Origin of the sequence: Pectinatus brassicae, assembly GCF_014201835.1 — a bacterium.
GTDB lineage: Bacteria > Bacillota > Negativicutes > Selenomonadales > Selenomonadaceae > Pectinatus > Pectinatus brassicae.
The window spans coordinates 57,672-114,851 of the sequence record NZ_JACHFH010000001.1 but is presented as its reverse complement, the minus strand read 5'-3'; the positions used below and the strand labels follow the sequence as shown (position 1 = coordinate 114,851).

Sequence of the window (57,180 nt, the reverse complement as noted above, 5' to 3'; positions counted from 1 at the left end):
TAACCATAAATTGAAAATATTAAAAGAATCACCGGGGTATTTTTATGCTGAGTAAAGAATTTTTTTTAGTGGGAAAAAATATAATATTAGCGGCAGGCAGTTTAATATTAGCATTAAGTTGTTTTTTCCCCAGTATTGCCTACTGTCGGGAGGTTGCTGCAATATCACCAGAAAATAATATTAGGATATTGCCATTTAAACATGTTATAAATATTGGTAATGCCTTGGATGCACCTAAAGATATTTTTTGGGGAGTGGAATTAAAAGACGAATATTTTGCGACAATAAAAAAAGCAGGTTTTGATGGTGTACGTTTACCAGTACGGTTTTCTGATTATGTTGTTGATGGTAAGCTTGATGAAAATTTCATGAAAAAAATAGATAAGCATATTGAAGCAGGGCTAAATCAGGGATTATATATTATTCTTGATTTTCATCATTTTAATGAAATAATGGATAAACCAGTAGAAAATCGTCATCTTTTATTGCAGATATGGCAGCAGCTGTCAGTAAGATATAGCAAGTATTCAGATAAATTGGTTTTTGAAATTCTTAATGAGCCGCAGAAAAATTTAACAGCTGATTTATGGAATGAATATTTGGCAGGTGCTGTAAAAACAATTCGGCAAAATAATCCTAAACGTTATATTATCATTGGTGCAGGCAGTTATAATAATATTGCTGATTTAAAAAAATTAATATTGCCTAAGACCGATAATTTAATAGTGACTTTTCATTATTATGAGCCACCGGAGTTTACGTTTCAGGATAATCCTTATTTAGGCTATGAACAATATAAGAATATCAAGTGGCAGTCATCTTTTAGTGAACGACTGAAGATTGCTCGTGATTTTCTGCAAGTCAAGCAATGGGCTATAGATAATAAGGTCCCAGTTTTTTTAGGGGAATTTGGTGTAAATAAAAATGTGCCTGAGAATATGAGAGTTTTATGGACGGAATGTGTGCGCAAGGAAGCCGAGCAGGATGATTTTTCCTGGGGGTATTGGGAATTTGGTTCAGCTTTTGGCATATATGATTTAAATAAAAATGAATGGGATAAGGCTTTATTACAGGCATTGCTGGCAAAGGAAAAAAATAGTTAAAATAATAAAAATCGGCGGCTCACATTTTTATGTGAGCCGCCGATTTTTTAAACGAATAAGGCAATTTGATCTGTTTCATTCATGCCTTCAAGGCAGCCGTGTTCACGTAATATTTCAATAGAAGGTGTTGGTACACCAGCACGTTTTTTCAAATCATCAATCGAAGAGAACTCACCATTTTTGCGAGCCTCGACAATATTATGGGCAGCGGTGATTCCTACGCCGGGCAGAGCTGATAACGGCGGAAGCAAGGATCTTTCATGCATGATGAATTTATCTGCTAATGATTCATAAAGATTTACTTTTTCCACGGTATAGCCGCGTAAATACATTTCCCAAGCCAATTCTAAAACGATTTGCAGTCCTTTTTCTTTTACAGAAAGCTTTTTAACTTTATCCTGCTCGGCTAATGCATCAAGACTTTGGCGAACGGCATCCTGTCCCTGTGCAATAAGATGGGCATCGAATTCATCAGCACGAATGGAAAAATAAGCAGTATAGAAAGCTAATGGATAATGCACTTTACAAAAAGCAATACGATAAGCCATCATAACATATGCCGTAGCATGGGCACGTGGGAATAAATATTTAATTTTTTGGCAGGAGTCAATATACCAGTCGGGGATGCCGCCTTCTTTTAATTTAGCAACGACATCGTCTTTAATGCCGCGTCCCTTACGAACATTTTCCATAGTTTTGAAAGCAAGTAGTGGCTCGATGCCTTTATGAATCAAGTACATCATAATATCGTCACGAGCCGAGATGGCATCGGATAAGGTACAGGTATTATTTTTAATTAAATCCTGGGCATTATTGAGCCAAACATCAGTACCGTGGGAAAAGCCGCTTATTCGTACCAGATCACTGAATTTTTCCGGTCTTGTATCATCAATCATCTGCCGTGTAAATGGTGTGCGAAATTCCGGAATACCAAAAGTTCCGGACGTGGCACCAAGCTGTTCCGGCGTGACGCCTAAAGCATCAGTGGAGTAAAAAAGACTCATGGTAACAGGATCATCAAAGGGGATAGTTTTGGGGTCGCGATGGGTAATGTTTTCCAGCATTTTTATTACGGTCGGATCATCATGACCGAGGATATCAAGCTTAACCAGACGACTGCTGATGGAATGATAGTCAAAATGAGTCGTTATTGTGGTAGTATCCTTATCATCAGCAGGACGTTGTATCGGGGTAAAATGATGTACATCCATATTGCGGGGAATAACCATTATACCGCCAGGATGCTGTCCAGTAGTTCTTTTTACGCCGGTACAGCCAGCAACAAGACTGTTTATATAAGCATCGCGTTTTTTGGTACCTTTGTCATTGAAATAACCGCGGACATAGCCGTAAGCAGTTTTATCAGCAACAGTAGCTATTGTTCCGGCACGAAAAACATTATCTTTACCAAATAATTCTTCTGTATATTTATGGGCGACAGGCTGATAATCACCGGAGAAATTTAAGTCGATATCAGGTACTTTATCACCATCAAATCCCATAAATACAGCAAATGGTATATCGTGACCGTCTTTTATCATCAAAGTACCGCAATATGGACATTCTTTATTAGGTAAATCAAAACCACAGCCATAAGAGCCATCAGTAATAAATTCACTGCTGTGGCATTTTGGGCAGCGCCAATGCGGTGGCAGTGGGTTTACTTCGGTAATATCAGTCATGGTCGCTACAAAGGAGGAGCCGACAGAGCCCCTTGAACCAACAAGATAACCATCATCAAGTGATTTTTTAACGAGCTTGTGGGCAATTAAATATAATACGGCGAAACCATGGCCGATAATTGACTGTAATTCAAGCTCTAAACGTTCGGAAACAAGTTGTGGCAAATTTTCACCATAGAGCATTTTAGCCTTAGTATAACTCATATCATGGATTTGTTCATCAGCACCGGGAATCATCGGTGAATATAAATCATCTGGTATTGGTTTGATTATATCAATCATATCGGCAATTTTGCGGGGATTTTCGACAACGGCCTGATAGGCCAGTTCGTCATCTAAATAAGTAAATTCTGCCAGCATTTCCTCAGTTGTTCGCAGATAAAGCGGTGGCTGTTGGTCGGCATCCTTAAAACCTTTACCTGCCATTAAAATAGCGCGGTAAATACTGTCTTCAGGATTTAAGAAATGAACATCACAGGTAGCAATGAGCATTTTCCCCAACTTCTTAGCAATTTGGGCAACTTTAAGATTGATTTTTTGTAAATCTTCATCTGTTTTTATTTCAGGAAAAGTTTCACTGCGGATTAAAAATTCGTTATTGCCGGTTGGCTGGATTTCTAAATAGTCATAAAAAGAGGCAATCTGCAGTAATTCCTCATCTGATTGTCCAGCAACGATAGCTCTGATTAATTCACCAGCTTCACAGGCTGACCCAATAATTATTCCCTCGCGATATTCAGACAGTATTTTCTTGGGAATGCGAGGCCTTTTTTGTAAATATTTAAGATGTGCTAAGGAAACCAAACGGTAAATATTGCGCAGACCGATGGAATTTTGTGCCAATAATATAATATGGTTAGCTCGTTTTTGTTGTTCATCCTCGATAAGATAGCCTTCAAGACCATAAATTATTTTGATATCAAGCTTTTTGTCGGCAATAGTTTTTGCCGCTTCAGGAAAGGCCTGAACAACACCGTGGTCAGTTATGGCAATGGCTGGCCAGCCCCATTTAGCAGCAGTGCAGATTAAATCTTTAGCAGATACCACAGCATCCATATTGCTCATATGGGTATGGGCGTGCAGTTCGACACGTTTTTCGTGAGCCGTATCGTTGCGAGTTTTCATTTCGCCTTTATAAATGCTGTTGGGCATTATGACGAAATCATTATTAAAGCTGTCAAAGCGAATACTGCCGGCAATTTTAATGATTAAGCCGTTAGATAGATTGGTGTTGACGCGTTCAAATTCTTCTTTATCCTTGAAGAAAATTTTACAGTCGATGCCATTAGTTTTATCGGCTAGCTCGAAGGTTAGTAAATTGTTGCCGGTCTTAAATTCACGGCTGTTGATATTGTTTACCTTGCCAAGCAGGACAGCTGTTTTCATTTCACCATCAATATCGTCAATCGGCATAATATTGCCACTAATGCGTTTGCCGTAAATCCAGCCGGCATCAGTACTGTTAGGCGGCGGGCCTGATTGCTTACGATAGTTGTTATTGCCGCGTGTTGGATTATAAGTTTTAGTTGCAGTTTTTTCTGACGGGGTATCACTGACTGGCGGTGGTGTGTAATCAACCATTACATAGTCATCTTGTTCTTCTTTAGCAGGTTCGCTATTATCAGTAGCTATAAATCCTATCCGGCATTCTAAGTCGAGTAGTTCATAGATAATTTGCTGTAAAGTTTTATTGACACTATGGGCATGCAGTATTTCCTCAGCAAGCGTGCCCTTGATTTCTAAGGTGAGCATATTACCATCAATAGAATAAGTCGATGATAGCAGTAAAGCTTTTACTGTAGGATTGCCTTTGGCAGCAGCAATGATAATTTTAGACCAGTTTTGTTTGATACGAGCAGCAAAATCAATAATATCCTGATAGAACATCACTTTATTTACATGACAATTATCAGCAATAAAATTTGCAGCTTGAGCAAGCATTTCATCAGGAAGATATTTATAGGTATTTAGTAATATTTCCCATATATTATTCTTTAAGTCAATTTCCACATGTTTTATAGTGCTGGCTTTTAGAAGAATCATAAAATCTTCATCTAAGGGCAGCGAATCGAGCAGTCGGCGAAATTTATCACCTGATTGCGGAATTATACGGTATTTACTCATAAATAATTAAATGCCTCTTTCAAAAAACAAGATATTATACCAATAAGTGAGAAGTGTTATTTATTGTATGAATATAAAACTTTTTATATTCATCATCGTAGGAGAATATATTATAGGCCGTATTGCTTTGCGCAACGGACCAGATATGATTAAAGGGAATATTAGCAGCATAGGAGAGAATTGTTCTGTTGATGGCACCATGGGCAACAATAGCAATAGTATTGCCGGAATTGTTACTGATGATATTATCAATAGCGTCAATGGCTCTATTTTGTACCTGGGAAAAAGTTTCGCCATCAGGAATTGTTATGGATAGTGGATCGGCAAAGAAATTATTTATAGCATTAGGCCATTTTTTATTGATATCATCAAAGAACATGCCTTCCCATTTACCAAAATTCATTTCACGTAACTGCGCAGTTGTGTTTAATGGAAGGTTAAATTTGTCAGCGATAATTTTAGCGGTACAACGGGTACGTTTTAAATCACTGCAATATACGGCATCAAGTGTGGTCAGCGGGAAGCTGTCGGCCAGTTTTTGCGCCTGTTCAATTCCTTCCGGCATAAGCTCGACATCGGATTGTCCCTGGAAGCGTCCTTCGATGTTCCAAGTGGTTTGGCCATGACGAATAAGAATAATTTTTGTAAGCATAATTGATATAACTCCCTCTGACGTTTAAATATATTATATTAATATTAACATATGGTGAAGATGAATAAAACAAGAAATTCACTTAATTCGGAGGTGGCACCATAGACGTCACCTGTAAGACCGCCTAGTTTTTTAGTAATATAGTGACCAAAAATAAGTGTAAAAATAATAACAACGATAAAAGCAATAATACTTGTGGATAGTTTTGGTAAATTTATTGACAGGCAGATAAGTGTGATTATGATATTAAGTATTAACGAAAATTTATTAGAATATGTGGAGAAGGCTTTCCCTAAGCCCTCTTTGCGGGCATAGGGAAATAAAGTAACCCCGATGACTAAACCTAAGCGACCCAAAACAGGGGCTAAAAGTAAAGCTGTATATAAAATAGTATGGTTTGTTGACGAACATAAGGAAAAAATAGCAGCATATTTGCCTAAAATCAGCATGATAAGCGAAGTAGCACCATGAGCACCAACGCGGCTGTCTTTCATTATTTCCAGTATACGGTCTTTTTTTCGTCCTGATAAAAGGCCATCCATTGTATCGGTATAGCCATCATAATGGATAGCGCCAGTAAGTATAATGCTAATCAATAAAAGAAAAAAACTGGCTAAGGGAACGGTAATAGTGATATGTAAAAAATGGGGCAATAGTGAAAAGATAATATAGGCACAAAGACTATTGATAATGCCTAAGATTAGACCAATGATAGTAAAATATTTGACGCTATTACCGCAAGCTTCTTCAGTCCAATTGGCATTATACTTTATCGGTAGGCGTGTTAAAAATAATAGTCCGGTAAAAAAAGAATTCAATTATTAGGCATCTCCCTTACAAAATGTACATATTTATTTGTGTGCTAGTTGAATTTTAGATGAATGAAAGGCTCCCCTGCAGGGGAGCTGGCAGCAAAGCTGCCTGAGGGGTTAACCATTCCGACTTGACTTCGTCAAGCCACCTTCCCTATGCTGTAGCTCTTAATGATTTAGCATTCTAGAGATACAGTACACACCGTGCTGGGAAGGATTTAAAGGACATACTAGTTTATTAACTAGCATGAATATGTGATTTATTTTATTTTTAATGGAATTCCTGATATGACGAAGTATACTTCGTCGGCATTTTTGGCAAGATGCTGGTTGCAAATACCGGCAATATCACGATAAAGACGAGCCAGCTTATTTTCGGGAACGATGCCGGCACCAACTTCATTGGTAACAAATACAATCGAACCAGGATGCTTTTGGGCAGCAGTGATAAGTTTATCAATAGACTGTAAAATTTTACTTTGAATTTGGGCTGGTTCCATGTCATTTGCTTCAGGCAGGCAGATGATGTTGCTCATATATACGGTGATACAGTCAAACAGTACAGCTGGATAATTATGGCAGGCATTGATAGCTTCTTCGGCATTAAACGGCGACTCGATGGTATGCCATTCATTGGCACGGCGTTGTTTATGAATATCAATACGCTGTCGCATTTCTTCATCAAAGATTTGGGCGGTAGCGATATAGGCCTTGCTGGTATTAAGGTCCTTTACATAATTTTCAGCAAAAGTGCTTTTGCCGCTGCGGGCACCGCCAGTTACTAAAATAATTTTTCCCATAAATAGCTCCAATCTGGTAAATAGTTTACCTTTTATAAAATTTATGATACAGTAAAAAAGATTTAATCTGATTCTTTTTGTTAGGAGTATATAAAAAATGCTGGTTTATTCAAATATTACTGATATAACGGCTGAATTTACTGATAATGTTGTAGTCTTAGGCACCTTTGATGGTGTTCATATCGGGCATCAAAAAATTATAAAACGGGCTATAGAAATTGCAAAAAAAATACAAGGGAAAAGTATTGTTTTTACTTTTTCCAATCATCCTTTGGAAATAATTGCGCCACAGCGGGCACCACGAAAAATTAGTGACAATATCTGTAAGGAAAAAGAACTGCAGGATTTAGGCGTAGATATTTTAATGAATATCCCGTTTACGCAGGAATTTGCAACAATCGCACCCGATGAGTTTCTGGCCTTATTGCGCAAAAATTTGGCACCGCGTTATATAGTGGTCGGACCTAATTGTACATTTGGCTATAAAGGGGAAGGGACACCGCAATTTTTACGCGATAATGCTGCTAAATATGGTTTTAGTGTGGAAGTACCGGAAGCCGCTTATCTGCATAATAAGATTGTCAGCAGTTCCCGGGTTCGTCATGCACTGCTTGATGGGAAATTAGTTGAAGCCAATGAATTGTTAGGGCATTCCTTTAATATTGAAGGCATAGTAGAACATGGTGAAAATCGGGGAAATAGTATATTGGGTATCCCCACGGCTAATATATACATCCCCGATAAATATATTTTATTGCCTGATGGTGTTTATATAGTTGAAGTCTGTTTAAAAGATAAACGGTATACAGGTATAGCTAATATTGGGAAAAATCCTACTTTTGCTGTACAGTCAAGACGCGTAGAAGTTAATATTTTTGATTTTTCTGGTGATATCTATGGAGAAAACCTTAAAGTATATTTTTTGCAGCATCTGCGCGGCGAAAAAAAGTTTGCTTCAATACAAGAATTAAAGAAACAGATGGATAATGATATTGTAACAGCCAAAGAATATTTTTCGTTGAAAATAGAAAAATAATTAAATTTTTACCATGATTTTTGTGTTTTAAAATTAATTTGTAGTGGTGAAGCGGATTTTTTATTATTTTTAACAGCGCTGGTGTCAATTTCATTATGATTTATAATATTGTCATCAAGTTCATCGCTATCATTATACATAGCTTCATCGGCCTCATCATCTGTTAAGGGCAGGCTGGTAAAGCGAATTCCAATCAAATAATCTTCCATGGAATCCAACTGGAGCAGCAGGCGCTTTTTAGCGTCTGTTTTTAAGCTGTAGATAAAATATGAATTGCCATCGACAAATTCACGTTCAGCTTTGCCAAAGACGGACTGCATTTTATAGGGGGTAGCACCCCAGCGGATATTTTTATTGATGGAATAATCTTTATCTACAAGTCTGATATCGACTATTTTGCCTGTTTTTTTAGCAATGCCAATCTGTGTTTTATCATGATAAATATAATAGGTAACTGCTCTGCCATAAACGAGACGATCGTCATTGTACCAAGGGGTTCCAAATGATTTGACCATAGCCTGATAGTCATCACCTAGTTTTAGACCCTTACAGGAAAAAACGGTATCGGTAGGAACAGCCGTCATCCCCATTGTAAAAGCAGCAAATGTTAATAATGAAAAGATAATAAGTAATAAGCGTATACGCATAAAGGACTCCTTTGAGTTTAAATGATTGTAGATATTAATCGAACTTTGTTACTATCAGGTAAAAATGCTTATGAATAGTATAATGAAAAAGTAAATTGAGGTCAATATAACAAAAATTAATACAATTTCTATGAAATTATTGGGGGGACATTATAATGAATAATGATTTCCAAATAAAAATATCAGTAATTATTGCTATGAAAAACGCAAGTGACTATATTATCCGGGCTGTTGACAGTTTGCTGGCTCAAACATTGGAAAATATAGAAATTATTATAGTAGATGATAATTCAACAGATAATTGTGCTCAATTAGTTGAAAATTATTATGCGGGAATATCTGAAATAAAATTGTATTATAGTGGCGAAAAGTATGGAACAGGATTTTCCCGTAATATTGGCTTGATGCAGGCTAAAGGAGAATATATTGCTTTTGTTGATAGTGATGACTATGTAGAACCGGAGTTTCTGGAAAAATTATATAATAATATAAAAAAAGTAGATGCTGATATAGCAATATGCGGTTTTCAAAAAGTTACGGAATCATCTTATTTACGTTCATATATACCGGAAGAGGGAATATTTTCGGCAAATGACTTTTTTAAGCAAATCACACAGACGGAATTTGTTGTTTGGAATAAGCTATATCGACGTACATTGTTAGAAGAAAATCATATAAGATTTTTACTGCCATATATAGGCGAAGACTGGTTGTTTTGTCTGCAGGCAATGTTGGCAGCACAAAGTTATGTTTCGGTAAAAGATGAATTATATTATTATTATCAGCATGAGCAATCACTTTGTCATATGCGGATTACAGTTAATGAACTTAATAATATTTGTGATTTTTTTACTAAGCTTAGTGAATTATTGGAAAAACAAAAAAATATATCATCAACAGTTAATGAACAAATAAAAGACAATTTCTTTTTTGCTATGCTGGGATGTTATATTGTACCGTTTTATAATAAGATTACAAATAGCGAGCGGGAACAATTGCAAAGCACTATTTTGCCGCAGCAATTTGGTAAGGGTGCCGCTGCTGCCGGCATGAGTTTAGAGGCGGTATGCAAGTTATATAGTTTTGCTTTAGAAAAAAATAAATATAATTTATAAACGAGAAGCTGTCACATTTTGTGATGGCTTTTTTAATATTATCAGTTGAGGCGAATCACTGTTTATTATAGTTAAAAATTATTATTTATTAAATATATAATAAACAACATCTAATATGATTAAAAAAAGTGACAAATGTAATGTACTTTTCTAGTTAAATAGTGACAATAGACAGCTGTCAACTTAATGATATTTTGATAAATTTATAATTGTAAAAAAATTATAAATATTTATAGTAAATAAGCAAATTAAAGATAGTGAGGTGAAATAATGTTATATGTGATAATGGTAAGCCATGGAGAATTTGCACCAGGTCTTCATACAGCAGTAAAAATGATTGCCGGCGACAGAGAAAATGTTTTATCTACTAGCTTAAAAGATGGAATGTCAGCCGATGAATATGGTGATGAGTTTAAGAAAATAATTGCACCGATAACAAGTGAAGATAAAATTGTTTTATTAGCTGATATAGTTGGAGGTTCTCCATTGACTACAGCTGTAAATATACTTAATGAAAAAGGATTGCTGATAAATACAAAATCATTTGGTGGTATGAACTTACCAATGGCGTTGACAGTGGTTCTGAATGAAGAATCATTTTTTGCGGCAGCTTCGAAAGAATTGGTACAAGAAGGACAAAATGGTATTCAGGAATTTAAATTAGAAGATGAAGAAGATGATGATATTTAAGGAGGACAATAATAATGTCAATTTCGTTTGTAAGAGTAGATGACCGCATGATTCATGGGCAGACCTGTACACGTTGGTCTTTAGAATATCCTTGTGATGGACTAGTTGCAGTAAATGATGCTGCGGCAGAAAATTCTGTGTTAAAAGCTGCTTATAAAAGCGCTTCAGGCAAGAAAACTTTTGTTTGGACGATGGAAGCATGGCAGAAAAAATGTCAGAAAGTAGTAGAAAGTGACAGCCAATATTTTCTTATCACCAAAAATCCTATTGATATGAAAAAAATTCTCGTTGACCAAAAATTTGATCCAGGTATAAAAACTATAATTATCGGACCTTGTAATGATAGACCGGGAGCTGTGCAGCTTGGCAATAATCAATCGATAACTCAGGAAGAAGCAGAAGCTTTTGAAGCGATAATGCAGGCTGGCTATGAAATAGAATTTGCTCTTATCAAAGAAAAAGCTATTGGTAATTGGAAGAAGTTTCGCGGCCAATTTGGTTTTAATTAAGCAATAATTAAATATTAAAATAATTTATTATTATTTTTAGAAAATTCATATTTAACAAGTTTATTTAAATAATTGATAATTAGGAATTCGTAATAAAAACTATATATGAAGGAGAGCGATAGTAATGGATATTAGTTTATTTCAAGCAGTTTTGCTGGGGATTTGTGCCTGCTTATCGAGTATGCCGGGGCTTGGCGGAACAACATTTGGGAATTATACATTAGGTCGTCCGTTGGTTGCAGGTTTAGTTGTAGGTCTTATTTTAGGTGATGTTAGAAGCGGTATTATAATTGGGGCAGCTATTCAGGTTATTTATATAGCATTAGTAACACCAGGCGGAACGGTTTCCGCTGATGTACGTGCAATAAGTTATATTGGCATACCACTTGCTATTTGTGCGGTAAAGGGCATGGGACTTGATCCCGCTACAACACAGGCTCAATCAATGGCAGCAGCATTAGGTGCAGCTGTAGGTACACTCGGTACTGTATTATTTTACGGAACAGCTACCATGAACCTTATTTGGCAGCATATTGGTTGGAAAGCAGTAGAACGAGGCGATTTTAGAAAATTATATGTTGTAAATATGGGCCTTCCTTGGATTTCACATATTATCTGCTCATTCATTCCAACCGTTATTATCACCATGGCTGGTGCTGGCATGGTTGGTATAATGAAATCATATCTGCCGATGGACGGCATTGCCATGAAGACATTATTCACAGTTGGTAGTCTTTTGCCGGCAGTAGGTATTGCGATCCTGCTAAAACAGGTTGTCAAAAAAGGTATGGATTTTATAACCTTTTTCTTTGGTTTTACTTTAGCTGCATGTCTGGGATTAAATCTGATTGCTACAGCTATTATTGGCTCGTTCTTTGCTGTCATTAATTATAAAGTAATAATGGCACAAAATAAAAAAACAGTAGTAGCAGCGGGCAGTGTTGATGATGACGATGATGAGGAGGATATTTGAGAATGAAAAAGTTATCGAAAAAAACTTTAAATAAATCGTTCTTTACATGGTTTTATGGTAATCTTACCTGTTTTTCACAGGAACATATGCAGACATTTGGTTATTTGTGTGCAATGCTGCCAGTAGTAGAAGAACTTTATGATGATAATGACAAACAAAAAGAAGCGATGAGTACTTATACAGCATTTTTTAATACTGAACCACAGATTGGTACATTAGTGGTAGGTATGACCGCAGGGCTGGAAGAAGCAAAAGCCAATAATCAACCGATTGACAGCGAAGCAATAAATGGTATTCGCGCGGGTCTTATGGGACCGCTTGCCGGTATTGGTGATTCAATGATTGTTGGTACACTTATTCCGATACTGTTGGGGATTGGACTTGGTTTATCAACTGGTGGTAATCCATTAGGTGCTATTTTCTACATTGTTGTTTGGAATGCATTGATGTTCTTTGGTATGAAATTCGCTTATTTTAAAGGTTATGAATTGGGCGGAAAAGCAGTAGAAATACTTGTTGGAGAACAGGCTCAGGCTATTAGGGATTCAATAATTATGATTGGTACGATTGTTATGGGGGCAGTAGCGGCCTCATGGATAAACATCCATACAGCATGGGTGTTACCTGGCGGCGGCGAATTGCAAAAGACACTTGATGGCATTTATCCTAAAATGTTATCAGGTATAACCGTAGTATTTTGCTGGTGGCTTATGACTAAGAAAAACATTTCACCGACAATGGTTATGCTTTTACTGGTAGTAATTGCTTTTGTAGGTGTTTTGGCAGGATTCTTCAATCCGGGCTTATCTTATTAAGAATATAAAAACCGTAGGAGAGTAGTATATGGATTCAGCAAAAAGAGAAGCTCTTTGCATAGAGGCACAAATGCAGACGAAGATGATAAAAAAATTAATGAAGTGGTTTCGCTTCCTTTTGGGATTGTCGGCTACAGGCATTGTGCTTATGTGGTGGGGCATCGATAATGGACGAGTTCATATTATAGCTGAAATAAGCGGTATATTGTTTATCATTATTTGCTTGGCGTCAGCCTGTATTATTGCTAAGGGCGTTCGTAATGGCCGAAAAAATATTGCAAAAATATTGTTGGCAGCAGAATCACATAAATAAAAGTAAAAAGACAGTAGAAAATTTTCTGCTGTCTTTTTACTTTTAGCTAAATATTATATACTATAAAAAAATACTGTTTTAAAGGGTGATGAGCTTGTGAAAAAAAAATATCAGCGTTATATTTTTATAATGATATTTGCGGCAATACCGGCAATAATAATAGGCACACAAATAAAGAGCTTTATTACTGCTGATTATTCAGCTAAGCAGTTTGAGCATAGAAAAAAATTTGGCGCAGTATATATGACGCTTAATAATCCTTTTTATGAAATAATTGATGATGAAATACGGACCCAGGTAGAAAAAAATGGTGATATACTACAGACAAGGGATGCAGCGCTTGATGTCAGCCGACAGACACAGGAAATTCAGGAATTAATTAATGATGGTATTGATGTGTTATTTTTAAATGCTGTTGATTGGAAAAAAATACGACCGGCACTAGAAATTGCCTATAAGGCTCATGTACCAGTAATTGCTATTGATACTAATGTACAGGATGATAAATATGTTGCTTGTACGATTGTATCGGACAATTATGCCGCTGGTGTAAAATGTGCTGAGCATATGCTCAGACATCTAAGCGGTGGCAATATTGTTCTGTTACAGCATTCTCAGGCCAAGTCAGGAGCAGATAGGATAAAAGGTTTTACTGATACGATAAAAGGTCATCACACTTTTAAAATTATAGCCAAGGCTGAGTGCAAGGGTCAATTGGAACTGGCTATGCCGGCGATGGAAAAACTGCTGCAAAAATATGAGGATATTGATGTGGTTATGGCACTTAATGATCCAGCAGCAATGGGCGCAATGGCGGCTTTAAAAAATAGTGGTCGGTTATCAACGGTTAATGTCTATGGTGTGGATGGAGCGCCCGAAACAAAAGAGATGATTGTCAACGGCAATATGACAGCTACTGCTGCTCAATCACCTCATAAAATAGGGAAAATAGCAGCGCAAAAAGCTTATGAAGTATTGGCTGGAGAAAATAAAGAGAAATTAGTTAAATTGCCGACAATATTATTAACACGTGATAATATTGGCAGTTATAACATTGATGGATGGGATTAAAATGAAGGGGAAAATACAATCATTGTCAATTATACAATGGCTTTTATATGGCTTTAATGCTGTTGTAGTAATGCTCTTAGCGGCATTTATTTCGATAACCCAAATGAAAATTAATCAATCAATGGTGGCAAGAAAATTTCTTGATTCAGTGGCAACGGTACCTTGGGCTATTGATAAAATGCTGCTGTATGCATTTATTTCTTTCGTATTACTGATATTTTTCAGTATTTTATATCGCCGTATGGCAGGTTGCGGCTCCAATAATAAATATATAATATTATTGCTGGAAATCTGTGCCTGTATTATGGTTATGCGCAGCATCAATATGGCCTATAATGGTATGGTATTGATTGTCGTTGCTGATTTAGTCAGTGGCTATAAAGGTAAAAATCAGCGGATAATTTTGACAGTGGCAATGTTGGGACTATATTTGATTGCCAGTTATAATTTAGTGGATTTTCAGCTGAAAATAGTTGCCTTGGAGGCTTATTTTGCTTATTATAACCAAATGGCACAGGGAATATTAAAGGCCGTGTGCAATATTTTTACGTCATTTAATATGATAATATTTGTATTATATATAATTGTATTAGTACAAGACCAGCATCAGGAAAAAGAACGCGTCAAAATGCTCAATGAAAAATTAAATGAAGCCAATAGGCAACTGCGATTTTATGCTATAGAAGTGGAAAGTATGGCTGAAACAAGAGAAAGAAACCGCTTAGCACGTGAAATTCATGATACTTTGGGTCATGCGCTGACTGGTATTGTAGCAGGAATAGATGCTTGTCTGGCAACTATCGATGCAGCCCCAGAATTTACGAAAAAGCAGCTGAAGATTATCGGTGATGTTGGCAGGCATGGTATAACGGATGTACGGCGTTCAGTAAAAAAATTGCGTCCTGATGCCTTAGAGAAGTTTTCTTTACAAGGGGCTTTGCAGCAAATGATTGAGGAGTTTGCCGGGACAACAGGCATGAAAATAAAGTTGTTGTGCGATAAATGGCCGGAAAAATTGCGAAAGGATCAAGAGGAAGTTATTTATCGGTTGATCCAGGAAAGCATTACTAACGCCAACCGTCATGGACAGGCTTCGAATATCGTTATTATAATTGAGCCGACTGCTGACTGGCTTAAAATTATTATAAAAGATGATGGTAAAGGCTGTACGAAGATAACTGAAGGATTTGGTCTGCGTCATATGCAGGAACGCTTGGAATTACTGAAGGGTACTTTTCATTATGAGGGAGGAAATGGTTTTACAATAATAGCGTCAATTCCTGTAAATTGGGGAGGGGTTTATAATGATAAAAATCATGATAGCTGACGATCAGGAACTTATAAGGGAAAGCCTTAAAATCGTTTTGGATATGAATCCTGATATGAAAGTGGAGAGTACAGCGGAAAATGGCAGTGAGGTATTGCAGAAAATAAAAAAGGAGCAGCCGGATATTATACTGATGGATGTACGCATGCCGAATATTGATGGGGTGGAGTGTACAAGGCTAATTAAACAGCAGTATCCCAAGATTAAAATTATAATACTTACAACATTTGATGATGATGAATACGTTTATAATGCTTTAAAATATGGAGCTAGTGGATATTTGCTAAAGGGCGTATCGGTAACCGAATTGTCAAATGCAGTTCGTACAGTTGTAAATGGCGGCGCGATGATAAATCCTAATATAGTGACTAAGGTTGTTAAGCTGTTTTCACAAATGGCTCAGAGTAATTTTTCAGTAAATGTAGAGGAAAAAGGCATTGATGATCTTACGCGTACCGAAAAAAAAATCGTCTGTTGCATCGGTTGTGGACTTTCTAATAAAGAAATTGCTCATAAACTAAATTTATCGGAAGGAACTATTCGCAATAATTTGAGCTCAGTGCTTAGTAAATTGGAACTGCGTGACAGAACTCAGCTGGCTATCTGGGCCGTACAAACAGGAATGTGTCAGCAGGGGGAACAATAATGCCCATAAAAAAATATCCCACTATAATAAAACTGTTAATGGCAATTGTTATGGTTTTTTTACTGGGAATGCTATATTATCGTTTTGTTTATATGCCGCAAGAAATAGTCTTACATATCGGACTTTTTGCTGGCAGTAATTGGAATGTACCAGCGGCAGATTCATATGCGGTTGTTGATAAGGCCATTAGTAGCTTTGAAAAACGTCATCCTGGTGTAAAGATCGTTTATGTTAATGGTATTCGTAAAAATGATTATTCGGAGTGGCTGTCGGAACAGGTGTTAAAGGGCAGTGAGCCTGATGTGTTTATGGTATTATCAAGCGATTTTAATTTATATGCACGTATGGGATTATTAGAAAATATTGATGGCATGAGCAGGCGGGACAGTGCTTTTTCCTATGAAGCGTATTATAAAGCGGCGCTTGACTATGGCAAGTATGATAAGAAACAGTATGCACTGCCCTTTGAAAGTGTGCCTACACTGATGTTTGTAAATAAGACATTATTGCAGTGGGCAGGTATTGCTATACCGGCTAATAACTGGAAATGGCAGGATTTTATTGCTATATGCCAAAAGGTTACTAAAGATACTGATAATGATGGTGTTATTGATCAATTTGGCTGTTATGATTATACTTGGCAGCAGGCAGCAATAAGCAATGATGTTAAATTATTTCGTGATGATGGAAAATTATCGTATTTTTCCGACAACAAAATGGATGATGTTATAAAATTTATGATGTCGTTGGAAAAAATAAATCAGGGTCATAAGGTAACAGCTAAGGAATTTGATATGGGGAAGGTTGCTTTTCGTCCTTTTACCTTTGCCCAGTATCGTACTTATAAACCATATCCCTGGCGCATTAAAAAATATTCATCATTTGAATGGGACTGTATAAAACTTCCGGCTGGACCAGACGGAAAAAATATATCACAGCTTGATACGTTGCTTATGGCAATGAGCAGTCGCAGTGAACATAAGGAATTGGCTTGGGCATTTTTAAAAGAGCTTTGCTATGAAAAAACAACACAAATGGATATTTTACAGCAGTCAGAAGCGATGCCTGTAATAAAGAATGTTGTGGAGTCAAATGAAGCGAAAAAAATGCTGCTGAATGGTATTCCCGGTGACGATAAAATGAATGTGACAATAATCAGCGACGTTATGAAGAATGCTTACATGCCGCCAAAATTTTCTAAATATAATTTGGCAATGCTCATTGCTGATAATGAAATAAAAAGAATTATTGAAGGTAATATTACTTTAAATAATGCTTTGAATAAAGTGCAGAAAAAAGTGAATGATTTTTTGCAAAATTAACAGAACAGGGATGATAGTATGTCATATAAAATAATTTTTTCCGATATAGATGGTACGCTGCTTACTTCTGAACATACAGTTTTATCAAGCACAGTAAGGGCGATAAAACAGCTTATTGCTCAAAATATTATTTTTGTGCCGGTATCAGCACGTATGCCTAAGGCAATTGCACCTGTAATAGCGCCTATGGAGGCAGCAGTACCGCTGATAAGTTATAACGGGGCACTTATTTTAGATGAAAACCAAAAAGTATTATATAGTCAATATATTGAATTTACATATACTCAGGACATAATAAAAAAGATAAAAACAAGTTGGCCTGATGCTGTAATAAATTTCTACAGTGATGATGAATGGTATGTAGAAAATTTACACAATGATTTGGTGCAGCAGGAAATAAGAATAACTGGTGTGAAGCCAAGGCAGAAGAAGTTTTCGGAGTTATTAGCGAGAAAGACAGCAGCGCATAAATTATTATGCATGGGCTCAGCTGTTGATTGTAAGCAGATGGAACAGCAATTGTCAGAACAGTATCCAGCGCTTATGATAATCCGTTCGAGTGATAATTTGTTGGAGATAGTTGATGCCTCAGTGTCAAAAGCGCAAGCTGTACAATATTTTATGGCGGACAGAAAAATTGCCGGTAAAGCGGCAATCGCCTTTGGCGATAATTATAATGATATGGAGATGTTAAAAGTAGTAGGTACTGGTATCGCCATGCAAAATGCGCCGCAGCCAGTAAAAAACAATGCCAAAATAGTGACAGATTCCAATAACGAGGATGGTATTTATAAAGCATTAAAAAAATTACAATTAATAGATTTTTGCTAATTTAGCAGTAGTTTTTTATTAAGCCGTTTAAATTGACAAACATATGAAAAAAACATATAATCAGAAAGAGTGTCAAGGCCTTGCCTGACACTCCTTATCATATTTATTATTTTGAGATTATATCATTATCCAAGAACTGGATAAGAATTAATTTATCCAATAATAAATTCACAGTAAAATGTGGTTTAACTTTTTGGATAGTGATTTTTTATTCTAAAAGAAGTTCATAAAAAAATAAGGACTCAATTTATAAGGGAGCGTATAGTTATGGCAGAAAAGCGTAGTATGTTAACCGAAGAAGGGTTAAAAAAGCTTGAAAAGCAATTAGAAAATTTAAAAAGTGTTCGTCGTATAGAAGTAGCACAACGTATAAAACAGGCTATTGATTTTGGGGATATCAGCGAAAACTCAGAATATGATGATGCTAAAAATGAACAGGCATTTATCGAAGGGGAAATTCTTCGTCTGGAAAAAATTTTGCGTGAAAGTGATGTTATCGATACTAAATCTGACGGCAGCGGTGTTGTTCGTCTTGGTAATACAGTTATCATCCGCGATATGGAATTTGAAGAAGATGAAAAATATACTTTAGTTGGTTCGGCTGAAGCAGATGTTACCGATGGTAAAATATCTAATGAATCACCAGTAGGTGCAGCTATAATGGGACATAAAGCCGGTGATTTGGTAAGTATAAAAGTTCCAGCCGGTGTAGTAAAGTATAAAATTATAGAAGTAAAATAAACGGAGGATATAAATGGCTAAGCAGCAAAATCAGGAAGTACAAGATATAAATGAATTAATGCAGGTACGCCGCGATAAAATGCAGGCGTTCGCTGATAAAAATATTGAACCATTTGGCAGAAAATATGCTATAACGCACCATGCTCAGGATGTATTGGATAATTTTGACACACTAGAAGAAAAAGATGTGCGTATTGCCGGACGCTTAATGGCTATACGTGGTCATGGCAAAGCCAGCTTTGCCGTTATTGCCGATATAACCAGCAATATTCAGGTGTATTTCCGTCTTGATGTTATTGGTGAAGAGGAATATGCTAATTTTCGCTTACTTGACATTGGCGATATTATTGGGCTTGAAGGTACTGTATTTAAAACTCATCGTGGCGAAGTAACAGTAAAAGTAAAAAGCTTTGTTATTGAAGCAAAATCTTTGCGTCCATTGCCAGAAAAATTCCATGGGCTTAAGGATGTGGAAACACGCTATCGTCAGCGTTACCTAGACCTTATAGTAAATCCGGAAGTTAGAAAGACCTTTATTAACAGGACAAAAATTATTCAGGCTATTCGTCGTTTCCTCGATGCCAAAGATTTCTTGGAAGTGGAAACACCTGTAATGAACCCCATTGCTGGTGGTGCTAATGCTCGTCCATTTATAACGCATCATAATGCGCTTGATATGGATATGTATCTGCGTATTGCTACTGAATTATATTTAAAACGCCTTATTGTTGGCGGCCTTGAACGCGTTTACGAAATTGGTCGTATTTTCCGCAATGAGGGTGTAGATAATCGCCATAATCCAGAATTTACCTCAGTAGAAACATATCAGGCGTTTGCTGATTATACTGAAGTAATGGATATGACTGAAGAACTTATTGCTCAGGTAACTAAAGATGTTTTAGGTACAACTACTATTACATATCAGGATACTGAGCTTGATTTAAGCAGTATTCGCCGCATAACTATGGTGGATGTAGTAAAAGAAGCTACCGGTAAGGACTTTTCCGCAGTAACTACCGTGGAAGAAGCCAGAGCTATTGCTGAGGAATTAAAAGTCCCTTATGAACAGCATCATGGTATTTTAGAAATAATGTATCAGGTATTTGATGAAAAGGTAGAAGAAACATTGATACAGCCAACTTTTGTAACCCAGTATCCTACTGCTGTATCGCCGCTTTCCAAACGCAATCAGGATAATCCTGAGTTTGTTGATCGTTTTGAACTGTTCATTTATGGCCGTGAACTAGCTAATGGTTTTTCGGAATTAAATGATCCAATCGACCAAAAACAAAGATTCGTTGATCAGCAGGAACAGCGTGAGCATGGTGATGATGAAGCACATATGATGGATAATGATTTCATCACGGCACTTGAATATGGTATGGCACCTACCGGCGGCTTAGGTATTGGTATAGACCGTCTTGTAATGCTTTTAACCGACAGTCCTTCAATTCGTGATGTAATACTATTCCCACATATGAAAAATAAGCCTGTAGAATAATATAAAAGTAAATAAGCCGGTTAAAATCACTGCTGATTTTAACCGGCTTATTTTTTAGGAAAATATTTATAAATATTGCTTTATCTGAGCTTTACGCAGTAAATTATATAAAATATCACGGGTAAGTGACTGGACTGTGCCCTGCGGACTGTAGGAATCGTCAAAGAAAGCAGCTTTATTATATGATTTATATAAATTAGTTCTGCTGTCATAAACAGATAATTGTAAACATACACTGGAATGAATTACAGGCTCGACAATATTTACAGGAGCATAATTAATATATTGGTGCATGCGCAGAATTTTAATACTGATAATAAGGTCACTGTTTAAAGATTGGGCTAAGGACTGCAGAGAATTTTTATTATCTAAGTCATCAGCATTGATATTTAGGGCTTGGAGTGCTGTATTGATAGCATTGGTATCAATCAATGCAGTTTTTTCTAATACGCCGTTTAAGGGGATATGGACAGCCCTGTGCAATTGTTTATCAATATAAACATTAACATCAGGGTATTCAGCTGAGGGATTTATAATAGGCAAAATGACAATTTTTACAGGTTTTTGTGAGGCAGGATTAGCGGCCGTACAAATATTCATTGTATAAAATAACATAAAAATTAATATAAAATATGCTGGAATGATTTTTTTTAGCATAATAACATCTCCAAATTAGTAATAAATAATAATAAAGGCAGAAATACCTATAAAGTATTTAAATAAAAGGGAATATAATACCTATTAGAAATAAAAATAAAATATTTTAGGGGAAAAATAAAGTTTTTTTAGAAAAAGTATTGCATTATAGATGAGCATATGATATTATAATATCCGTTGCTGATACAGACAACAACGACATGGAAAACATTCGTTATTGAAAGTATACAAACATGTGGCGCCTTCGTCAAGCGGTTAAGACACCGCCCTTTCACGGCGGGTTCATGGGTTCGAATCCCATAGGCGTCACCAATAAATATGGGCGATTAGCTCAGCTGGGAGAGCGCTTGCCTTACAAGCAAGATGTCAGCAGTTCGATCCTGTTATCGCCCACCATATTTGGCCCGGTAGTTTAGTTGGTTAGAATGCCGCCCTGTCACGGCGGAGGTCAGGGGTTCGAGTCCCCTTCGGGTCGCCATTTTGTTATCCCCTTTGATTTTATATCAAAGTTGGAATATATGTTTTATGCCTCGGTAGCTCAGTCGGTAGAGCAGGGGACTGAAAATCCCCGTGTCAGTGGTTCGATTCCGCTCTGAGGCACCATTCAATTTTGTACGAGCTTGTGTTTATTACAGGTTAGTCACTTACTGCAGAAGATCACATTGCTGGTCAATATGCGGGTGTAGCTCAATGGTAGAGCCCTAGCCTTCCAAGCTAGTCACGTGGGTTCGATTCCCATCACCCGCTCCATAAAAAAAGATAATACGCCGGGGTGGCGGAACTGGCAGACGCACGGGACTTAAAATCCCGCGGATAGAAATATCCGTACCGGTTCGATTCCGGTCCTCGGCACCATCTTTTATTTATACGCGGTCGTGGCGAAACGGCAGACGCGCTAGCTTCAGGCGCTAGTGAAGGCAACTTCATGGTGGTTCAAATCCACTCGGCCGCACCAATTAAATACCCTTTTCATTCTATATCATGCGGTCGTGGCGGAATAGGCAGACGCGCTACTTTGAGGGGGTAGTGACCACAAGTCGTATGGGTTCAAGTCCCATCGACCGCACCATTAAGAAGATAGAGCAACTGAAATCATTTGATTTCAGTTTTTTGTGTTTTATGGATAATTTTATTAAATATTAATAAAGCTTATTGCAAATTTATTAGTAATATACTAAAATATAATAAATTGTACCAAATAATTATTATGTGGGAGGCTATTTATTATGAAAAAATGGATTTGCTCAGTTTGTGGCTGGATTTATGACGAAGAAAAAGGCGACCCTGATTATGATTTGGCACCGGGAGTATCCTTTGAAAATTTACCGGATGATTTTGTTTGCCCGTTATGTGGTGTAGGCAAGGATCAGTTTGAACTAGAAGAATAGTCTTTATGTAAATGCAAAGCACAGGTTAAAGCAGTGTGTTTAACTTGTGCTTTTTTATTTACGTAAACTTAAAAGGAGTTGTATTTATTTTAAACGAATCATACATAAATATACCAATAAAAGGGAATTATACAGTATATTTATTGACATGAGGAATATTCATTTAAAATAGGGGAGCAGGAGGCTTTGGCTATGGAAATAAAGGTGAAAAATTGCATGGAAGCGTTTGTATTTGAAGCGTTGGAAAACGCATTGAAATCATATCCTGATGTTTGTAAATGTGATAAATGCATTGCGGATATGGCCGCTTGGTCACTGAATAAGCTGACGCCTAAATATGTACACTCAGATTTGGGGGACACCTATGTCCGACTGGAAATGTATCAAAAGCAGCATTATACCCAGGTTATTAATATTGTGGCACAAGCCATTGAGGTTGTCAGTAAAAATCCGCATCATTAATAGGACGGTGAAAATGACATTAGTCAAAATATTATGCGCATAACAAAAAAAATAAAAGATGAAATGATACGACGGCTCGAAATACTGTATCATGATACGAAATCGGCCTTAAACTTTAATAATCCATTTGAACTGTTAGTGGCGGTAATATTATCGGCGCAGTGTACTGATGTTCGTGTTAATATTACAACGCAGCGTTTATTTAAAAAAGCACCGACCCCTCATGACATAGTAAATATAGGGATTACTGATTTAGAACTTGAGATAAAAGATTGTGGATTGTTTCGCAATAAAGCCAAAAATATATTTAGCACCTGTAAAATTTTATGTGATAAATATAATGGTCAGGTACCTAGTGACTATAATGAATTATTAGCCCTGCCAGGCGTGGGACGAAAGACAGCTAATGTAGTATCAAGTATAGCCTTTAATCGGCCAGCCATTGCTGTTGATACGCATGTATTCCGCGTTTCCAATAGATTAAAATTAGCTATAGGGAAAACACCTGATGAGGTAGAAAAAAAGCTGCAGAAGGCCATTCCACGAGAAAAATGGTCAAATGCCCATCATTGGCTTATTTGGCATGGACGAAAAATTTGTAAAGCAAGGCAGCCTTTATGTGAGGAATGTTCGTTGAAAGATTTATGTCCTTCATTTATGGAAAGACAGTCCCAAGATTAGGGGAGGAATTTATATTATATATCGTAAGGCAGTTTTTGCTGATGTTGAAGCAATATATGAATTAGTATATGCGTATGCACAAGATGGACTTATGCTGGCACGCTCACGCAATGCATTATATGAAACACTGCGTGATATGTTTGTAGCAGAAAAGGACGAAAAAATCGTTGGCGTGGGCGGACTGCATATCACCTGGGATAAAATAGCAGAAGTGCGTACATTAGCTGTTGATAAAAATGCTACACGCCAGCATATTGGTTCAGAGATTGTGACGAGACTTATTGCTGATGGGAAAGAATTGGGTGTGGAAAAGTTTTTTACACTGACTTATCAGCCGCAATTTTTTAATTCGTTGGGATTTGAAATTGTGTCAAAAGATGATTTGCCGCAAAAGGTTTGGAAGGAATGTATAGATTGCCCTAAATTTCCTAATTGTGATGAGATTGCTATGGTGTTAGTAGAGTAAAAAAACCCCGAGAAATTAAAATTTCCCGGGGTTTTTTTACATATTTTGTGCTTGTTCTTTTAAACGGGCAATGCGGTCGGCAGTTGCTGGATGAGTGGAAAAAAGACTGGCAAATGATATTTTTTTACCGGCAAAGGGATTTATAATATACATATGTTCCGTTGATTGAGTAGCTTGCGGCATCATGCGATGCTGGGCATAGTATTCAATTTTTTCCAAGGCAGAGGCTAAAGCCAATGGATTGCCGCAGATTTCTCCGCCACCTTTATCAGCGGAATATTCACGTGAGCGGGAGATTGCCAGCTGAATTATAGTGGCTGCCAGTGGTGCTACTATTACAGCAACTAGAAGGCCAATAATGCCACCATTATCATCATCATCATTGCTGCGACCAAAGCCGAAAATAGCAGCCCATTGAGCCATATTAGCCAGCATCGATATAGCGGCAGCAAAAGTTGCAGCTATGGAGCCAATGAGAATATCACGGTTTTTTACATGGGTTAATTCATGTGCTAATACTCCGGCTAATTCTTCATATTCCAGAGCACTCATGATGCCCGTAGTAACAGCAACTGCAGCATGGCTGGGATTACGTCCCGTAGCAAAAGCATTAGGGGCATCAGTATCCATAATATATACGCGCGGCATTGGCAAATTAGCCCTTTGGGCCAGCTCGGCTACAAGACGGTATAAGGTAGGTGCATCATCTTCATTTACTTCGTGGGCATTGGACATTTTTAATACAATGGAATCGCTGAACCAATAGGAAAAGAAATTCATGCCTAAAGCCACGATAAACATAAGGAAAGCACCATGCTGGCCGCCGACAAGGCCGCCGACAGCGATAAGCAAAGCCATTAATAAGGCCATTAAGGCCGTAGTTTTTATCATATTCATAATATATTCCTCCACAATGAGATATTATATACTTAATTAACAATATATCTAGATTATAGCATGAATCTACATATTTAAATCATCCTTTAAATAATATTAGGTAAATTTTTAGTGAGCAGTTTGTTTGTTTTTATAAAGTCCCCATAAGAATATGGAGATCATAAAGATAGCTTCCAGCCAGCCATTAAAGTAAATTAAATAGTGACCAAGGGCTTTATCCATTAAAATCATTTTTGCAGCGGTGAAAGCTAAGATGGCACTGCCCAAATAAATTAATGACGGGAATTTCTGCATAATAAGCAAAAATATTTGGGCTCCGCATATTACAATCGGCAGGCTTATGAGAAGACCGCAGATTATAAGGCTCCATCTTTCGTTCGGTATGGTGTTGGCAAGTCCAGCCATTGATAATACATTATCAATGCTCATTATAAAATCGGCTATTATAATTGTTTTTACAGCTCCGAGTAAAGTTGCCGGCGCAGCGGTATTTTCTTCGTCATGTCCATTATCGAGCAGTTTTATGGCAATATAAAATAAAGCAAATCCGCCAATGAACTGTATATAAGGGACAGCCAGTAGTTCTGTAGCAAATACCGTCAGCAGAATGCGGATGATAATAGCGCCGCTGCAGCCGATGATCATTGCTTTAAGATGATGCTGCTTTGGTAATTTTTTACAGGCAAGAGCAATTAAAACAGCATTATCACCGCTTAAAATTAAATCAAGCAATAAAATACTGCCAAAGGCGGTAAGCCATTGCCAGGAAAAAAATGTTTCCAGTAAAAACCCCTTCTTTCATAAATATACAAAAAAGACCTTGTTTTATAGAATGTTATTCCATAAAACAAGGTCTTGCCTACAAATTAATGCCGACCGCACCGGAATAGTTATACTATTCGTACTGACGATTATCGGTCGTTAAGCTACTCCCCTTATCACTAAGAAAAGATATATTATTATATATATAACTATAACATATTTTGGCCTATTTAGCAATATTTATAATAGTTTTTAGTTGGCCTCATAGGTTCTGATGCGCAATTCCAGATTATTGTCTGCGCATACTTTTTGGCAGGCTTTTATTTCATCAGCGCCGATGCTGTCAACAATTGTTAATACAACATTAGGTATGTGGTTTTTACATTCTTTGGCAAAATCAAGCATAGCCTTATAAGAGGCGATACCTAATTGGTTTTGCGTGATAGCCAGATATTTTTCAGCAGTCGGAGCATTTAAACTTATGGATATAGTATCCAGCAAGTCCTTAAATAATATAGCAGTATCTTTTTTATGCTGTAATGAAGATAAACCATTGGTATTAAGACGAATTTTTTTGTCAGGCCAGATTTCACGCACATATTTTAAAGCATCGATCAAGAATTCAAGGCGCATGGTTGGTTCACCAAAACCACAAAATACAATTTCGCCTACTTTGGTTTTATCTATTTGGGAAAAAGCCATTTTAATATCAGTAAGTGTAGGTTCCTGCTGAAGCCAAAGCGTGTGTTCCTTGGGCATTTTTTTTAGGCTTCTGAGACAGAAAGTACAGGCACAATTGCATTTGTTGGTAATATTTATATAAAGATTATGCAATTTGGCAGGATTGTTTTTTACAGCATCAGTAAATTCAATGAATTTACCGTTTTCGGCAGCATATAAAATCATGATAAAGACCCCTTAATAATATTATTTTAATGTAGTTAAATATTCCTCAAAACAAAGTCCTTCATTCCAAGGAATATTGAGGCTTTCAGTGTAAAGCAGGGATTTCCTGATAAATTCAGCGGCTTTGCTTACAGCAGCGATGATAGATTCATTTTTTACGAGGGAAGCAGCAACAATAGCGACAAAGGCATCACCGGTGCCGGAATGTTCTGAGCCGGTTCTGGCAGATTCTATCATTTTGCCTAAATCATTTTCATAGATATAATTACCAATATTTTGACCGCGGCTGATACCGGTTATAATGATTTTCATATTTTGACCATCGTAATCTTTGCGGCGGGCCGCTAAATTTTGACAGATACTGTATAGAGCATCATTACTGATTAAGCCGCCAGCAGGATATTTTATGTCAATTAAATTACAGGCTTCAGTTAGGTTAGGCGTTAATACATCAGCATGGGTTAATAGTTTTTTCATTTCCTGGCATAGCTTGGGGGTATATGAGGCATAAAGTCGACCATTATCCCCCATGACCGGATCGACAATTAATAGAGGCTGTTTGCCGGGAACAGCTAATTTAAATTTTTTTATAAAATCAACAACGATATCAATTTGCTGTTCGGAACCGAGAAAGCCGGTTAATATGCCATCAAATTGCAAATGCAATTTTTGCCAGTTAGCCATATAGGAATGCATGCTTTTGGTATAGTCATCGAAAAAATATTCGGAAAAACCAGTATGGGCTGACAAGATAGCGGTAGGAAAGGGGCAGGCCTGTACTTTTAAAGCTGAAATAAGCGGCAGTTCAACGGCAATTGAACAGCGACCAAAACCTGTAATATCATTTATAAGGGCGATTCTTTTTTGTTGCATAATTTAAACTCCAAGGGTATTTTAAAAAAGATTATATCAAAAACTCCGCGAAGATAAAAGGGATATCCGGCGGAGTTTTTAATAATATTATTATTTTGCGGTTTTAGTATTTAAACGTTTTTGCGCATGTTTTTTTTCGCTGTAATTACGGAACGTTATCCATAATGGTGTTGCCGTGAAGATAGATGAATAGGCACCACAAGTAAACCCAATAATTAAGGCAAAAGAAAAATCTTTAGTTGTATCGCCGCCAAAAACATAGAGGGCAACGGTACAAACTAAAACAGTTAAAACCGTATAGATAGATCTGGTTAATGTCTGATAAATACTGCGATTAGCAAGTTCATTGATATCGCCGCCGCGTTTAAAGTGAAGTTTTAAGTTTTCTCGTATGCGGTCAAATATAACAATGGTATCATTTACGGAATAACCAATGATAGTCAAAATGGCAGCAATAAAAGAAGAATCAATGCTTTTTTGGGTAAGCGAAAATACGCTTAAAACAACAAGTGTATCATGAATTAAGGCCATAATAGCCGCTAAGCCGAATTTAAATTCAAAGCGATAGGAAACATAAGCTATAATTAACAGCCAGGATAACAGCGTAGCCCAAAGAGCATTAATGACAAGTTCACTGCCAATTGTAGCGCCAACTTTTTCTTCACGTAAAACCTTATATGAGCCAAGTTTATCTTTTAGGCCCTTCATAACATTTTCCCGTTCAGATTGTGATAAGTCTTTAGTACGGATCATTACATCCTGTGAGCTGGTAGCATTGCTGGCCTTGCCTGATAATTGAATCTGGCTGTTAGCCAGATTATACTGATCCATAGTAGTACGGACATCATTAATGTTTACCGCTTTATCAAATTTTAAATCGATTAAAGTTCCACCAGTAAAATCAATACCAAGATTAAAACCACGGGTAAACATGCAGATAATCCCAGCAATAATAATAAGTGATGAAATACCATACCAGATTTTACTATGACCTACAATATCAAAATGTTTCATTATTTCACCGCCTTTTCGGAAACTGAAGCTGAAGATACGCCAAATAAGCGGGGATTATGAATAATATTAGAAGCGATTAGCCATTTCAATAAGTATTTTGTCATGGTAACAGCAGTGAACATACTTAAAATAACCCCAAGACCTAAGGTTATGGCAAAACCACGGATAGGTCCAGTGCCGAAGAAGAATAAAACTACTGAAGCAATTATTGTAGTAAGATTCGAATCAAAAATGGTTACAAAAGCACGCTTAAATCCAGAATCCATAGCCCAGCGAACTGTTTTGCCTGAGCGCATTTCTTCTTTAAAATGCTCAAAGATAAGTACATTGGCATCAACTGCCATACCTATCGAAAGGATGATACCAGCAATTCCCGGTAAGGTTAAAGTGGCATCGAGCATTTTTAATACGAATAATAAAAGCAAGACATAGGCCATTAAACTGATATCGGCAATGAGACCAGGTGCACGATAAAATAACAGCATAAATAAAACAACAGCACCGATACCAATAGTAAAGGCAAATTCACTTTTATCCTTAGAATCCTGACCGAGGGTCGGTCCAACCGTACGTGTTTCAATACTCTTCACTTTGACAGGCAGAGCACCCGAACGAAGTAATAAAGCCAAATTATGGGCGTCTTCTAAAGACCGGTTACCAGTTATTACAGCTTTACCGCCGGTGATAGGTTCATTAACACGCGGTGCGGTCAATACTTTACCATCGAGTAAGATGGAGATGGTACGTCCAACATTTTCTTCGGTTAAGTCAGCAAATTTTTTGGCACCATCGGGGCTGAATTCCAAAGAGACAAGATTTTGTCCCTGCTGGTCAGTTTCTTCACGAGCATCTTTTAAATCTGAACCGTTAAGTACAGTTTTGCCGTCTTCATCACGAAATTCCAGCATAGCTGTCTTCCCCAAAACCTCAATAGCTTTATTCGGGTCTTTAACACCAGGAAGTTCAACTATAATTCTTCGTTGTCCTTCACGCTGGATGACTGGTTCGGTAAGCCCCATGGCATTTACCCTGTTTTCTATTATTTTAACAACACGGTTCATCGCGTCATCGTTAACTTTGGCCTGAGGCGTATCAACCCCTTCCAAAACAACATGAGTACCACCTTGTAAATCAAGCCCTTGTCGTATCGAAAATGCCAGTGGTTTTACAAAATAAACAAAAAGCCCTATGACAGCAACGATGGCGACAGCGAGTTTAAAAAAACTTTCCCGCTTCAAATATATCCCTCCAAATATAATAGTTTAATTAAAACATTATTAAAGGCAAACAAATAAAATTCGGCGGGATGTTCCGCCGAAGTATAAACAATTTTCTAAGAAGATAATCAGCTTAAAATAATTAATTTACCTAGTTCATTATAGCGGTAATTTTATACTACTGTCAATTAGCAGCGATAATATGATAATTTTTGATATAATCAATGGCTTTAGTTAAAACCTGATCGATACTGAGGGTATCAGTTTGTATGTATAAATTGCAATTTTCCCGAGCGTTAAGCAGCCGTTCATGCTGAATATCAATACGCTCTTGTGTCCAGGAAGGGCGACGTCTTTTTTGGACGGAAACTAATTGGGCATCAAGTAAAATGAGTAAATCAGGCTGGTTTTTTTGCCAGAGTTTTTGTACACAGGAATGTTCCTGGGCAATATTATGGGCATCATAGCCGAAATTTCGCAGTCCTTTTACCAAAGTAGATTTTCCTGAGGCACATATGCCGACAACTGTAATTATCATAAATAACTCCTATTAAAATGGATATTCAATATTAACACGCTGGACTTTAGTTTTTGTATTATCCTTAGCACAGATACTCATGGCAACAACTGTCATGTCATCACCAGCTTGCTCCTTATCCAACTGCAGGGCATAGTCCATGATGCTGTCGGTGATAAAAGAAATATCGTCGGCTGAATTTTTGTCGATAATATCGAGTATTTTATTGAAATCAGCGCAGCGGCCGGAAGTTTTTCGACCAGCAGACTGAATTCCATCAGTATAAGAGACAATTATCATACCAGCAGTAAGCGGTAGTTCATAGATAAGCGGCTTGGTGTGGTGATGGACGCCGATGGGATTGACATTTTCGTCGTAAGTACAAGTGAAATCAGGTGTTTTTACTATTACGGGGCAATTGGAATTGCGGCTGATAACAAGGGTTTCACTATCAAGATCAGCACTTATTACGGTGAGAGTGCAGGAAACTTTTTTGTTTTTGACAGCATAAAGATAATCATGTACTGCTCGGGCAACAGCACCATCACGTGTTCCGTCGCTAATCAAGGACACGGCTCTGTTGACAACCAGCCCGCTGGTATTATGGGCAGAAAGGCCATGCCCTTGTCCATCAGCCAATATAAGAGAAAGACCGCCCTGCGGCCTTTCGGCAGTATTACAGGAGTCACCGCTAAATTCCATGGCATAGCGGGTAGCTTTCGCAATAGCAATTTTTATTTCCATGTAACTAAAACTTCCTTATAATTTTTTACGAGCATAATTAACAGAAATAAATGATTATTCCCAGATATGATTTTCTGTGAAAATTATATCTAAAGGAACATCAGTAGCATCCAATGGCAGCGTTTTCACCTGCTGTAAGGAGAAAAAAATACCAGCATAAACAGCATTGAATGCTTGTGGTAAAAAACGATCATAAAAGCCGCCGCCCATGCCTAAGCGATATTTGTCAGGAGTGAAAGCAACACCGGGAACGATTATCAAATCAAGCTTTTCTGGAGCTAAATAGTGTTTATTGTTATCGCTGACAGTCAATATATTAGAAGTACCGATTACTAAATCATTAATATTTTTAATAATAGCTGCCTGCATTAATCCCTGTTTTAAATCAGTTATATAGGGAATACAAAGCGTCTTACCGTCAGCTAAAATTTTTTCCAGCAACATATTAGTTTGGACTTCATCGGGCATCGCGGCATAAGCCATTATATGAGCAGCTTCTTTATAAATATTGGAATTTATAAGATTAGCAGTTATTGATTGGCTGTAAATATTTCGTTCATTAGAAGACAAGCTGCGCCTGGATGACAGCATCATCCGGCGCAGCTCTTTTTTATTTTGCATTATTGGCTCCATTTTTTTCCTGGCTGATATTGGTACCTACAGCAGTACGGGAAACATCAATTTCAACATTGTCAGCTATTTTTAGACGAACCCGGTCATCGTTGATAGCTGTTACTTCGCCATAAATCCCGCCAATAGTAATAACGCGGCTGCCAACCTTTACCGCATCAAGCATTGACTGACGTTTTTTCTGTTGTTTTTTCTGTGGACGATATAACAGGAAGTAAAAGATGACTACAAGCAATACTGGAAAAGCAAAAGACTGTAATTGTTCGATGTTCATTAATAAAACACTCCTTAAATATAATAAAATAGTACTGGATAGTTTCTATTTTTAGACATATCTTTTATAAATTCGACAAAGCAATAGTAAATCCTTTACTTTGCTGTATATTTGCGGGAAAATTCATTGTAAAATTCAACGAAACGATCTTCAATAATAGCCTGACGCATTTTTTTCATATAATCGATAAGAAAATGCAGATTATGCAAAGTCAATAAGCGCAAGCCAAAGATTTCGTTGACACGAACAAGATGTCTGATATAAGCACGGGAATAATTACGGCAGGCATAGCAATCGCAATTTTCATCAATAGGATTAAAATCATGTTCATATTGGGCATTTTTTATTACAAGGCGGCCATTCCAAGTCATTGCTGTACCATTGCGCCCAACACGCGTAGGAAATACACAGTCAAACATATCAATACCGCGTTTTACGCCTTCCACTAGACAATCCGGTGTGCCAACGCCCATTAGGTAGCGAGCCTTATTTTTCGGCAGGTAATTTGCAGTATAATCAAGTACTTCATACATGAGTTCTTTTGGCTCACCAACGCTTAGTCCGCCAATGGCATAGCCGGGCAGATCCATGTCAATTAAGGCGTCTGCGCAGTATTTGCGTAAATCCTCATACATACCGCCCTGAACAATGCCAAATAGTCCTTGATCAGTACGGGTCAGGGTATCCTTGCAGCGTTTGGTCCAGCGCAGGGTGCGCTCGGTTGATTTTTTGGCATAATCATGATCAGCTGGATAAGGAATGCACTCATCAAAGGCCATTATAATATCAGAGCCTAAATCCATTTGTGTTTTAGTGGCAATTTCCGGTGACAGAAATTTTTTGGAGCCGTCGATATGGGAACGAAAAGCAACGCCTTCTTCGGTTATCTTGCGTAAATCACCAAGGCTGAACACCTGAAAGCCGCCGCTGTCAGTTAAAATAGCCCGATCCCAATTCATGAATTTATGCAGTCCACCGGCCTCTTTTATAAGTGGAGAGCCAGGGCGCAAAAATAAATGGTAGGTATTGCTGAGAATTATACCGGCCCCCATTTGTTTTAATTCTTCGGGGGAAAGGGTCTTGACGGTAGCTTGAGTTCCTACCGGCATAAAAATAGGTGTTTCAAAACTGCCGTGTGGGGTATGGATAATTCCGGCTCTGGCACCGGTAGTAGGACATTGTTTAATCAATTCGTAGGTAATAGCTGGCATTAAATCTTCTCCGTATCATAAATTTATCAATAGCTAAAATTATAGCATAAGAGCTTACTTTTACCAAAGATAAAATAATAGTTATTTTTGGGCTTTAGTAGTGACATGAGCACATAGTAAAAAACAGCCCACAGTATATATGAGTAAAATAATAAGTGAAAATATTGCTGCTGGTTCACCGCGCCCGATGCTTCGCAGCAGTAAGCTGGTATGGGTAAGCGGCAAGGCATGGATAAAATAATATAGTGCAGCCGGGAGCTTGCTGGTAGAAAAAAATGTACCGCACAGAAAAGACATTGGTAGAAGGATATAAGTGTTAAAGCGGCCCATATCCTCATAGGAAGCTATGGTCATAGCAGCATAGTAGCCTATTTCAGCAAAAATAGCACAGTTTAATAGCAGGATTATTATAAATAAAGGTGTTATAGTAAAGTTAGCACCAAAAGCATACGACAGTACAATTATAATAAGTGAGGAAATCATGCCGCGTAAAATAGCTGCCAAGATTTTTCCGGCAGCAAAGGATAGGGGATTTATCGGTGCCGTAAAATATTCTTCAATACTTTTATGGTAAATACGCTCGCCATGCAGCGGAGCAAGGCTGTTAAATGATATATTCATGGAATTTAAAGCTAAGATACCCGGAACGAGAAAATCTAAATAAGAACCGCTGGTAGTATGAATACTACGGCCAAGTCCCCAGCCAAAAGCTACCAAGTAAAGAATTGGCGCGACCATACGGCTTAGTATAAATTTTATCATACGGTGCTTTAATACCACCCAATCACGCCAAAAGGCAGTAAAGATATCCTGAAGCATTAATTAACTTTCCTCCCTGTGAGTTCGACAAATACATCTTCCAAATTAGAATGACGACGTAAAATATTGCCTTGTTGTAAAGCGGCAGCAAACTTTTGTGCCGTTTCTCTGTCAGGAAAAATTTTAAAATCGCGTTCACCGTTGTCTTTATCCCATTCAACCACATACTTGCCAATTTTTTCCTTTAAATTAGTTGGTGAGTCAAGAGCGATTAATTTTCCCTTATTCATAATTGCTACTCTGCCGCATAAGGCTTCGGCTTCTTCAATATAATGGGTGGTTAAGACGATAGTAACACCATCGTGATGCATTTTGCGGATGAGATCCCAAATGCGTCTTCTTACCTGTGGGTCAAGGGCGACAGTGGGTTCATCGAGAAATAATATTTGTGGTTTATGCATAAGTGCGCGTACTATAAGTAAACGGCGTTTCATCCCACCGGATAAAGAACGGACGCTGTCGTTTATTCTGTCGGACAATTCTACATAGGCCAGCAATTCATCAATGCGGCTGACACGTTCTTGTTTATTCATATGATGCAGGCGCCCATGCAGATGCATATTTTCACCAACGGTTAAATCCTGGTCAAAATTTATATGCTGGGGAACAACACCGATAAGCGCTTTTATTTTTTTGGCATTAGCGGCAGTGTTTAAATTGTCATAGCAGATAGTGCCGGCAGTAGGTTGGGTCAGCATAGTCAGCATGCGGATAGTAGTGGTTTTGCCGGCGCCATTAGGACCTAAGAGACCGAATATTTCATTATTAGCTATTTTCAAATTTAAATCAGCAACGGCAATCTTTTCAGCTTGTTTTCCCGCAGCATTTTTATATGGATAAACTTTCTTTAATGAGCTAAGACACAGCAAATTTAATGTTCCTTTCTGATATGTATTAAAATTCAATACCCTTTTGAGCTTTAATGCCCTGCTTATAAGGGTGCTTTATTTCGGTCATTTCAGTTACGAGATCAGCTTTGGCAATTATTTTGTCAGATGCATCACGACCGGTAAGTATAAGATGCAGATCTTGTGGTTTGTTATCCACAACTTTAAGCACATCATCAACAGTCAGCAGATTAAATTTAACAGCATAATTTATTTCGTCAAGAATAATCATATCCCAATTATCGCTGCTTTCAGCATCTATTGCTGTTTGCAGGGCTTTTTTTGCAGCACTGATATGTTCATCTTGGGAGATACCATTATCCCTGTGGGTAAAACCCTCACCCATTTGGATGATTTTTATATTATCACCGGGCAGTGCAGCCAGGGCGTTAAGTTCGCCATATTTAGAATTTCCTTTGATAAATTGAATAATTAAAACGCGTAGATTTTGTCCCCAGGCTCTTAGGGCCAGGCCTAAGGCAGCAGTGGTTTTACCCTTGCCATTGCCGGTATGAACGATAGTAAGACCTTGTGTATACATGAGTATCTCCTTTTCTAGAAACCGTTATGCCACCACAGTGGCACGACAGGTAATAATGCGATTATTAACATTATGAATAATATGGTAACAGTATACATGAGCTGGATAGTTTCCTTAATATGACGGGCACATAATTTTTGGTAGGCATCTCCCATATAGGCACGAAAATGTGGTTTGCCAAAATAAAAATTTTGCCCTCCCAGACGAATGTTCAGTGCTCCGGCTACAGCCGCTTCAGTATAGCCGCCATTGGGACTAGGATGCTTTTTAGCATCGCGAACAATCATTTTCCAAGCCAAACGATAATCGAAATGTAAAATAGCAGCAGCAATAACAAATAAAATACCACTTATGCGGGCGGGAATAAGATTTAAAATATCATCAACCCGGGCAGAGGTTCTGCCAAAATAAAGGTATTTGTCATTTTTATAGCCAACCATCGAATCTAAGGTATTAGCCATACGGTATAAAACAGCTAAAGGCAGTCCGCCTATAAAAAAGAAAAATAAAGGGGAGATAATACCGTCAGTGGTATTTTCAGCAATAGTTTCGATGGTAGCACGTACTGTTTCTGGTTCATCCATATTATCTACATCGCGCCCTACAATAAAATGGACTTTTTGGCGGGCTTCATCAAGATTATTGTGAATGAGGCTGTCAATAACACCAAGGCCAGCCTGCATAAGAGATTTTGGTGAAATCATAAAACTTAATATTAGAGCTTCAATAAAGATTTTCAGCCACCAGATTGGCAGGTAGTTTTCTAGGAGCCATACAATGCCACGGGTAAAATAGTATGATAAACTCAGGCAGATAATCGTAAAAACCAGTCCAAGCACAAGCTTAGTGGGGTCACTGTGTCGGTCATGGCGTAATATTCGTTCGATAACTCCTACGATGCGTCCCATAACAGCTACAGGATGAAATTTATTTTGGGGATCACCGATAATCGTATCAATGATAAATGCGGCTATCGCTATTATTGCTGGTATCATTATATCTATCTCCGTTTTTTAGTATATACAGTGTTAAATATTAATTGTTTTGCAGCTGGGCCTGTTTTTCTCGTGCTGTGGGAGTTTTAGCCAAACCGCCTTCTGAAGTTTCCCGCAAAGAAACAGGAATAAGGCGGCCTATTTCATACATGGCAGTTATCACTTCATCCGGCGGTATAAAGCTTTTTACACCAGCCATAGCCATTTCGGCAGCAGTTAAAGCATGTACGGCATGAAAACCGTTGCGTTTAACACAAGGAACCTCAACTAATTCAGCAACTGGGTCGCAGACTAAGCCTAAAACATTTTTCAAGGCTAAGGTAGCGGCATGAACCATCTGCTCATTTGAGCCATTTAATATATCAACGACAGCCGCAGCCGCCATGGCTGCGGCTGTACCGCATTCAGCCTGACAACCGCCAACAGCTCCGGCCACACAGGCATTTTTAGCAATTATATTGCCAATACCGGCAGCGGTAAACATAGCACTGCTGTATTTTTCCCGATCAGCGCCTTTGGCTTCACCGACAGCAAAAACAGCACCGGGTACAATACCACAAGAACCTGCAGTTGGACAGGCTACTATTTTATGCATTTTAGCATTGCCTTCACTGACAGCCAGTGCATAAAGAAGCGCCCTATGGGCAATATTTCCCAAAATAAGCGGCGGCATAGCTTCAATTTTCTTGGCATCGGTACCGACCATACCACTGGTGGAAAGACCTTCATCATCAAGACCATTTTTTATAGAGGCGGCAAAAATATCAAGACGCTGCTGCATTTTATTTGTTACCAGTGCTTCCGTTGTTTCATATTCTTCCGCTTCAGATTTTATTACTATTTGAGCAATAGTAGTATTATTTTTTTGCGCTAAGCGCAGTAAATCAGCTATTGAATTATATTCAAACATAGTATCTCCTGCTATATCAATTTTATAAATAAAATTTGTAATTGTTTTTAAAGCGGGTCAATGGCAATAACGGAATGCATTATCGGTAAAGAGCTTATTTTATCCACAATCTCATTAGGAATTTGTCCATCTGTTTCTATTATCATAACGGCCTGCTTATGTTTTCCTTTGCGAAAAACACGCATTTGGGAAATATTTATATTTTTTTCGGCGATAAATGAAGATACCAAGGAAACTACACCGCTTTGATCGTTGTATACCGATAACAAAGTATAATTTTCACCGCTGACATCACAATCAAAACCATTAATTTGACTGATAGAAACCTTGCCGCCGCCAAGCGAAATCCCAACAATATCTAATTTTTTGCCATTGCAGCCGACTAATTGTAATTGAGCGGTATTAGGATGATTGCTTTCATTTTCAGAAGTATTAATGCTTACAGTCAGATTGGCTTTTTTAGCTAAAGAAAAAGCTTCACGAAGAGCAGGATCATCAGCACTATAACCTAATAGACCGGCAATAATGGCTTTATCGGTGCCATGCCCACGATAAGTTTTGGCAAAAGAGCCGAAAAAGGTAATAGCAGCCTGTACGGGTTTTTCTTTTAAAATATAGTGTGCCAGTAGACCGATGCGTGCTGCTCCCGCTGTATGGGAACTCGAGGGACCTATCATTACGGGTCCGATTATATCAAATATACCCATTTATTCTCCTAATTACTGATAAGATTTAGTTAATAATTGTCATTAACTATGCCTTATTATATCATAGTAGAAAGTTTTTGCCATTTTGTCGGCAAAATTAAATAATAATATATAAAAAACCGCCTAGCTGACAGCCAAGCGGTTTTTTATATATTATTATATTGTAAAATTAAAAATATTATATAGTGGATGGCTATACAATACTTAGGAACTAGCTAAGTAAAAAGTTATTAACTGGCAAGAATATGGGAATTTTTATCCAGTTGTTTCATTTTATCGCAAAAATATGGTGTCAGACGAGCTTCGAAACAAGAAATGTTTTTATCCATTTCAGACAGCTGTACTAAAATAGTATCACCTAATATTTTGGCAAATTTAGCAGAATTAATACTGATGTTTTGTTGGCGTAAATAATGGGCAAAAACAAGAAAATCATCAGCAGCAGCGGCAGTTTCCCTGCCGTTGGCGGTAAATACATAGAATGCCGGTTCGGTTTGAACATCAGAAAAGACCAATATACGATCTGCACCAATACCATGTGTGCGGCTGCATAAAAGCTCCAGTGCTGCAGTTCCCGGCATAGATTCATTTGCCTCATATATCATATATTCAACATCTTTAAATACAAAATTCATGACCACCTGCATCATGTATCGCCTCCTATCATTCATTGCTTTTATTATAACAGGCACAATATGCTAATAAAATGCTAAATATGCTTTAAATATTGCAAAAAATGCTCTATAATAGCAAATGAAAAATATAATATAAACGATAAAGGTGGTAATATAGTGGAAAGCTATGAAAAAAAAGGCTATCTTATTCAGCAGTTTAAGGTATTTCGCCTAAAAGAACGTTTAGCAAAAATACCTTTTCATTATCATGATTTTCATAAAATAATTTTATTTGTAAGCGGAAAAATGGATTATATAATTGAAGGAAAAACTTATCCATTAGAACCGCGCGATATGATTTTTGTCAGTGCCGGGGAAATTCATCGGCCCTTGATAAGGGGAAATGCTGATTATGAACGGATTGTTATTTATATATCACCAGATTTCCTAAAAAAATATGATACCGATAAAGAAAAATTATCAACATGTTTTTCCCTTGCCCGCACTACTTCCAGTGTTATGCATTTGACTGCGGGAAAAACGCATGATTTGCTCTATCATATGGAAAAATTGGAAAATAATGCGCATAAAGATGATTTTGCTAATGATTTATATACGGAAATATTATTTATTGAATTTATGATACTTTTAAATCGTTCATTACTCAGCCATGAGATAGATGATATGCACATTGCCGTATACGATAAAAAGATACTGCCATTATTGCAGTATATAAACGATAATCTGCTGCAGGAATTGACTATTGACAGCCTTGCTGAAAAATTTTACCTCAGTAAATACTATATGATGCGTCGTTTTAAAGATGCCACCGGCTATAGTATCCATCAATATATAATCAATAAGCGGCTGCTATATGCCCGCAGCCTATTGGCAGAAGACATAGCACTTACTAAAATTTGCTTTGACTGTGGATTTCGTGATTATTCAACCTTTTCTCGGGCATTTAAGGAATTGTTTCAGCAGACGCCCAAGCAGTATCGCCAAAAACTAGCTTTTAATAAGTAAAATAGAGCAAAGATATGGCATGGTGTTAATTTAAATTTAATCAGTTTAACATATTTTTATTTTACCAATAATAATTTTTCAGATAATTTTCATCATAATAGCCTAAAGTATATAATATAATTTTAGCAAAATCTTAACATATAATTAGTTTTTTAATAATATACTGTAATTAAAAGACTGTAAGAGATTATTTATATATTATGAGGTGATTAAAATGGCAAATGTGTTAATTTTGACGGCATCAATTGGTAATGGGCATAATAAGGCCGCAGCTAATATTTACGAAAGTCTTAGTAATACTGGCAATAATGTGCAGCTTGTCGATTTTTTAGAAACATCATCATATAATATGAATAAGTTTTTTGGTAATTTTTATAAACGTTTAATTGACTATAAGCCTGAAATCTTTCGCCTGATATGTGAAATAGGAAAAAACGAAAAATTAAATCAGGTAAAGTATATTTTGGGGAAAATTAATAGTACGATAATGAAAAGATTAGTGCTGCAATATCAGCCAGACATAATTATTTGTACGCATTTTTTCCCGTTGGCAGCAGCTGCAATGTATAAAAAAGACTACCCTCATAAATTTAAACTTATGGGGGTAGTTACTGATTATAATATCCATCCTGTATGGCAGATAAAAGGGGTGGATAAATATTTTATAGCCCATGCTGCCCTTAAAGAACAGTTTGCAGTAAGGATAAATAAAACTAATATCATAGCAGCAGGTATACCTGTCAGTACAAAGTTTAACCCAATAAAAAAGAATAAAGTCAGAAATAAAATATTAATTATGACCAGCAATCAATCAGCAGAAAATATGCTTGATATAATATATATTGCTAAAAAATTTGCTGATATTTTGAATATAACCTTCATAACGGGGAATAATAAAGATCATTATAATCTATTGCAGCAGATATTTAGCGAGAATAAAAATATGGTAATACTCGGCTATACTGATAAAGTAGCAATATATATGAAAACACATGATGTTTTAATAACTAAAGCCGGTGGTATGACGATATCAGAAGCAATAGCTGCAGGGATACCTCTTATAATGTATTCACCAATTCCAGGCATGGAAGAGGAAAATGCCCAATTTGTTAATGATAAATACTTGGGAATTTGGGCACATACTAAAAATGATTTAGAGCAGGCAATAGTTAAATTGTTTGCAGATAATATTTTATATGAAAATATACGCAAAAATATGTTGGATTTGCATATTGACGGAGCAGGGAGTATTATAAAAAATAATATTTTATTGTACATTTATAAGAAAAATAAGGTGGCTTAATATGCGAATAAATTATTATTTAAATGCACTGCCTGTGCCGCTTTCAATGTCGATATGGCTGCAGAAAATCATGGACAGCAAAGCTGCCAGGGAGTTATGTTTTACCCATAAGTTTTGCAATATGCAGACAGTAGCTTTACTGCAGCAGTTCAGCGATAAAAGGACAGCAGCTATGGTGCAAAAAAATATGGAGTATATACAAAATGGTGTTGTCTGGGCAGATCTTAATTTTAAAAATATAATGCATTTTTATGATCCGTTTAAAAATAAAGGCCTGTGGAAATTTTCGCCAGCGGTTGTTTCATTTGAATTTTATTTAGATAAAGCGGAACGGTTTTTAAAGAAGAGAAACATGGATAAAAGTTTTTTTTATCTAGGGGCGGCTATTCATTTATTGCAGGATATGTCGGTACCGCACCATGTCAGCGGTAATTTATTTAATGGGCATAAAAAATTTGAAGAATGGGTGCAGCTAAATTTGCACCAGTTTGTATTTTTCACCGATATGAAATGGCGGGAGTGTAAAAATCCTATCCAATTATTCATGGATGCAGCGTATTTTGCGACAAATTTTATATTGCTGGTAGATAATAAGGCTACGATACGCGATTATTTTTCCACAGCAAATATTTTATTGCTGGAAACGCAAAAAAATACAGCATCCTTATTGGAATGGTTTGTAAAAAAAATATAGAGCCCATAAAATAAATCATAGGCTCTATAATGCAGAAAAAATATGGGGGAAATAATTTTAGACGGCAGCGGCAAGATGGAGCTGTTGAAAGCAATTGCGGATAAAATCGTTATTATATTGCAATGTTTCCTGCCAATTGTCATTATTTTTATACCAAAATTCTGTTACATAACGACGAATACCTAAATTCCAAGCAGTTGTAATGATGTTATTAAAATCAACATGACCGGTGCCAAAAGGTATTTCACGATATTTTTCCGGCAGGGATTCTTTTAAATGCATTGCAACTAAATGTCCTTGACCCATCAATAAATCTTTATTGATATCAGTGTTATATAATAAGGCAGAGTTGGTTATATTGCCAGAATCAGGATAAACACCAAGATAGGGAGAATCTATTTGGTGGACATAATGCATGGCCTTTTCCACATTGTCCATAAAATCGGTTTCCATAGTTTCAAAGCCAAGTAAAACTCCTTCTTTAGCAGCCATTTCAGCGCATAGTTTTAAATTTTTTATGAAATCTGATTTTGTTTGGTCAGTACTTTTTTCATAATAAACATCATAGCCGGCTATTTGAATGACGCGTACGCCAAGGGCACCAGCCAGACGGATTGCTTTGCTCATGATTTCCAAGCTGCGGGTCTGCTTTTTTTTATCGGGACAGCCTAAAGGATATTTACGATGTCCACTTAGGCAGATAGAACGAATGGGGATTTCGGAGCAGCGCATAGCTGCTAAGATATCACTTATATCACCATGCGTCATATCAAGACGTGCTAATTTTTCATCTGATTCATCAATACTCATTTCTAAAAAATCAAAACCAGCTTTACGAGCCGCTAATAATTTTTCAATCCAAGTAAGAGAGGAAGGCATAGCTTTTTCATAAACACCTAGAGCATAATTGCACATAATATCAGCAACCTTTCTGTCCATAGTAGGCATTTGGACCATGTTTACGGAGAAAATGTTTATCTAATAATTCCTGAGACATTGATTGTTTATTGCCGGTTAACTGCTGAGTATATAAAGCCATCATAGCAACTTCTTCTAATACTACGGCATTATGAACGGCGTTATAAGCATCGGTTCCCCAGGTGAATGGACCATGGTTTTTGACTAAAACAGCGGGGATATTCTCTGGGGACAAATCTTTAAAGCGTTCGATAATAACCTTACCAGTATTGTATTCATAGTCATTTTGTATTTCCTGCAATTTCATATCACGTGTGCAGGGAATTTCACCATAAAAATAATCGGCTTGTGTTGTGCCGTAAGCAGGAATTGAGTGACCTGCTTGGGCGAAGATAGTCGCCCAACGGGAATGTGTATGTACTATGCCACCAATGTTTTTAAAAGAATTATAAAGGGCTAAATGCGTTGGTGTATCTGAAGAGGGATGTAGTTTTCCTTCAACTTTTTTTCCTTGTAAGTCAACTAGTACAATATCATCGGGAGTTAATTGATCATAGGGAATGCCTGATGGTTTTATAGCGAAAATGCCATGATTTCTATCTATGCCAGAAACATTACCCCAGGTAAATGTTATTAACTTATGTTCCGGCAATAACATATTGGCTTTATAGACAGATTCTTTTAATTTTTCCAGCATTATAAAACTCCTTTAATCGGTCACAATATATATAACGGCTTCGCCAATTTCACGATTAGCAGAAATGATAATATCGTGATTTTTTTTGTTTAAAACGTATACATTGCTTGGACCAATTCCTTCGTCAATAGTTGTTTTTATATATTGCCCGTTTTTATATTGGATATAAAACAAATCTTTGCTATTGCGACGTTGACCGCCTATTATAGTAGGAATGCCACGTAATTTTCCAGTCCATACAACATGACCGAATTCCATTGGTTCTGGATATTCATATACGGGTTTGTAACCTTCTTCACTTTTATGGCGAATTACAAATCGATTGCCATGAAATGGCTCAATGGTTATAAGTTCATCTATGCCGTCATTATCAATATCGCCTACAGCAATATCACTGGTGGGGATAGCATTTATCTGTTCAATAGACCAATCTTCACCAAATTTTGCTGGTGGAGTAACAGCAAACACACCATTTTCAGCAGTTACCATACCGGACATTTTGTTATTCCAAATAGTGTGGCTATAGCCATGGTTACGCAGTAAGTTTCCTTTTATAATATTAAGCTTTATTGGTGTATTTAAATCGTCAGGTAATTTGCCAACATAAATTCTTCCGGGATCGGACCAGTCATTTTTGTCAGTTTTGCTGGTGCACAGTGTACAGCCAATAAAATAATGAGTGCCATCTTCACCAGTAAGGATATCAAAGCGATGTACATAAGGCAGGTGAAGTAGTGTTTTAACCGACCACTGTTCATTATTTTCAGGATGTGCCCAAACTATGGTAGCTTCAGCAGAATCAAAGGTTGGGAAAAAATTCTGCACGGCTAAAAAATCACCATTTTTATCAGGGACAGGAACAATTGACATTGTTCCTCCCGGATTATCCCAAATGGTCGATTGATGAAAATCATCAGTCGAATACATATAAGCAGCACCTTGTCCTTCTGTAGCAAAAATTATTTTATCTGCACCATTAATTATCGTGCTGCCTGTGGCATAGCAGCGGTGAAGTGAAGTTAATACTTTTTTTTCTATTTTCATAGCAGATTACCTCGAAAAATTTGTTGTATTGAAATATTATTTTAAAGCAGCTTCTACTTTTTCTGTAATTTCTTTTTCTGATAAAAGATTCTTTAAGCCAATTACTTTAACATTTTTACCTACATTAGCAAATACGCTGACAAGTGATTCAGAACAAACTACGACATCATAATTTTGTGCCTGTGATTTTGCATCACCAACATTAGTATGATATATGGACGATTCAATGTTTAGTTTTTTAAATACTTTTTCTAATTTCATTTTTATAAGCTGGGAGGATCCCATTCCGCTACCACATGCAGCAATTACTTTTAACATAATAAAACACTCCTTTAAAATATATAATTATTCGATGATTACATCATCAACAGATTTACCTTGTTTTTTGGCAATAACTTCTTTATACTTATCATAATCTTCAGCAATTAGAAAATAAGTATCTTTATTTTTATAATAAATTATCTGCGGGATTAATAGCAGTAAAATAACAACAATAAAAACGCCGATATATTGAATGTTGTGCATTATTACGCCGATAATCGGACATAAGCTGTCCCAGTCAAAATTGCCGTGCCAGCCGCCAAACTGACCAGTGGCAAAATAGTAGGCGGCAAAACCACCACCTAAGACTTGAATGATGCCGCTGAAAAATGGAATTATGGCGGCAGCTCTTATGCCACCCAGACGATTGGCGAAAACAGCAAAGGTAGCATTATCAAAGAATAAGGGAACGAATCCACTGATAATAAGAATCGGGCTATGGAATAAAATCAGACCAATGATGGCTAAAAATTGACCGAATGCACCAAATAAGAAACCGAATGTAACGGCATTGGGATGACCGAAACCGTATGTAGCAGCGCAGTCAACTGCTGGCATAGAACCAGGTAAGATTTTGTTGGAGATACCCTGGAAAGAATTGGTTAATTCTGATACGAACATACGAACACCTAATTGTAAGATGGTTAAATAAACGGCAAAATTAAGGGATTTTTCTAAGATATAAAAGAGAAAATTTTGCTTAGGGGAAAATCCTTTATCGATATGATGCATAAGATCAGGTCCTAAAATACTTATGATTATGCCGAAAAAGATAAACATCAAAATACCGGTAGCTACAACATTTTCATTAAATATGGAAAGAAAACCGGGTAATTTTAAATTGTCCAAAGAATTTTCCTTATTACCCAGTTTTTTAGCGATTTTTGATGTAATCCAAATACCTGCCATTTGCTGATGTCCTATAGCAAAACCACCGCCATCAGTAAGCTTCTGGCAAGGTTCAACAGTTAGGTTGGAGGCAACAGCCCAATATGTACCAAGCAATACACCTAACATGCAGACTACACCAAGATTTTGCAACTGGGGAAAGCAAAATATTACCATCCATAGTGCAGTAGATGACTGTTGTACCATAACATGGCCGGTAATAAACAGTGTGCGGACTTTAGTATAGCGACGGAAAAGCACTAACAGAATGTTTATAAAAAAAGCTATTAATAATACAATCATCATCATAGAAAATGATCGGCCAATATGTTCAATAGCAGCCTGAGCGGCTGTCTGACCGAAATAGGGATCAATAACAGCTGCTGAAAGATTGAAACGGTCTTTTAAGCCAGCTAGAACTGGTCGGAAATTACCAACCAGTCCCCCAGCAGCAACATTTAGTATCATATAGCCAACCACGGCTTTTATAAAACCAGCAATGGCATCATAGACAGGTCTTCTCAAAAGAAGGTAACCGATAAAAACGATAAAACCTATAAAAAATTGTGGACGAGTTAAAATATTATCTTGGAAAAATTGCCAAACAGACATTAATATTTCCATAAATGGAATCCTCCTTTAAATCCTAAATAAACTAGTTAATCTAAAGCTAGAAGGTCAGCGGGGGTTTTTGCCATTAATAATTTTTCTACAATTGTTTCATCAGAAAGTGTATCAGACAATGCACAGAGATTTTTTAAATGGATATTGTTGTCAGTGGAAGATAATACGAAAAATAAACGAGCATCATGTTCTGGATTGCTGCTGAAATGTACAGGTATATCGGTTTTCATGAAACAAATAGCGGTGTCATTGACACCTACACCTTCCTGAGCATGGGGGATGCAGATATTAGGGGCTATTACTATATAAGGGCCAAGTTCAGTTACTTTTTTAATAATTTCATCAGGATAAGATGGCTCAATAGTGCCATCAAGCAATAGCGGTTGGCAGGCAGCTTTGACAGCATCCTGCCAGGTGGAAAAACTGGTATGAAAAGAGTATCTTTTTTTATCTACTAATTCTTTAAACATGAAATCACCCTCAAATAATTATTATAGGAAGCTAGTATAAGGTAAATTGATATCAGCAGCTTTAAAGCAATCAACAAAACCTCGTGGATAATGATATTCCAGATTATCTTTATCGATGGGATAAGTGAACTTGCCGCCAACTTGCCAAATAAATGGTTTGAATTTATACTGTAATCTATGCTTACGCATTTCAAAAAGTGCCAGAATTTCACTGGGATCTGCCTGAAAATTTGACCATATATCATGATGGAATGGAATAACAACCTTGGTATTTAATGATTCAGCCATACGCAAAATATCGACTGAAGTCATTTTATCGGTTATGCCGCGTGGATTTTCACCAAAAGAGCCAAGGGCTACATCAATATCATATTCATTGCCATGTTTAGCGTAATAATTTGAATAGTGGGAATCACCGCTGTGATAAACAGTGCCGCCAGACGTTTTTATAAGGAAATTAACGGCTTTTTCATCCATATCATCAGGCAGGCGTCCTTTTAAACTGCCATCGGGCGGAGTTGTAATTAGAGCCGTGCGATCAAATGATTCTAAGGCGGTTATTTCAATGTCTTTTATTTTAATAATGTCACCAGGTTTTACTTCGATACAGCGTTCTCTGGGAACACCCCAGCCTACCCATTTTTCTACACAGTATTTTGGACCGATAAAAGGAACAGTGTTAGGACAATTTTGAAGTACAGCTGCAGCAACATTTATATCGATATGATCATTATGATAATGAGTAGCTAATACAGCATCAATTTGTTTGATACCAAATGGGTCTAATACAAATGGAGCAACTCTTAAATTAGGCTGCATAGCACGGCCACCACACATGCGAGCCATTTGGTGCTGCGGATCCATTTTTTTCTTTTTAGTTTGTTTGCCGGTGCCACACCAAAAATCTATGCAAATATTTGCACTGCCCTCAGTTTTTAGCCAAATACCAGTGCAGCCTAGCTACCACATAGCAAAAGTACCTGGTGCTACAATTTCTTCCTCAATTTCTTCGTTTAAATAATTTCCCCATTCGGGAAAAGTTTTTAAAACCCATGAATCTCTGGTAATTTCTTTAATATTATCCATAATGACCTCCTAAGTATACTATTAATAATAATTTTAAAATTTTTACGAATATTTTATGTATAAACAACATTTTTTATTTATGCAAGATTTATATTACAACGATTTTATGCATAAAACAATTACTTTAATGAAAATATAGCATAAAAACAACCGTAAAATAAAACTTATGATTGCTTTTTGTGCTATTAAAATGAAAAATATATTTTTGTATTGATTTAAATGTTCGTTATACGTATAATGATCATAAAATAACATTGAAATGAACATTATTAGTATAAAAATAGAATAAATATCCATATAGGAAGGTGAAATGTTTATGAAAAACAGTAAGACAATAGTGTTTAAACGGCAGCAAGCCATATTAAAAGCGTTAAAGGAAAAAAATGTAGTACATGTTGAAAATATTGCACAAAAATTAAATGTTTCAGCGACAACTGTGCGGCGTGATTTACAGATGTTTGAACAACAACATTTGGTGGAACGCTTTCATGGTGGAGCAAAGCTATTGAGGGAAACACTGAAAGAAGAGGATTCAGCATTACTGGTACAATCAGATAAGGGGATATCACAAAAGCATATTATTGCCAAATATGCAGCTAGTTTAATAGAAGAAGGAGATACGGTTTTTTTGAATTCTAGTTCAACAGCTTTATTGATATTGGATTATTTAAAAAATACACGTGCAGTAGTTGTTACTAATAATGGTAATGCCATAGGTCATAATAAGGATAGTAAGGTAGAATTAATTATTACTGGTGGAGAAGTTTACGAAAGAAAACAGTCGATGGTAGGCGATTTTGCCCTTCATACACTTTCAAAAATAACAGCAGATAAGGCCTTTATTGGAGTAAGCGGCATTAGTGTTAAGGGAGGCATAACCACTTCTGTTTTACAGGAAACAGCAGTAAATGAAATGATGCTAAAACGTTGTCAGGGAAGCTGTTATATAGTAGCGGCAAACTTTAAAATAGGAAAAGAACATAATTTTTTAAGTGGTGCAGTGGAACAGGTGTCTGAAATAATAACTGTCGAAGGTGCAGATAAAGAAGAAGTAAAAAAATTAAAAAACACAGGTATTGACATTGTCGAATTGGCAAATATTAATGATTAATAAAAAAGCTATGTATCAAAAATTGCTTGATACATAGCTTTTAGGTTTATAGTTTAGCTTGGGCTTTTTGTAAAAATTTGTCTTTATCAACAATAAATCTTTCATGTATGCCCTTGCCGATAGGACCAGCTGAGTCACTCGCAGCTACTTCATAGCTGATTTTGCGGCCGTCAATGGCAGTTATTTTGGCAGTGGCGGAGATTTCGATATCAATGGGAGAGGCAGCCAGATGAGCAACATTCATCGAGATACCGACTGAGGTCCAGCCATCGGGCAACAGATCTTCAATTAATTCGGCAGCAGCCTGTTCCATTAGAGCTGTCATAGCGGGAGTGGCATATACTGGCAGTGTACCGCTTTTGATTGTTTCAGCAGTATTGCTGGCAGTTACTTTTGTAGTCAATTTTTTGCTTAAATCAATTTTTAGTTTTTCTGTAATATTCATGTTTTACCTCGTTTTTAATAGAATAATAATTGTTGATTTTTTATTTGATAATAGATATACTAATATTAGAAAGATATATTTTACAGTTGGTTTTAATGAGGCGATTTATATCCCTTATTTGTTGGGAGGTGTTTTTATGACAGCATCTGCAATAAATAGTAATACAATTCAGCTCATAACAAATAATTTATCTACAACCAATGCAGTAAATTCAAGTAACAATATAGAGAATTTGAATAATGAAGATGCGGCCTATAGTATATCAGACAGTCTGCAGACTATGATGAATGGTACAGTTAGTGATTATGTCAATAATGTATATGCTAATATGGGGACATATAGTGCAGTTAACAAACTGCAGCCTAATGATTTTTTGAAAATGCTGGATGTTAATTCTTCATATGAAGTTAAGAATCATAGTAATCAGATATCAACATTATTTGGTTCATTAGATAGTAATTCCAGCAACAGGACAGCACAACAGAATCAGTCGTTGTTTAACATGGCTTATTCGGCAGCTGGTTTTTCTGTATTAATGGGGACACATGTGTCAAGTTCTGTATTAGGCAGCTTGATGAGCAAAATGTCCGGCTCAAATGTTGATGTTTGGGGATAAGTATAAAAGCGAACAAAGCGAAACTTTGTCCGCTTTTATTTTTTAATAGGAAATATAGCTAAAATATGGAGGATGATTATGGCAATACGAAAAAAATATATCATATTAATTGTGGCTTTTATACTAATGAGTTATTTTAATATGGCGCAGGCTGCTTCTAAAAGCACTTTTTGGCAGGGGAATAATTCAGCTGATAGAGCTGTACTAAGTAAAGTTATGATTGAATCAGTTTGGTCTGATGCTGATAAACAAAAATATATACTAAATCCTTTTGTGCCAGAGCAGAAACTGGAAAATGAAGATCAAGTTATAGCAGTGAAAAAATATATTTATGTGAAAATACGTTATAGTGGTATCCCTGATAAGATGATGATTTTTGCAGGATTTGGCAAGGGAATACCTTCACAAAAAGCACAGGAAGTTGGTTTTGCCAAATTTTCTGATTATGCAGTTCAAATAATTAAATATCCAATTTCTGATTTATATCCAATAGATGTGGTAAATCTACAATATTTGACGGTAAGGGCTTTTTCTCAGCAGCGATTATCACAATCCGGTGAAATTCCAGTCTATATGACTAGTATGTTTTTTAAATTTAGACGAATATTGTAATGTTTATTGCCAGTATTCAAAGAATAGATATAGCTGCAATAACAAGGTTAAAGCGAAAGAAAATATATCCATAGCTATGGTGTTGACAAGATGTTGTTTTAATTTTGTTTTAGATGCTAATGACAATAAAAATAAGCCTATTACAATCAATAATAGAAGTTTCATGGACAGTACCACTCCTTTTAGCAGTAAATTATAATTCAGTATATACCCTTATATTTTTATAGTCAATTACTGCAAAAAGCGGGATAGGCTCAGTTGAAATAAAACTGGGCCTATTCCGCTTTTTGCTGCTTATGACCAGTATTTACTTAAAACAATAACTAGAGGCATGGTAAACAAAGAACAAAGGGTGGACAGAGCTAGTATTTTTCCGGGAAAAGCTTCATCTTTTCCAGTTAGCTTAGCAAATAATACAGATAAACCAGCGGTAGGACAGGTGGCTAATATAACAATAGAAATAAGCACATTGCCCTTAACGTTATAAAAATGTAATAAGCATAAAATAAGCAAGGGGAAAATTAAATTTTTTAAAATAACGCAAAACCATGTTTTACCACTGGAAAAAATACTTTTAAAGGGAATTTTAGTCATGGTAGAGCCAACTATTATCATTGATAAGGCGGTATTTAATTCAGCAATGAATTTTGCTGTTAAAAAAATTGGTGTAGGTAATTTTATCGAAAAATAATATAATAAAACGCCAACGACAGAAACAATAATATTGGGATTGATTAATACACGGACTAATGAATGAAAATCAAGTCGTCTGGTATATAGAAGTAGTCCATGTGTCCATAAAAAAATACCATAAATACTATTAAATGCAGAGCCGTAAAAGACACCGGTTGTACCCAACATAGTTATTAACAAAGGAAAACCCATAAAGCCGCAATTAGAATAAATAGAAGCAAAGCGCAGCATCGCCCGGCTGTTTTTATCACTAATAGTTTTTTTATTGAAAATAATATGGGCAGCGATAATGCTGACAATGTGTATAATTATAGTAAAAACAGCTACAATTATTAAGTTATGGAACATTTGCTGATCAAATTTTAATTGAAAGGCTGATAAGATGACACAAGGCATTATTATATAGCAAAGCAAAAAAGTCATTTGATCGGAACATGATTTATCAAGTTTTCCTTTTTTGGCAAGCCCGTAACCTAATCCCATTAGCAGAAATAATACAAGTACCTGATTAAAAATTGTAATAAATATCATATTAATATTGAAAAATTAATTTCACTATAACTCCCTTCAAAAAAATAGTAGCTATTAAAGTAGCGACTAATAAATGATAACGCTATTTATTTGTGGTGTCAATATTTGTGCTATACTATAAAAATATTAGAGAAGCACTATACGAGATGACTTTAATGGAAGTTATTGTTATAAAAAAGTAAAGAGGTTTTTATGGAACAAAAACGTATTTATAAAATATTACAGGAATTATCTTTTTCGGAATATGAAGCCAAGGCCTATTTGGCACTCTTGGCAGCCAATGAACCTTTGTCTGGTTATGCAGCAGCTTTACAGTCGGGAGTGCCGCGTTCCCGTATTTATGATATCTTGAGTAATTTGGAAAAACGTGGCGATATCATAGCAAGTCATGCAGCCCCCGCACAGTATTTACCTGTATCACCAGAAATTTTATTGAAAAACAGAAAAAAAAGAACAGAAAAGACTTTTGCTGAAGCCCAGAAATTATTAGCGTCATACGAAACACAAGTTCAAATACAAGATAATATATGGAACATAAAAGGCCGGACCGAGATTTTTTCGCGTATTGCTGAGGTTGTTGGGCGAAGTGAAAAAGATATTTTACTGGAAATCTGGCAAGAAGACAGTGATGAAATAATTCCTCAATTACGAATGGCTGCTAAGCGAGGGGTAAAAATTACCGTTGTTGCCTATGGTGATTTGATTTTAGACTTTGCTGATGTGCATATCCATTATCCTTTGGAAAAAAATGAGAGTAATGGTCGCTGGTTTATGTTCAGTGCTGATAGTAAGGAAGCTTTAGCCGGCATTGTTTCCCTGCCTGAAAATGAATGCCGGGCCGCTTGGAGTTATCATCCTGGACTGGTTGTGCCAATAACACAGATGATAATCCATGATCTTTATTTATTAGAAATATTAAAAGAACATGAAGAGATATTAGAACAAAGTTTTGGTAAAAATTTGATAAAATTAAGGGAAAAATTTCATATAGATACTTTGTTTGACTTGCAATGACAATGCGGTATTAAATATTATTAAGAATAATGTTGACGCTATACAATAAAAAAATTATACTAAAGAAATAGGAAGATTTAGTATGATTTCGATACTACTGCATGATAGGAGTCAATAAATATGAAAAATGTTTTACTTACTGGCGGAACAGGATTTGTAGGAAAAATTTTAGCTAAATATTTTCGTGAAAATGGTTACAATGTTATGTCATTGAGCAGCGAAGATTTTAAAATCGGCAAAAGTAAAATTGTCGATAAAGAAGGTTTGATGGTTGAAGATATTTTGGCAACAATGGATGCAGTAGTAAATTTAGCAGGTTCCGATGTTGGGAAAAAATGGAACGAAAAAGTAAAGCAGGAAATAATAAATAGCCGAATAAAGACTACACGTTGTATAGTGCAGTCAATTGAACGCAATAAAAATAATGAAAAAAATTATCCACAAATTTTAGTCAGTGCCTCAGCCATTGGTTTTTATGGTTATGAACCACATGAAGAACAGCAAACAGAAACAACACCAAAGGGCTATGGTTTTTTGGCAGCAGTTTGCGAAAAATGGGAAGAAGTTGCCAATAGTGCGATACCATTAGGCATACGTGTGGTAATTTTTCGAATGGGAATAGTATTGGGACCGAATGGTGGAGTACTCCAAATGATGGAAAATCCTAGTCGGTTTAAGCTATCAGGTATTATGGGAAATGGCAAACAGCGTATTTCCTGGATAAACTATAAAGATGTGCGCCGTGCTTTTTTATTGGCATTAGAAGTTAGTAATATGCAGGGGGTATATAATTTGACATCGCCTAATCCCGTCCCCCTTAGTGTGTTTATGAAAAATGTTGCCGAAAATTTTGCGGTTCCTTCAAAAATTCATATGCCTAAATTTTTGGCGCATCTGCTTTGGGGGAAAATAGTGGAAGAGCTATTATTGGTAGATCAAAATGCTTATCCGCGGCGATTATTGGAAGAAAAATTCATTTTTCTTTTTCCTGATATAAATTCATGTATGATTGATATATACAAATTGGGCGATTAAAAAAAACATCTCTTAACAACCATAATGGGTTATTAGGAGATGTTTTTTTAATTAGCTATTGTATTCATTTAACCAGAGACGCATTTCGTTCTCACCGCGATTCCCCCAGGTATAATAAGGAATCAGCTGTATCTTTTGGGGAATGAATTTGTTTTTTATATGTCGGGCATTATAATATAGATGATTATGCCAATTAAAATCAGAACATAATTTTTGGGCAGTAGTTTCAAGCGTAATAATATTTCCTAAGGCACTGTTTTTTTGTTGTTCCGTAAATATGGCATTTTTACTTAAATAGAGTAAATGTAAGTTGGATCCATTATCAACACCTTCCAGACAATACATAAGGGGGCCGCGCTGTATAGCTAATTTGCCGCTATCAGCTATTATAGATGGATGTGATGTATATATTTGTACAGGCATTGATAATATTAGTTCAATTTGGTCATTGACTGACCAGTTACGGTCAATAATAATAAAGCCGTTTTTTATATTATAAAGAAGGTTTTTATCATTGAGTTTTAAAGTAAAGGATTCACACCAATCGGGAATGCGCAGACCTAAGCCAAATTGCCTGGCTGTATTGATAGTGAAATTAATATTGCCATCCCAAGGATAATTAGTTTCTTCTGTAAAAGCAATATTTTTACCATTCACTGACAAAGTACAGCAATTGGCTAAATATAAATTACAATAGATAATATTATTTTTAATAGTATATATATAGCTATCTAGAGAAGCTATAAGTCGGGCAATATTAGGCGGACAGCAGGCACAGCCAAACCATGCAGGTCTGGTAGTTTTTACATGACTTTTGCTGGGGTTAGTATGACAGATGGCAGGATTTACTTCAAGCGGATTAACATAAAAAAAGTGCTTGCCATCAAGAGCCATCCCGCCAATTACTGTATTATACAGAGCTTTTTCCATGATATTACTATAGTGGCTGTTGATATCATTTTTCAGCATATTACCAGCAAAAAATATCAAACCGATGGAAGCACAGGTTTCACAATACATGGAGTCATTAGGCAGGTCATAATCCGTAGTAAAAGCTTCACCAATTACAGTGGAGCCAATGCCGCCAGTAATGTACATTCGTTTTTGTGTGATGTTTTGCCAAAGCTTTTTAGCAGCTTCCAGTATAGCTGTATCATCAGCTTCATTGGCCAGCATTGCCATTGCTGTGCACATATAGGTTACCCGCACGGCATGTCCTTCTGCTGTTGTTTGTTCCAAAATCGGTTTATGATTTTGATAATACGAGGCTTTAAAATTATCCATACCTTCAATAAGTACACTTTTATCAGGATCAGCAGAGACTTGTTTATGAAAAAATTCGGGGTCTTTACCACGCTCATATAGAAAAAAATGTGCTAAATTAAGATAATTTTTATTTTTTGTTATTTTATATAAACGCAGCAGGCCTATTTCAATTTCTTCATGACCGTCATAGTCGTGTATTTGATTGGGCGCATTGCCGAAAGTATGGCAAAGGTGATCAGCCAGTTTACAGGCAATATTGAGTGCGTGCTTATTATTTACAGCTTCATAGTATGCAACGGCTGCTTCGATAAAATGACCAGCACAGTAAAGTTCATGACTTTGGTAAAGTCGTTTAAATTTTCTAGTAGGAGCCTCAATAGTAAAATAAGTATTAAGATAACCATTGCTTTCTTGAGCTTTGCCGATTAGATTAATAAGATCGTCAGTGATTTTTTGGACTTCTTTATCGGGAAAGCGTTTTAGGCAATAGGCAGCTGCTTCAAGCCATTTATAAACGTCGCTGTCTTGGAAAACCATGCCATAATGATGACCAGTTTTTAGACCGGCAGCTATCTTAAAGTTTTCAATAGCATGGCTTTTTTGAGAGGGAATGTAGGCAGCATCACGTTCTTTTTCGATAACTATATCAGCTGTATCATTTAATACTGCCCACTGATAAGGCAGCATTTCATTTTTTATCAGTTTAAAATAATTTAGCCAAAATGGTGTAGTGATTTTTATATTAATATTATTCATGATAGTGCCTTTCATTTAATTATTCTTTTTTGCTAAATCAGTTAAAATAGTCGCTTCGTTAGCTTCGTATTTACGATAGAAAATTAAAGGTATAATGCCTAAAGCAAATATTAAAGCAGGAAGCCAGGTGAAAATAAGGCGTATTCCTAAAAGTGATGATGCTGATTGCAACTGATTGGGAATATAGCCAAAGGCATTCATTACCATAGCAGGTATAAAACCACCAATACCAGAGCCCGCTTTTATGCAAAAAGCACTGCCGATAGCGGTAAGAAAGCCGCTGGCTCGGATACCTGTTTTCCATTCACCAAAGTCAACTGTGTCAGATAGCATGGCAAATGGCATCGAGCAGGCGATAAAATGACCGAAGGCACTGAAAATCCATATAGCGATAAGGGCATTCATGTTTTTGCCAACATAAAATATAGATATATGGGCTATTATAAGAATTATAAATCCTGCAATCATAACGCCGAATTTATGCAGATATCTTACAAAGAGAGGAATAAGCATTGTGCCAATTATCCCAATAGAGATTAAACCATTAAACAAAGCGGTCAGGGATTTATCATCTAAATAGTATTGGCAATAATATACTACGGTCGATTGCCTTATGGTAAGACCAATCCAAAATATCAGGTTGGATGTTACGATTAATATCCATGGCCAATTGCCTTTTATGGCTTTTATACTATCTTTTATGGGGATGCGTTTTATTTTTTGAACATTTACTTCATGAAGATGCTTAAAGGCAAAGATGAGCAAAGCAGCAGCAATAATACCAAAAAAAGCCAGGGTAAGTGAGAAACCACGTGTTCATTGCCATTACCAAAAAGACCTACGAGGGGGAGCGTAAAGGTCATACAGATAAAGGCACCAATGGCACCGCCTGTCATGCGGAAGGTATTTAAAATAATACGTTCGCTGGCATGGGTGGTTAAATTAGGTAAAATGGAAGTAATAGCTGTCTGGATACCTGTGTAAATTATACCGGCAAAAATGTAGGTGATTACAGCGTAAATAATTTTACTATTACCAGAAAGGTTGGGCGTGGTAAATGTCAGCCACATTAAAAAGGCAAAAGGAATGCTCAACCAGAGAAAATATGGCCGGCTTTGTCCATATTTTGTTTTGGTGTGGTCAACAAT

The 57,180-nt window shown here is 36.6% G+C and carries 65 protein-coding genes, 8 tRNA genes and 1 pseudogene (3 of these 74 only partly in view); 36 read left to right on the top strand and 38 right to left on the bottom strand.

The genetic code is table 11. From position 1 onward, the window contains the following. Together HNR32_RS00635 and HNR32_RS00630 are read left to right on the top strand one after the other, a co-directional pair. On the top strand, positions 1–55 hold the end of the coding sequence (locus tag HNR32_RS00635; protein ID WP_183858847.1) for a hypothetical protein. The gene continues 257 nt to the left of window position 1, outside the view; 55 of the gene's 312 nt are visible here — the last part of the coding sequence; its start codon lies beyond the left edge, outside the window; its stop codon occupies positions 53–55. Then, on the top strand, positions 45–1,103 hold the full coding sequence (locus HNR32_RS00630; protein ID WP_183858846.1) for a glycoside hydrolase family 5 protein: 1,059 nt from the start codon (positions 45–47) through the stop codon (positions 1,101–1,103). Before HNR32_RS00635 ends, HNR32_RS00630 begins: the two co-directional genes overlap by 11 nt. Before the next feature lie 47 nt (positions 1,104–1,150). Here the strand turns inward: HNR32_RS00630 and HNR32_RS00625 are convergent, their stop codons facing one another. The 4 genes from HNR32_RS00625 to cobU all read right to left on the bottom strand — a co-directional run bounded on the left by HNR32_RS00625 (position 1,151) and on the right by cobU (position 7,173). Continuing rightward, a complete protein-coding gene (locus HNR32_RS00625; protein WP_183858845.1) occupies positions 1,151–4,909 on the bottom strand; it encodes a PolC-type DNA polymerase III in 3,759 nt (1,252 codons plus the stop codon). Between the two features lie 34 nt (positions 4,910–4,943). Continuing rightward, the gene (cobC, locus tag HNR32_RS00620) at positions 4,944–5,561 is read right to left on the bottom strand and encodes an alpha-ribazole phosphatase (protein ID WP_183858844.1); all 618 of its coding nucleotides are present in this window, start codon (positions 5,559–5,561) and stop codon (positions 4,944–4,946) included. A gap of 44 nt (positions 5,562–5,605) precedes the next feature. Continuing rightward, the gene (gene cobS / locus HNR32_RS00615; protein ID WP_183858843.1) at positions 5,606–6,379 is read right to left on the bottom strand and encodes an adenosylcobinamide-GDP ribazoletransferase; all 774 of its coding nucleotides are present in this window, start codon (positions 6,377–6,379) and stop codon (positions 5,606–5,608) included. Between the two features lie 254 nt (positions 6,380–6,633). Further along, complete coding sequence (gene cobU / locus HNR32_RS00610) at positions 6,634–7,173, bottom strand: bifunctional adenosylcobinamide kinase/adenosylcobinamide-phosphate guanylyltransferase (protein ID WP_183858842.1); 540 nt, start codon at positions 7,171–7,173, stop codon at positions 6,634–6,636. A gap of 97 nt (positions 7,174–7,270) precedes the next feature. On the opposite strand from cobU, the gene HNR32_RS00605 reads away from it, so the two are divergent. Next, positions 7,271–8,209, top strand: coding sequence for a bifunctional riboflavin kinase/FAD synthetase (locus tag HNR32_RS00605; protein ID WP_183858841.1), 939 nt, complete (start codon positions 7,271–7,273; stop codon positions 8,207–8,209). An 8-nt stretch (positions 8,210–8,217) separates the two neighbouring features. Here the strand turns inward: HNR32_RS00605 and HNR32_RS00600 are convergent, their stop codons facing one another. Continuing rightward, positions 8,218–8,856, bottom strand: coding sequence for a hypothetical protein (locus tag HNR32_RS00600; RefSeq protein WP_183858840.1), 639 nt, complete (start codon positions 8,854–8,856; stop codon positions 8,218–8,220). Positions 8,857–9,011: 155 nt separating this feature from the next. On the opposite strand from HNR32_RS00600, the gene HNR32_RS00595 reads away from it, so the two are divergent. The 13 genes from HNR32_RS00595 (at position 9,012) to lysS (ending at position 20,710) form a co-directional block, all read left to right on the top strand. Further along, on the top strand, positions 9,012–9,971 hold the full coding sequence (locus HNR32_RS00595) for a glycosyltransferase family 2 protein (RefSeq protein WP_183858839.1): 960 nt from the start codon (positions 9,012–9,014) through the stop codon (positions 9,969–9,971). Between the two features lie 270 nt (positions 9,972–10,241). Further along, positions 10,242–10,661, top strand: coding sequence for a PTS sugar transporter subunit IIA (locus HNR32_RS00590; protein WP_183858838.1), 420 nt, complete (start codon positions 10,242–10,244; stop codon positions 10,659–10,661). 14 nt (positions 10,662–10,675) lie between these two features. Beyond that, the gene (locus HNR32_RS00585; RefSeq protein WP_183858837.1) at positions 10,676–11,170 is read left to right on the top strand and encodes a PTS sugar transporter subunit IIB; all 495 of its coding nucleotides are present in this window, start codon (positions 10,676–10,678) and stop codon (positions 11,168–11,170) included. 124 nt (positions 11,171–11,294) lie between these two features. Further along, on the top strand, positions 11,295–12,143 hold the full coding sequence (locus tag HNR32_RS00580) for a PTS mannose/fructose/sorbose/N-acetylgalactosamine transporter subunit IIC (RefSeq protein WP_183858836.1): 849 nt from the start codon (positions 11,295–11,297) through the stop codon (positions 12,141–12,143). A gap of 2 nt (positions 12,144–12,145) precedes the next feature. Then, entirely contained in the window at positions 12,146–12,958 is an 813-nt protein-coding gene (locus HNR32_RS00575; protein WP_183858835.1) for a PTS system mannose/fructose/sorbose family transporter subunit IID, read from the top strand. Positions 12,959–12,986: 28 nt separating this feature from the next. Continuing rightward, entirely contained in the window at positions 12,987–13,271 is a 285-nt protein-coding gene (locus tag HNR32_RS00570) for a hypothetical protein (RefSeq protein ID WP_183858834.1), read from the top strand. 96 nt (positions 13,272–13,367) lie between these two features. Continuing rightward, entirely contained in the window at positions 13,368–14,342 is a 975-nt protein-coding gene (locus tag HNR32_RS00565) for a sugar ABC transporter substrate-binding protein (RefSeq protein ID WP_183858833.1), read from the top strand. Further along, positions 14,311–15,669, top strand: coding sequence for a sensor histidine kinase (locus HNR32_RS00560; protein ID WP_260162415.1), 1,359 nt, complete (start codon positions 14,311–14,313; stop codon positions 15,667–15,669). Before HNR32_RS00565 ends, HNR32_RS00560 begins: the two co-directional genes overlap by 32 nt. Next, the gene (locus tag HNR32_RS00555; protein ID WP_183858832.1) at positions 15,647–16,315 is read left to right on the top strand and encodes a response regulator transcription factor; all 669 of its coding nucleotides are present in this window, start codon (positions 15,647–15,649) and stop codon (positions 16,313–16,315) included. Before HNR32_RS00560 ends, HNR32_RS00555 begins: the two co-directional genes overlap by 23 nt. After that, positions 16,315–17,637, top strand: a complete 1,323-nt coding sequence (locus tag HNR32_RS00550; protein WP_183858831.1) for an ABC transporter substrate-binding protein — start codon at positions 16,315–16,317, stop codon at positions 17,635–17,637. Before HNR32_RS00555 ends, HNR32_RS00550 begins: the two co-directional genes overlap by 1 nt. 18 nt (positions 17,638–17,655) lie before the next feature. Further along, complete coding sequence (locus HNR32_RS00545) at positions 17,656–18,468, top strand: HAD family hydrolase (RefSeq protein ID WP_183858830.1); 813 nt, start codon at positions 17,656–17,658, stop codon at positions 18,466–18,468. Positions 18,469–18,735: 267 nt separating this feature from the next. Beyond that, the gene (gene greA / locus HNR32_RS00540; RefSeq protein WP_183858829.1) at positions 18,736–19,209 is read left to right on the top strand and encodes a transcription elongation factor GreA; all 474 of its coding nucleotides are present in this window, start codon (positions 18,736–18,738) and stop codon (positions 19,207–19,209) included. A 13-nt stretch (positions 19,210–19,222) separates the two neighbouring features. Continuing rightward, the gene (lysS, locus tag HNR32_RS00535) at positions 19,223–20,710 is read left to right on the top strand and encodes a lysine--tRNA ligase (RefSeq protein WP_183858828.1); all 1,488 of its coding nucleotides are present in this window, start codon (positions 19,223–19,225) and stop codon (positions 20,708–20,710) included. 66 nt (positions 20,711–20,776) lie between these two features. On the opposite strand, the gene HNR32_RS00530 is transcribed toward lysS, so the two are convergent. Further along, complete coding sequence (locus HNR32_RS00530; RefSeq protein ID WP_183858827.1) at positions 20,777–21,367, bottom strand: hypothetical protein; 591 nt, start codon at positions 21,365–21,367, stop codon at positions 20,777–20,779. A gap of 237 nt (positions 21,368–21,604) precedes the next feature. Between HNR32_RS00530 and HNR32_RS00525 the strand changes: the two genes are divergently transcribed. The 12 genes from HNR32_RS00525 (at position 21,605) to HNR32_RS00470 (ending at position 24,364) form a co-directional block, all read left to right on the top strand. Continuing rightward, positions 21,605–21,679 (top strand) — tRNA-Glu (locus HNR32_RS00525). Between the two features lie 8 nt (positions 21,680–21,687). Beyond that, a tRNA-Val gene (locus tag HNR32_RS00520) sits at positions 21,688–21,763 on the top strand. A gap of 5 nt (positions 21,764–21,768) precedes the next feature. Next, positions 21,769–21,845 (top strand) — tRNA-Asp (locus HNR32_RS00515). A gap of 49 nt (positions 21,846–21,894) precedes the next feature. Further along, positions 21,895–21,970, top strand: a tRNA-Phe gene (locus tag HNR32_RS00510). A 73-nt stretch (positions 21,971–22,043) separates the two neighbouring features. Beyond that, positions 22,044–22,117, top strand: a tRNA-Gly gene (locus HNR32_RS00505). Positions 22,118–22,133: 16 nt separating this feature from the next. Beyond that, a tRNA-Leu gene (locus tag HNR32_RS00500) sits at positions 22,134–22,222 on the top strand. A 14-nt stretch (positions 22,223–22,236) separates the two neighbouring features. After that, a tRNA-Leu gene (locus tag HNR32_RS00495) sits at positions 22,237–22,322 on the top strand. 28 nt (positions 22,323–22,350) lie between these two features. Next, a tRNA-Leu gene (locus HNR32_RS00490) sits at positions 22,351–22,436 on the top strand. Positions 22,437–22,593: 157 nt separating this feature from the next. Further along, positions 22,594–22,755 (top strand): rubredoxin, encoded by a 162-nt coding sequence (rd, locus tag HNR32_RS00485; RefSeq protein WP_183858826.1) that lies wholly within the window; start codon positions 22,594–22,596, stop codon positions 22,753–22,755. A gap of 192 nt (positions 22,756–22,947) precedes the next feature. Further along, the gene (locus tag HNR32_RS00480; RefSeq protein WP_221300525.1) at positions 22,948–23,217 is read left to right on the top strand and encodes a late competence development ComFB family protein; all 270 of its coding nucleotides are present in this window, start codon (positions 22,948–22,950) and stop codon (positions 23,215–23,217) included. 33 nt (positions 23,218–23,250) lie between these two features. Continuing rightward, positions 23,251–23,898, top strand: coding sequence for an endonuclease III (gene nth / locus HNR32_RS00475; RefSeq protein ID WP_183858825.1), 648 nt, complete (start codon positions 23,251–23,253; stop codon positions 23,896–23,898). Positions 23,899–23,911: 13 nt separating this feature from the next. Further along, positions 23,912–24,364, top strand: a complete 453-nt coding sequence (locus HNR32_RS00470; RefSeq protein ID WP_183858910.1) for an N-acetyltransferase — start codon at positions 23,912–23,914, stop codon at positions 24,362–24,364. Positions 24,365–24,400: 36 nt separating this feature from the next. On the opposite strand, the gene htpX is transcribed toward HNR32_RS00470, so the two are convergent. The 18 genes from htpX to HNR32_RS00380 all read right to left on the bottom strand — a co-directional run bounded on the left by htpX (position 24,401) and on the right by HNR32_RS00380 (position 38,918). Next, on the bottom strand, positions 24,401–25,261 hold the full coding sequence (gene htpX, locus HNR32_RS00465; protein WP_183858824.1) for a zinc metalloprotease HtpX: 861 nt from the start codon (positions 25,259–25,261) through the stop codon (positions 24,401–24,403). A gap of 108 nt (positions 25,262–25,369) precedes the next feature. Then, a complete protein-coding gene (locus tag HNR32_RS00460) occupies positions 25,370–26,044 on the bottom strand; it encodes a YjbE family putative metal transport protein (RefSeq protein WP_183858909.1) in 675 nt (224 codons plus the stop codon). Between the two features lie 231 nt (positions 26,045–26,275). Then, a complete protein-coding gene (locus HNR32_RS00455) occupies positions 26,276–26,929 on the bottom strand; it encodes a TatD family nuclease-associated radical SAM protein (protein WP_183858823.1) in 654 nt (217 codons plus the stop codon). Between the two features lie 21 nt (positions 26,930–26,950). Further along, positions 26,951–27,805, bottom strand: coding sequence for a pyridoxamine kinase (locus tag HNR32_RS00450; protein ID WP_183858908.1), 855 nt, complete (start codon positions 27,803–27,805; stop codon positions 26,951–26,953). 87 nt (positions 27,806–27,892) lie between these two features. Next, positions 27,893–28,816: a protein translocase subunit SecF gene (gene secF / locus HNR32_RS00445; RefSeq protein WP_183858822.1), complete on the bottom strand. Its 924-nt coding sequence runs from the start codon at positions 28,814–28,816 to the stop codon at positions 27,893–27,895. Then, the gene (gene secD, locus HNR32_RS00440) at positions 28,816–30,054 is read right to left on the bottom strand and encodes a protein translocase subunit SecD (RefSeq protein ID WP_183858821.1); all 1,239 of its coding nucleotides are present in this window, start codon (positions 30,052–30,054) and stop codon (positions 28,816–28,818) included. The genes secF and secD overlap by 1 nt, the downstream gene beginning before the upstream one ends. A gap of 163 nt (positions 30,055–30,217) precedes the next feature. Further along, positions 30,218–30,571: a hypothetical protein gene (locus HNR32_RS00435; RefSeq protein WP_183858820.1), complete on the bottom strand. Its 354-nt coding sequence runs from the start codon at positions 30,569–30,571 to the stop codon at positions 30,218–30,220. A gap of 12 nt (positions 30,572–30,583) precedes the next feature. Further along, positions 30,584–31,294, bottom strand: coding sequence for a PP2C family protein-serine/threonine phosphatase (locus tag HNR32_RS00430; RefSeq protein ID WP_183858819.1), 711 nt, complete (start codon positions 31,292–31,294; stop codon positions 30,584–30,586). Between the two features lie 54 nt (positions 31,295–31,348). Further along, the gene (locus HNR32_RS00425) at positions 31,349–31,915 is read right to left on the bottom strand and encodes a 5-formyltetrahydrofolate cyclo-ligase (protein ID WP_183858818.1); all 567 of its coding nucleotides are present in this window, start codon (positions 31,913–31,915) and stop codon (positions 31,349–31,351) included. Further along, positions 31,905–32,198: a preprotein translocase subunit YajC gene (yajC, locus tag HNR32_RS00420; protein WP_183858817.1), complete on the bottom strand. Its 294-nt coding sequence runs from the start codon at positions 32,196–32,198 to the stop codon at positions 31,905–31,907. The genes HNR32_RS00425 and yajC overlap by 11 nt, the downstream gene beginning before the upstream one ends. A 95-nt stretch (positions 32,199–32,293) precedes the next feature. Further along, positions 32,294–33,409, bottom strand: a complete 1,116-nt coding sequence (gene tgt, locus HNR32_RS00415) for a tRNA guanosine(34) transglycosylase Tgt (protein WP_183858816.1) — start codon at positions 33,407–33,409, stop codon at positions 32,294–32,296. Positions 33,410–33,490: 81 nt separating this feature from the next. Next, a complete protein-coding gene (locus HNR32_RS00410; RefSeq protein WP_183858815.1) occupies positions 33,491–34,228 on the bottom strand; it encodes an ABC transporter permease in 738 nt (245 codons plus the stop codon). Continuing rightward, positions 34,228–35,097: an ABC transporter ATP-binding protein gene (locus HNR32_RS00405; RefSeq protein ID WP_183858814.1), complete on the bottom strand. Its 870-nt coding sequence runs from the start codon at positions 35,095–35,097 to the stop codon at positions 34,228–34,230. Before HNR32_RS00405 ends, HNR32_RS00410 begins: the two co-directional genes overlap by 1 nt. Positions 35,098–35,122: 25 nt before the next feature. Then, positions 35,123–35,656: a cob(I)yrinic acid a,c-diamide adenosyltransferase gene (cobO, locus tag HNR32_RS00400; RefSeq protein WP_183858813.1), complete on the bottom strand. Its 534-nt coding sequence runs from the start codon at positions 35,654–35,656 to the stop codon at positions 35,123–35,125. 14 nt (positions 35,657–35,670) lie between these two features. After that, positions 35,671–36,651: an adenosylcobinamide-phosphate synthase CbiB gene (gene cbiB, locus HNR32_RS00395; protein ID WP_183858812.1), complete on the bottom strand. Its 981-nt coding sequence runs from the start codon at positions 36,649–36,651 to the stop codon at positions 35,671–35,673. A gap of 40 nt (positions 36,652–36,691) precedes the next feature. After that, on the bottom strand, positions 36,692–37,561 hold the full coding sequence (sdaAA, locus tag HNR32_RS00390) for an L-serine ammonia-lyase, iron-sulfur-dependent, subunit alpha (protein WP_183858811.1): 870 nt from the start codon (positions 37,559–37,561) through the stop codon (positions 36,692–36,694). 47 nt (positions 37,562–37,608) lie between these two features. Then, the gene (gene sdaAB / locus HNR32_RS00385; protein WP_183858810.1) at positions 37,609–38,268 is read right to left on the bottom strand and encodes an L-serine ammonia-lyase, iron-sulfur-dependent subunit beta; all 660 of its coding nucleotides are present in this window, start codon (positions 38,266–38,268) and stop codon (positions 37,609–37,611) included. A 230-nt stretch (positions 38,269–38,498) separates the two neighbouring features. After that, a complete protein-coding gene (locus HNR32_RS00380; RefSeq protein ID WP_183858809.1) occupies positions 38,499–38,918 on the bottom strand; it encodes a hypothetical protein in 420 nt (139 codons plus the stop codon). 141 nt (positions 38,919–39,059) lie between these two features. Here HNR32_RS00380 and HNR32_RS14310 point away from each other — a divergent pair, with 141 nt between their 5' ends. The 3 genes from HNR32_RS14310 to HNR32_RS00365 all read left to right on the top strand — a co-directional run bounded on the left by HNR32_RS14310 (position 39,060) and on the right by HNR32_RS00365 (position 41,905). Beyond that, entirely contained in the window at positions 39,060–39,908 is an 849-nt protein-coding gene (locus HNR32_RS14310) for an AraC family transcriptional regulator (protein ID WP_183858808.1), read from the top strand. Positions 39,909–40,122: 214 nt separating this feature from the next. After that, the gene (locus HNR32_RS00370; RefSeq protein ID WP_183858807.1) at positions 40,123–41,211 is read left to right on the top strand and encodes an MGDG synthase family glycosyltransferase; all 1,089 of its coding nucleotides are present in this window, start codon (positions 40,123–40,125) and stop codon (positions 41,209–41,211) included. A 1-nt stretch (position 41,212) separates the two neighbouring features. Then, the gene (locus tag HNR32_RS00365) at positions 41,213–41,905 is read left to right on the top strand and encodes a zinc dependent phospholipase C family protein (protein ID WP_183858806.1); all 693 of its coding nucleotides are present in this window, start codon (positions 41,213–41,215) and stop codon (positions 41,903–41,905) included. Between the two features lie 57 nt (positions 41,906–41,962). Here the strand turns inward: HNR32_RS00365 and HNR32_RS00360 are convergent, their stop codons facing one another. The 8 genes and pseudogenes from HNR32_RS00360 to HNR32_RS13990 form a co-directional block, all read right to left on the bottom strand. Next, the gene (locus HNR32_RS00360) at positions 41,963–42,844 is read right to left on the bottom strand and encodes an L-ribulose-5-phosphate 3-epimerase (protein WP_260162412.1); all 882 of its coding nucleotides are present in this window, start codon (positions 42,842–42,844) and stop codon (positions 41,963–41,965) included. Then, complete coding sequence (locus HNR32_RS00355; RefSeq protein WP_183858805.1) at positions 42,825–43,520, bottom strand: L-ribulose-5-phosphate 4-epimerase; 696 nt, start codon at positions 43,518–43,520, stop codon at positions 42,825–42,827. Before HNR32_RS00355 ends, HNR32_RS00360 begins: the two co-directional genes overlap by 20 nt. A 12-nt stretch (positions 43,521–43,532) precedes the next feature. Continuing rightward, positions 43,533–44,564, bottom strand: a complete 1,032-nt coding sequence (locus HNR32_RS00350; RefSeq protein ID WP_183858804.1) for a hypothetical protein — start codon at positions 44,562–44,564, stop codon at positions 43,533–43,535. 36 nt (positions 44,565–44,600) lie between these two features. After that, positions 44,601–44,882 (bottom strand): PTS sugar transporter subunit IIB, encoded by a 282-nt coding sequence (locus HNR32_RS00345; protein WP_183858803.1) that lies wholly within the window; start codon positions 44,880–44,882, stop codon positions 44,601–44,603. 27 nt (positions 44,883–44,909) lie between these two features. Further along, a complete protein-coding gene (gene ulaA, locus HNR32_RS00340) occupies positions 44,910–46,397 on the bottom strand; it encodes a PTS ascorbate transporter subunit IIC (RefSeq protein ID WP_183858802.1) in 1,488 nt (495 codons plus the stop codon). 35 nt (positions 46,398–46,432) lie between these two features. Next, positions 46,433–46,867, bottom strand: coding sequence for a PTS sugar transporter subunit IIA (locus HNR32_RS00335; protein WP_183858801.1), 435 nt, complete (start codon positions 46,865–46,867; stop codon positions 46,433–46,435). A gap of 21 nt (positions 46,868–46,888) precedes the next feature. After that, positions 46,889–47,815, bottom strand: a pseudogene (ulaG, locus tag HNR32_RS00330) (L-ascorbate 6-phosphate lactonase); the annotation flags it as partial. Positions 47,816–47,827: 12 nt separating this feature from the next. Continuing rightward, complete coding sequence (locus HNR32_RS13990; protein WP_260162411.1) at positions 47,828–47,953, bottom strand: hypothetical protein; 126 nt, start codon at positions 47,951–47,953, stop codon at positions 47,828–47,830. 316 nt (positions 47,954–48,269) lie between these two features. Here HNR32_RS13990 and HNR32_RS00325 point away from each other — a divergent pair, with 316 nt between their 5' ends. Continuing rightward, entirely contained in the window at positions 48,270–49,064 is a 795-nt protein-coding gene (locus HNR32_RS00325) for a DeoR/GlpR family DNA-binding transcription regulator (protein ID WP_183858800.1), read from the top strand. 46 nt (positions 49,065–49,110) lie between these two features. On the opposite strand, the gene HNR32_RS00320 is transcribed toward HNR32_RS00325, so the two are convergent. Then, complete coding sequence (locus HNR32_RS00320; protein WP_183858799.1) at positions 49,111–49,509, bottom strand: thioesterase family protein; 399 nt, start codon at positions 49,507–49,509, stop codon at positions 49,111–49,113. Positions 49,510–49,645: 136 nt separating this feature from the next. On the opposite strand from HNR32_RS00320, the gene HNR32_RS00315 reads away from it, so the two are divergent. Continuing rightward, positions 49,646–50,125, top strand: a complete 480-nt coding sequence (locus HNR32_RS00315; protein ID WP_183858798.1) for a hypothetical protein — start codon at positions 49,646–49,648, stop codon at positions 50,123–50,125. A 78-nt stretch (positions 50,126–50,203) separates the two neighbouring features. Continuing rightward, the gene (locus HNR32_RS00310) at positions 50,204–50,737 is read left to right on the top strand and encodes a hypothetical protein (protein ID WP_183858797.1); all 534 of its coding nucleotides are present in this window, start codon (positions 50,204–50,206) and stop codon (positions 50,735–50,737) included. Positions 50,738–51,031: 294 nt separating this feature from the next. On the opposite strand, the gene HNR32_RS00305 is transcribed toward HNR32_RS00310, so the two are convergent. Next, positions 51,032–51,961: an AEC family transporter gene (locus HNR32_RS00305; protein WP_183858796.1), complete on the bottom strand. Its 930-nt coding sequence runs from the start codon at positions 51,959–51,961 to the stop codon at positions 51,032–51,034. A gap of 192 nt (positions 51,962–52,153) precedes the next feature. Here HNR32_RS00305 and HNR32_RS00300 point away from each other — a divergent pair, with 192 nt between their 5' ends. Next, positions 52,154–52,975, top strand: a complete 822-nt coding sequence (locus HNR32_RS00300; protein ID WP_183858795.1) for a TrmB family transcriptional regulator — start codon at positions 52,154–52,156, stop codon at positions 52,973–52,975. 120 nt (positions 52,976–53,095) lie between these two features. Then, a complete protein-coding gene (locus tag HNR32_RS00295) occupies positions 53,096–54,010 on the top strand; it encodes a TIGR01777 family oxidoreductase (RefSeq protein WP_183858794.1) in 915 nt (304 codons plus the stop codon). Positions 54,011–54,061: 51 nt separating this feature from the next. On the opposite strand, the gene HNR32_RS00290 is transcribed toward HNR32_RS00295, so the two are convergent. Next, complete coding sequence (locus tag HNR32_RS00290; RefSeq protein ID WP_196611237.1) at positions 54,062–56,032, bottom strand: glycoside hydrolase family 127 protein; 1,971 nt, start codon at positions 56,030–56,032, stop codon at positions 54,062–54,064. 15 nt (positions 56,033–56,047) lie between these two features. Further along, positions 56,048–56,797 carry an MFS transporter gene (locus HNR32_RS13985; RefSeq protein ID WP_260162410.1) on the bottom strand — a complete coding sequence of 250 codons (750 nt, stop codon included), beginning with the start codon at positions 56,795–56,797 and terminating at the stop codon, positions 56,048–56,050. After that, on the bottom strand, positions 56,761–57,180 hold the 3' portion of the coding sequence (locus HNR32_RS13980) for an MFS transporter (RefSeq protein ID WP_260162409.1). Its footprint extends 21 nt past the window's final position; only the last 420 of its 441 coding nucleotides appear in the window; its start codon lies off the right edge, out of view; the stop codon is at positions 56,761–56,763. Before HNR32_RS13980 ends, HNR32_RS13985 begins: the two co-directional genes overlap by 37 nt. Then, positions 57,173–57,180, bottom strand: partial view of an MFS transporter gene (locus HNR32_RS13975; protein ID WP_260162408.1) — the 3' portion only. The gene runs 217 nt beyond the window's last position; the window shows 8 of its 225 coding nt (coding positions 218–225); the start codon falls outside the window, past its right edge; it ends in the stop codon at positions 57,173–57,175. Before HNR32_RS13975 ends, HNR32_RS13980 begins: the two co-directional genes overlap by 29 nt.

Coding starts and splice junctions, on each gene's coding strand:
- yajC (WP_183858817.1), bottom strand. CDS start 32,198: ATGAACATCGAACAATTACAGTCTTTTGCTTTTCCAGTATTGCTTGTA.
- cobU (WP_183858842.1), bottom strand. CDS start 7,173: ATGGGAAAAATTATTTTAGTAACTGGCGGTGCCCGCAGCGGCAAAAGC.
- HNR32_RS00310 (WP_183858797.1), top strand. CDS start 50,204: ATGGCAATACGAAAAAAATATATCATATTAATTGTGGCTTTTATACTA.
- HNR32_RS00335 (WP_183858801.1), bottom strand. CDS start 46,867: ATGTTTAAAGAATTAGTAGATAAAAAAAGATACTCTTTTCATACCAGT.
- HNR32_RS00585 (WP_183858837.1), top strand. CDS start 10,676: ATGTCAATTTCGTTTGTAAGAGTAGATGACCGCATGATTCATGGGCAG.
- HNR32_RS00605 (WP_183858841.1), top strand. CDS start 7,271: ATGCTGGTTTATTCAAATATTACTGATATAACGGCTGAATTTACTGAT.
- HNR32_RS00305 (WP_183858796.1), bottom strand. CDS start 51,961: ATGATATTTATTACAATTTTTAATCAGGTACTTGTATTATTTCTGCTA.
- HNR32_RS00590 (WP_183858838.1), top strand. CDS start 10,242: ATGTTATATGTGATAATGGTAAGCCATGGAGAATTTGCACCAGGTCTT.
- sdaAA (WP_183858811.1), bottom strand. CDS start 37,561: ATGTTTGAATATAATTCAATAGCTGATTTACTGCGCTTAGCGCAAAAA.
- HNR32_RS00550 (WP_183858831.1), top strand. CDS start 16,315: ATGCCCATAAAAAAATATCCCACTATAATAAAACTGTTAATGGCAATT.
- HNR32_RS00355 (WP_183858805.1), bottom strand. CDS start 43,520: ATGCTGGAAAAATTAAAAGAATCTGTCTATAAAGCCAATATGTTATTG.
- cobO (WP_183858813.1), bottom strand. CDS start 35,656: ATGTATACACAAGGTCTTACTATCGTTCATACCGGCAATGGCAAGGGT.
- HNR32_RS00370 (WP_183858807.1), top strand. CDS start 40,123: ATGGCAAATGTGTTAATTTTGACGGCATCAATTGGTAATGGGCATAAT.
- ulaA (WP_183858802.1), bottom strand. CDS start 46,397: ATGGAAATATTAATGTCTGTTTGGCAATTTTTCCAAGATAATATTTTA.
- sdaAB (WP_183858810.1), bottom strand. CDS start 38,268: ATGGGTATATTTGATATAATCGGACCCGTAATGATAGGTCCCTCGAGT.
- HNR32_RS00315 (WP_183858798.1), top strand. CDS start 49,646: ATGACAGCATCTGCAATAAATAGTAATACAATTCAGCTCATAACAAAT.
- cbiB (WP_183858812.1), bottom strand. CDS start 36,651: ATGATACCAGCAATAATAGCGATAGCCGCATTTATCATTGATACGATT.
- HNR32_RS00360 (WP_260162412.1), bottom strand. CDS start 42,844: ATGGACAGAAAGGTTGCTGATATTATGTGCAATTATGCTCTAGGTGTT.
- HNR32_RS00555 (WP_183858832.1), top strand. CDS start 15,647: ATGATAAAAATCATGATAGCTGACGATCAGGAACTTATAAGGGAAAGC.
- HNR32_RS00580 (WP_183858836.1), top strand. CDS start 11,295: ATGGATATTAGTTTATTTCAAGCAGTTTTGCTGGGGATTTGTGCCTGC.
- nth (WP_183858825.1), top strand. CDS start 23,251: ATGCGCATAACAAAAAAAATAAAAGATGAAATGATACGACGGCTCGAA.
- HNR32_RS00350 (WP_183858804.1), bottom strand. CDS start 44,564: ATGAAAATAGAAAAAAAAGTATTAACTTCACTTCACCGCTGCTATGCC.
- HNR32_RS00480 (WP_221300525.1), top strand. CDS start 22,948: ATGGAAATAAAGGTGAAAAATTGCATGGAAGCGTTTGTATTTGAAGCG.
- HNR32_RS00575 (WP_183858835.1), top strand. CDS start 12,146: ATGAAAAAGTTATCGAAAAAAACTTTAAATAAATCGTTCTTTACATGG.
- HNR32_RS13990 (WP_260162411.1), bottom strand. CDS start 47,953: ATGGATAATATTAAAGAAATTACCAGAGATTCATGGGTTTTAAAAACT.
- HNR32_RS00595 (WP_183858839.1), top strand. CDS start 9,012: ATGAATAATGATTTCCAAATAAAAATATCAGTAATTATTGCTATGAAA.
- HNR32_RS00435 (WP_183858820.1), bottom strand. CDS start 30,571: ATGATAATTACAGTTGTCGGCATATGTGCCTCAGGAAAATCTACTTTG.
- HNR32_RS00345 (WP_183858803.1), bottom strand. CDS start 44,882: ATGTTAAAAGTAATTGCTGCATGTGGTAGCGGAATGGGATCCTCCCAG.
- htpX (WP_183858824.1), bottom strand. CDS start 25,261: ATGAATATGATAAAAACTACGGCCTTAATGGCCTTATTAATGGCTTTG.
- HNR32_RS00570 (WP_183858834.1), top strand. CDS start 12,987: ATGGATTCAGCAAAAAGAGAAGCTCTTTGCATAGAGGCACAAATGCAG.
- HNR32_RS00530 (WP_183858827.1), bottom strand. CDS start 21,367: ATGCTAAAAAAAATCATTCCAGCATATTTTATATTAATTTTTATGTTA.
- HNR32_RS00380 (WP_183858809.1), bottom strand. CDS start 38,918: ATGATGCAGGTGGTCATGAATTTTGTATTTAAAGATGTTGAATATATG.
- lysS (WP_183858828.1), top strand. CDS start 19,223: ATGGCTAAGCAGCAAAATCAGGAAGTACAAGATATAAATGAATTAATG.
- cobC (WP_183858844.1), bottom strand. CDS start 5,561: ATGCTTACAAAAATTATTCTTATTCGTCATGGCCAAACCACTTGGAAC.
- HNR32_RS00365 (WP_183858806.1), top strand. CDS start 41,213: ATGCGAATAAATTATTATTTAAATGCACTGCCTGTGCCGCTTTCAATG.
- greA (WP_183858829.1), top strand. CDS start 18,736: ATGGCAGAAAAGCGTAGTATGTTAACCGAAGAAGGGTTAAAAAAGCTT.
- HNR32_RS00625 (WP_183858845.1), bottom strand. CDS start 4,909: ATGAGTAAATACCGTATAATTCCGCAATCAGGTGATAAATTTCGCCGA.
- tgt (WP_183858816.1), bottom strand. CDS start 33,409: ATGCCAGCTATTACCTACGAATTGATTAAACAATGTCCTACTACCGGT.
- HNR32_RS00630 (WP_183858846.1), top strand. CDS start 45: ATGCTGAGTAAAGAATTTTTTTTAGTGGGAAAAAATATAATATTAGCG.
- HNR32_RS00600 (WP_183858840.1), bottom strand. CDS start 8,856: ATGCGTATACGCTTATTACTTATTATCTTTTCATTATTAACATTTGCT.
- HNR32_RS00295 (WP_183858794.1), top strand. CDS start 53,096: ATGAAAAATGTTTTACTTACTGGCGGAACAGGATTTGTAGGAAAAATT.
- HNR32_RS00425 (WP_183858818.1), bottom strand. CDS start 31,915: ATGCAAAATAAAAAAGAGCTGCGCCGGATGATGCTGTCATCCAGGCGC.
- HNR32_RS00290 (WP_196611237.1), bottom strand. CDS start 56,032: ATGAATAATATTAATATAAAAATCACTACACCATTTTGGCTAAATTAT.
- rd (WP_183858826.1), top strand. CDS start 22,594: ATGAAAAAATGGATTTGCTCAGTTTGTGGCTGGATTTATGACGAAGAA.
- HNR32_RS00325 (WP_183858800.1), top strand. CDS start 48,270: ATGAAAAACAGTAAGACAATAGTGTTTAAACGGCAGCAAGCCATATTA.
- HNR32_RS00545 (WP_183858830.1), top strand. CDS start 17,656: ATGTCATATAAAATAATTTTTTCCGATATAGATGGTACGCTGCTTACT.
- HNR32_RS00455 (WP_183858823.1), bottom strand. CDS start 26,929: ATGATTTTATATGCTGCCGAAAACGGTAAATTCATTGAATTTACTGAT.
- HNR32_RS00430 (WP_183858819.1), bottom strand. CDS start 31,294: ATGGAAATAAAAATTGCTATTGCGAAAGCTACCCGCTATGCCATGGAA.
- secF (WP_183858822.1), bottom strand. CDS start 28,816: ATGAAACATTTTGATATTGTAGGTCATAGTAAAATCTGGTATGGTATT.
- HNR32_RS00410 (WP_183858815.1), bottom strand. CDS start 34,228: ATGCTTCAGGATATCTTTACTGCCTTTTGGCGTGATTGGGTGGTATTA.
- HNR32_RS00320 (WP_183858799.1), bottom strand. CDS start 49,509: ATGAATATTACAGAAAAACTAAAAATTGATTTAAGCAAAAAATTGACT.
- HNR32_RS00300 (WP_183858795.1), top strand. CDS start 52,154: ATGGAACAAAAACGTATTTATAAAATATTACAGGAATTATCTTTTTCG.